Origin of the sequence: Clostridium nigeriense, assembly GCF_050585265.1 — a bacterium.
GTDB lineage: Bacteria > Bacillota > Clostridia > Clostridiales > Clostridiaceae > Clostridium > Clostridium nigeriense_B.
Genome location: NZ_JBNOOE010000024.1, coordinates 1 through 42,286 on the forward strand (window position 1 = coordinate 1; position 42,286 = coordinate 42,286).

The 42,286-nt window shown below is 26.9% G+C and carries 32 protein-coding genes, 2 pseudogenes and 1 riboswitch; all 34 genes and pseudogenes read right to left on the reverse strand.

The features are described 5' to 3' along the window. Positions 1-218: 218 nt before the first annotated feature. Positions 219-944, reverse strand: coding sequence for a class B sortase (srtB, locus tag ACQPVP_RS15590; protein WP_430851491.1), 726 nt, complete (start codon positions 942-944; stop codon positions 219-221). Between the two features lie 160 nt (positions 945-1,104). Next, positions 1,105-3,975, reverse strand: a complete 2,871-nt coding sequence (locus tag ACQPVP_RS15595; RefSeq protein WP_430851493.1) for a beta-N-acetylglucosaminidase domain-containing protein — start codon at positions 3,973-3,975, stop codon at positions 1,105-1,107. Between the two features lie 321 nt (positions 3,976-4,296). After that, on the reverse strand, positions 4,297-5,439 hold the full coding sequence (locus tag ACQPVP_RS15600; protein ID WP_430851495.1) for a toxic anion resistance protein: 1,143 nt from the start codon (positions 5,437-5,439) through the stop codon (positions 4,297-4,299). Between the two features lie 27 nt (positions 5,440-5,466). After that, positions 5,467-6,627: a 5-bromo-4-chloroindolyl phosphate hydrolysis family protein gene (locus tag ACQPVP_RS15605; RefSeq protein WP_430839481.1), complete on the reverse strand. Its 1,161-nt coding sequence runs from the start codon at positions 6,625-6,627 to the stop codon at positions 5,467-5,469. A gap of 283 nt (positions 6,628-6,910) precedes the next feature. After that, on the reverse strand, positions 6,911-7,687 hold the full coding sequence (locus tag ACQPVP_RS15610) for a cobalt-precorrin-6A reductase (protein WP_430851497.1): 777 nt from the start codon (positions 7,685-7,687) through the stop codon (positions 6,911-6,913). After that, the gene (gene cobJ, locus ACQPVP_RS15615; RefSeq protein ID WP_430851499.1) at positions 7,684-8,400 is read right to left on the reverse strand and encodes a precorrin-3B C(17)-methyltransferase; all 717 of its coding nucleotides are present in this window, start codon (positions 8,398-8,400) and stop codon (positions 7,684-7,686) included. Before cobJ ends, ACQPVP_RS15610 begins: the two co-directional genes overlap by 4 nt. An 87-nt stretch (positions 8,401-8,487) precedes the next feature. Continuing rightward, a complete protein-coding gene (gene cbiG / locus ACQPVP_RS15620) occupies positions 8,488-9,456 on the reverse strand; it encodes a cobalt-precorrin 5A hydrolase (protein WP_430851501.1) in 969 nt (322 codons plus the stop codon). Position 9,457: 1 nt separating this feature from the next. Further along, positions 9,458-10,204, reverse strand: a complete 747-nt coding sequence (gene cobM / locus ACQPVP_RS15625; protein ID WP_430851503.1) for a precorrin-4 C(11)-methyltransferase — start codon at positions 10,202-10,204, stop codon at positions 9,458-9,460. A 12-nt stretch (positions 10,205-10,216) separates the two neighbouring features. After that, complete coding sequence (locus ACQPVP_RS15630; protein WP_430851504.1) at positions 10,217-10,885, reverse strand: cobalt-factor II C(20)-methyltransferase; 669 nt, start codon at positions 10,883-10,885, stop codon at positions 10,217-10,219. A gap of 2 nt (positions 10,886-10,887) precedes the next feature. After that, positions 10,888-11,466 carry a precorrin-6Y C5,15-methyltransferase (decarboxylating) subunit CbiT gene (cbiT, locus tag ACQPVP_RS15635; protein ID WP_430851506.1) on the reverse strand — a complete coding sequence of 193 codons (579 nt, stop codon included), beginning with the start codon at positions 11,464-11,466 and terminating at the stop codon, positions 10,888-10,890. Continuing rightward, on the reverse strand, positions 11,453-12,076 hold the full coding sequence (gene cbiE / locus ACQPVP_RS15640; RefSeq protein ID WP_430851508.1) for a precorrin-6y C5,15-methyltransferase (decarboxylating) subunit CbiE: 624 nt from the start codon (positions 12,074-12,076) through the stop codon (positions 11,453-11,455). The genes cbiT and cbiE overlap by 14 nt, the downstream gene beginning before the upstream one ends. A 1-nt stretch (position 12,077) precedes the next feature. Then, on the reverse strand, positions 12,078-13,166 hold the full coding sequence (gene cbiD / locus ACQPVP_RS15645; protein ID WP_430851510.1) for a cobalt-precorrin-5B (C(1))-methyltransferase CbiD: 1,089 nt from the start codon (positions 13,164-13,166) through the stop codon (positions 12,078-12,080). Between the two features lie 4 nt (positions 13,167-13,170). Continuing rightward, on the reverse strand, positions 13,171-13,794 hold the full coding sequence (locus tag ACQPVP_RS15650; protein ID WP_430839489.1) for a precorrin-8X methylmutase: 624 nt from the start codon (positions 13,792-13,794) through the stop codon (positions 13,171-13,173). Further along, entirely contained in the window at positions 13,794-15,092 is a 1,299-nt protein-coding gene (locus ACQPVP_RS15655) for a cobyrinate a,c-diamide synthase (RefSeq protein ID WP_430851512.1), read from the reverse strand. The genes ACQPVP_RS15650 and ACQPVP_RS15655 overlap by 1 nt, the downstream gene beginning before the upstream one ends. Then, positions 15,061-15,918, reverse strand: coding sequence for a sirohydrochlorin cobaltochelatase (locus ACQPVP_RS15660; protein ID WP_430851514.1), 858 nt, complete (start codon positions 15,916-15,918; stop codon positions 15,061-15,063). The genes ACQPVP_RS15655 and ACQPVP_RS15660 overlap by 32 nt, the downstream gene beginning before the upstream one ends. 301 nt (positions 15,919-16,219) lie before the next feature. Next, a riboswitch (cobalamin riboswitch) is annotated at positions 16,220-16,428 on the reverse strand. Positions 16,429-16,485: 57 nt separating this feature from the next. Further along, entirely contained in the window at positions 16,486-18,159 is a 1,674-nt protein-coding gene (locus ACQPVP_RS15665; protein ID WP_430851516.1) for an AAA family ATPase, read from the reverse strand. Between the two features lie 221 nt (positions 18,160-18,380). Further along, on the reverse strand, positions 18,381-18,767 hold the full coding sequence (gene mutT / locus ACQPVP_RS15670) for an 8-oxo-dGTP diphosphatase MutT (RefSeq protein WP_430851518.1): 387 nt from the start codon (positions 18,765-18,767) through the stop codon (positions 18,381-18,383). A gap of 71 nt (positions 18,768-18,838) precedes the next feature. Next, entirely contained in the window at positions 18,839-22,006 is a 3,168-nt protein-coding gene (locus ACQPVP_RS15675) for a DUF3427 domain-containing protein (protein ID WP_430851520.1), read from the reverse strand. 290 nt (positions 22,007-22,296) lie between these two features. Then, positions 22,297-22,611 carry a nucleotide pyrophosphohydrolase gene (locus ACQPVP_RS15680; protein ID WP_430851522.1) on the reverse strand — a complete coding sequence of 105 codons (315 nt, stop codon included), beginning with the start codon at positions 22,609-22,611 and terminating at the stop codon, positions 22,297-22,299. Positions 22,612-22,805: 194 nt separating this feature from the next. Continuing rightward, positions 22,806-23,975, reverse strand: coding sequence for a GTPase (locus ACQPVP_RS15685; RefSeq protein ID WP_430851524.1), 1,170 nt, complete (start codon positions 23,973-23,975; stop codon positions 22,806-22,808). Between the two features lie 283 nt (positions 23,976-24,258). Beyond that, positions 24,259-29,949 carry a beta-N-acetylglucosaminidase domain-containing protein gene (locus tag ACQPVP_RS15690; protein ID WP_430851526.1) on the reverse strand — a complete coding sequence of 1,897 codons (5,691 nt, stop codon included), beginning with the start codon at positions 29,947-29,949 and terminating at the stop codon, positions 24,259-24,261. Positions 29,950-30,421: 472 nt separating this feature from the next. Next, positions 30,422-30,562 (reverse strand): annotated as a pseudogene (locus tag ACQPVP_RS15695) (MazG-like family protein); the annotation flags it as partial. Between the two features lie 329 nt (positions 30,563-30,891). Next, complete coding sequence (locus ACQPVP_RS15700) at positions 30,892-31,452, reverse strand: hypothetical protein (protein ID WP_430839507.1); 561 nt, start codon at positions 31,450-31,452, stop codon at positions 30,892-30,894. 77 nt (positions 31,453-31,529) lie between these two features. Next, positions 31,530-31,739 carry a hypothetical protein gene (locus ACQPVP_RS15705; protein ID WP_430851528.1) on the reverse strand — a complete coding sequence of 70 codons (210 nt, stop codon included), beginning with the start codon at positions 31,737-31,739 and terminating at the stop codon, positions 31,530-31,532. A gap of 139 nt (positions 31,740-31,878) precedes the next feature. Beyond that, positions 31,879-32,736 carry a DegV family protein gene (locus ACQPVP_RS15710; RefSeq protein WP_430851530.1) on the reverse strand — a complete coding sequence of 286 codons (858 nt, stop codon included), beginning with the start codon at positions 32,734-32,736 and terminating at the stop codon, positions 31,879-31,881. A 366-nt stretch (positions 32,737-33,102) separates the two neighbouring features. Continuing rightward, on the reverse strand, positions 33,103-34,245 hold the full coding sequence (gene fliB / locus ACQPVP_RS15715) for a flagellin lysine-N-methylase (protein ID WP_430851532.1): 1,143 nt from the start codon (positions 34,243-34,245) through the stop codon (positions 33,103-33,105). Between the two features lie 265 nt (positions 34,246-34,510). Then, on the reverse strand, positions 34,511-35,449 hold the full coding sequence (locus tag ACQPVP_RS15720) for a hypothetical protein (protein WP_430851534.1): 939 nt from the start codon (positions 35,447-35,449) through the stop codon (positions 34,511-34,513). Positions 35,450-35,481: 32 nt separating this feature from the next. Next, positions 35,482-36,660, reverse strand: a complete 1,179-nt coding sequence (locus ACQPVP_RS15725; RefSeq protein WP_430851536.1) for a glycosyltransferase family 2 protein — start codon at positions 36,658-36,660, stop codon at positions 35,482-35,484. A gap of 27 nt (positions 36,661-36,687) precedes the next feature. Further along, on the reverse strand, positions 36,688-37,605 hold the full coding sequence (locus ACQPVP_RS15730; RefSeq protein ID WP_430851538.1) for a hypothetical protein: 918 nt from the start codon (positions 37,603-37,605) through the stop codon (positions 36,688-36,690). A gap of 2 nt (positions 37,606-37,607) precedes the next feature. After that, positions 37,608-38,588 (reverse strand): GDP-mannose 4,6-dehydratase, encoded by a 981-nt coding sequence (locus ACQPVP_RS15735; protein ID WP_430851540.1) that lies wholly within the window; start codon positions 38,586-38,588, stop codon positions 37,608-37,610. Beyond that, a pseudogene (gene rfbF / locus ACQPVP_RS15740) lies at positions 38,582-39,346 on the reverse strand (glucose-1-phosphate cytidylyltransferase). The gene ACQPVP_RS15735 and the pseudogene rfbF overlap by 7 nt, the downstream one beginning before the upstream one ends. 22 nt (positions 39,347-39,368) lie before the next feature. Then, entirely contained in the window at positions 39,369-39,599 is a 231-nt protein-coding gene (locus ACQPVP_RS15745) for a hypothetical protein (protein ID WP_430851542.1), read from the reverse strand. Positions 39,600-40,032: 433 nt separating this feature from the next. Further along, entirely contained in the window at positions 40,033-40,707 is a 675-nt protein-coding gene (locus ACQPVP_RS15750) for a pseudouridine synthase (protein ID WP_430851544.1), read from the reverse strand. Positions 40,708-40,781: 74 nt separating this feature from the next. Further along, a partial coding sequence (locus ACQPVP_RS15755; RefSeq protein WP_430851546.1) for a DUF2207 family protein occupies positions 40,782-42,286 on the reverse strand: 1,505 nt, incomplete at its 5' end.

Genomic DNA, 42,286 nt, shown 5'->3' on the forward strand with positions numbered 1-42,286 from the left:
GGATGTTATATTAAACTCTCCAACCTATAAAATAAAACTAAATTTTCTAAAGTTTACACAAAAATATTGACAGACTCAAATTTCTAAAGAATATATAAGAATAGTAGTTAGCTTTTTAAGAAAACTAACTACTATTCTTATATAATTAATTTATTTATTCAACTTCCATTCAATAATTCATACAAAAACATATAAATTTCTTTATGCTAAAAAATATATTATTCTAAAATTTTTATATCCTTTAATTTAGCATTTACTATAGTTCTCTCTTCACCTGTAGCATTGGTGCAAGTTGATAAAGTTATAATATTTCTTTTACCATCTTCAAAATAATCTAAATTGTGAATAGATTTACTCATTACTAGATTTATATAATTATTAAACTCTTCATCAGTTTCAAATTTATTCTCATATGGAAACATTTCTCCATTGGTTATATATACTGAAAATATTTCATATTCTAATACTTTATTTTCTAGGTAAATGTATATAGTCTTATTTTCATTTAAATATTCTGATTTTAACAAATTTGAAAGTGTTCCAAACATACTTTTGTCCTTCATATTATGTCCATGTATTATTATATTGTCATCACCTAATACATTTCTTGAATCTACGAAAATACTTCCCCCCCTATTTTCCTCTCCTTTAAAGTTTTTATATAAATATTCCTCATTATTTTCTGATTTTACAACCGGATAATTAATATTAGTATTAGGTATAAATAACCAAAATACATAATCCCCATTTATTTCTTTTAACTTAGTATACTCTTCATTTTCTATATGCACTTCTTCATTTTCTTTCATAACTATATTACTAATATCACTATATGACTCTCTATTCTTATTATATTCACTAAAAATTCTATATAAATTATAAAGTGAAACTATAAATATTCCCCATAAAATTAATATTAACACTTTATTAAATATCTTTTTCATATTTATCACCCACCTTTATTTTAACATATATATAAGCTATAATCAGTAATTCATTCCAACAATACTATATGAATTATCACAATAAATATAAAAGGAGATCTCAAGTAACCAAGTTTTAGTCATTTATGAGATCCCCTTATTCTTCTATCTTGTTAAATTATTAAGCTCTTTGTTTTTTTCTTAAAACTACTATTCCTATAGCAGAAAGTGTAAGCATCACAATAAAAATTCCTATAAGATAATCACCAGTTTCTACTAGATGCCCATTAGAATTACTATTATTCTCTGAGTTTCCTTGATTATTTGAACCTCCTGTACTTCCTGATTCCCCTGTATTACCAGAATCTCCTGGATTATCTGAATTTCCTGAATTATTTATTTCCTTTTCTACTAATGATGAAACTGCTAAATCAACTTCCTTTATAACTTCTTTTTCATTTTCTTTTGTAGCATTATAATCATTAGCCATTAAACTATTAACTTTATTAATAGCATCTACAACAGCTTGCCAAGACTCATCTGTATATTTGGTAGAATCTAATTTTGACACTTCATCTAACTTAGCTTGTAAATTATCATTATTGGCTTTTTGAACTAGTTTTGAAATTTGACTTTCAATCTTTCCAAGCAACTCTTCTTTTAATACATCATTATTATTAATTAAACCTTGGAAAGTTATTAAATCATTAACTGCATACTCAACTTCATTTAAGCTACGTGTAGTGTATCCGCCTTTTTCCAACTCTTTAAGTTTTTCAACATATTCTTTAACTAATTTATTATTTTCATTATCCGTACCTGTAGCCTCTACTATTTTATTTTGTTTATCCTTTATGTTAGCCACCATTTCATCAATTTTATTTCCATCTACATCTTCTACTAAAGCATTAGTAAATTCTTTAATATCATTCATATAATTATTATATGCTTTTTTTATAGCTTCTAAGTTTTCATTATTCTCTGATATATTTGCTGTAATACTTTCAAATGAAACAGGATTTTGTATTAGGTAAGTTAATTCTTGTTTATTTCTATCAAAAATAGAGTCTCCATTATTTTCTTTAGATTGTAACATTTCATAAATTTGTGGTGATAATCTATCAATTATACTACTCATAAATGGAACTAATCTCTTTGCCCCTGCTTCAACTATAGTTGGTCCATCTAAATTTTCAACTATATATGTTTTAGAATTTTGTTCTAAAATTTTAGCACTCTTATAGTTTTCCCATAAATCTGCATAGTTTTCATCTTCTAATTGAATTTCAAGATTTAAAAATTCAATTGAGGCACTTGCTACATCTCTTAAAGAGTTAATCCATGGTTCTATCTCTTTTTTAAGATTTTCATTTTGAGATAATTCTTTAAATTTATCTACAGAAACAATTATTTTTTCGTATTTAGGTATTAATACATTAGCAATATCTTTAGTACTCTTACCTTCCTCTATTAATCTATTGTACTCTTCAAATAGTCCAACAAATTCTTCTGATTCTGGTAATACTTGAGATGGATCTGATGGATCTGATAAATGTTTTGCTAATTCTTTGAAATATTCAGTTGCATCTGGTTCTATATATTTAAATCCATCTTCATAAGCTTTGTTATAATCAAATTTATCTACATTCCAAGCAAAATCTGCTACTGAGAATAATGCAATCTTTGATGCTTCTGCTTGTTGCATTGGATTTGTAACAATACCATCTAAATTTTTAACCCCACTATCTATTACAGTGGCTGGTGACATTATTAAACGTTTATTATTAATATCATTTACAGGCCAGTTTAACCAGAAAAATGGTTTTCTACCATCAACCCCTTCTTCTGGTGTTGATGTATAATTAATAAAATTATCTACAGTTTCTTGTGTAACTCTTCCTAAAACACTTTCACCAGTCCACATTATATGAACTTCTTTAGGCATTAATTTACCTATTTGACGTACATAATCAGCACCCCATCCCATATACATTCCAGTATAAACTGTAGGTACAAATATCAATTCAACATGCTCATCTTTATCATTTCCCCATGCCAATAAATCTTCCATTACTCTAGAATGGAAAGCAGGATTAAAACGTCCTTGAATATCATCCGCACAAACGCCAAATTGTCTTACTCCAACACTATAAAGCTGATCAAATTTAGCCTTAATAATTGCCATGTCATTTTGATATGCCTCTTCACTTGTAACTTCTGGCTCACTAATTTTATCATTCATAAATGGATGAATTGACCAAGTAAACTTAACCTTTGTCTCATTTCCAACTTGAACTAACTCTTTTATTTTTTGAAGTTCTTCTTGTGGATATAAGTCTCTCCATCTTTGGTTATGATATGGATCATCCTTTGGTGCAAATATATATGTATTCATTTTAAAATCCCCACCAAATTCCATTAAAGATGCTCTATCTTCATTGGACCATGGAATACCATAATACCCTTCAATGAATCCTCTTAATTCTGTATTTGCATAATCTTCTATAGCTACATTCAAAATATTTTTATCTGTTTGGTTAAAAATATTTTTTAATGTTGTAACTCCATAGAAAGCTGCATCAGTATCTTTTCCTAAAATAGTAATTACATCATTTTGTAAATTTAGACTATATGCATCAATATTATCAAATAGGTTTTCTGTTTTTATATTTATATTTTCCTTTACATATGTATCAACATATCCACCTGAATTATTTGTACCAACTAATACATTTAATTTATCTTCTACAATTTTATCTGAAATTGATACACTAACTTCTTTTGACTTTAATACTTCATCTAATTTATTTTTAGTAACTTCATCTATTGTATTTTCAAAAACAACATTAACTTCATTACCAATTATAAAACTACCATCATAATATGATATTTTTTGTGGATTTGGATAAATTTCATATTCTGTTACATTATTCTGAACAGTTACTTCATTCCCCTCAATCGCTTGTACAGTTCTTACAGTTCCATTAAAATAACTACTAGCTATCGCAAATGCTATTGCGATACTAAATACTTTTTTAATTTTCTTATTCACCAAATATTTCCTCCTTAATTAATACTTTATAAACTTCATTTAATAAAAATATAAAATTTATCTCTAATCTTCACTTCTCCTCCCTTGTTAAACTTTATAGAAAATAAATTTCTATTTTTAATAAACTAAAAATAAAAAGCTCTAAAAATACAGAAAAATTCTGTATTTTTAGAGCTAATGCCAAATTGTAACACGCTTTATTTAACAATATTTAGTTTAATTGTTTTCATTTTAACATATTATGTTATTGTTTTCAATATAAAATAATTATTTATTTTATAATTTCAAAAATATATAAATTATATAATTATTCTCTATATACTAATACTTAAAATCTAAAAGTTTATTTTTTAATTGATCTTCTATATTTCTTAACTCTAATTCAGCTTCTCTACGCTTTTGACGTCCTTCTGTTTGTATGTGAAGTATTTCATCAAGAGTTGAAATTAATGATTCATTAGTAACTCTAAGTGTATCAATATCAACAATTCCTCTTTCAGATTCTTTTGCAGTTTCTATAGTTGAAGTTTTTAATATTTCTGCATTTTTACGTAAAAGTTCATTTGTCATATCTGTTACTTCTCTTTGAACCTTTGCTGCATTACTAGAATGTGCAACTCCAAGTGCTAAAACTATTTGGCTTTTCCAAAGTGGAATAGTATTTACAATTGTAGATTGTATTTTTTCAGACATTAAAGAATCATTGTTTTGAATTAAACGAATTTGCGGAGCCATCTGAAGAGAAATCATTTTAGTCAATTCTAAATCGTGAATTTTCTTTTCAAAGCGATTGCAAAGAGCAATAAAATCATTTACTTCCTGAGCATCCTGAGGAAGTCCACTTTTTCTTGCTTTTTCTTGTAATCTAGGAAGCTCTTCTTTTTCTAATTTTTGAAGTTTCTTTTTTCCAGCTAATATATACATGGAAAGCTCTTTAAAATATACTTTATTTATTTCATACATTTTATCCAACATAGCAATATCTTTTAAAAGCTGTATTTGATGTTTTTCAAGAATATCGCACATTTTTCCAATATTATTCTCTACCTTATCATACTTTACTTTCATTTGAGAAATCTTATCTTTACCTTTCTTAAAGAAACCTAAAATTCCTTTTTTCTCTTCTGATTCCTCAAAATTCTTTAACTCATAAACAACGCTAGATAGCATTTCACCAACTTCACCTAAATCTTTAGTCTTTACATTATTTAATGCTGTTTCTGAAAAATCAGAAATTTTCTTTTGAGCACCTACTCCATATTGTAAAATAGAATTTGAATTAGTTATTTCTATTTTATCTACAAATTGATCTACCATCTTTTTTTCTTCTTCTGTCAGATGGATTTCATCAATTATCTCTTCTTTTTTTTCTTCCTTTGCTTTTATATCAATAACTTCCTCTTTAAATGGTTCAAAGGTTAATTCCGGTTTTATATTAATATCATTTTTAAATTCATCACTCATTTTAAATCTCTCCTTTTTACTCTAAACTTATTTTTTAAAATCTTCCTCGGTTAATCCCTCTTGTTTAAATAAGGTTTTAAGAACAGAAATATCTGTAGAAATATCTAATACAACATCTTCATATAAATCATCTAATAAATTTTCAAAAGCATTATCTATAAGATCAATACTTTTTTCAATTTCACTTTTAGCATTTTTAATATTTTCTCCTTGAACTAATTGATTATTTAGCTCTTTATATGAATTAATAAGTTTTATAGTAATAGGAAGGTAATGATTTATAAATTTATTAACTTCTTGTAGCTTTTTAGGATTTTTCTCTACATAATTAAGAATTTGATTTGCAACACTTTGTAATTTATCTAACTTTATAGCTACTTCTTCTTTATAAAGTTCATTTCTTACAGCTTTTATTTGTTCAATATAACTTCTTCCCATTTTAATTATAGAATTTAGTTTTTCTTTTTCTGAACAATTTTCATCTTCATTTACTTCTTCTTTTTTATTTAATTTTTCTTTATCCATTTGTTGTTTTTTTAAATTTAAATAGTCCCCATAAACTTCATCATTTAACATAAAGTAAGTTTTTTCTTCATCTATATGCCCTTCTAAAAACATTCCTAAATTAATCATTTTATTTAAGTCTTTAATTACAAAAGCTTCCTTTTCTTTTGCAAATCTCGCTAAATCTTTAATTAAGCAATAACTATTGTCTTCAATAAATCTTACATAAGTCTTAAATCGCTTTACTCTTTTTCTTAAATTTACTCCTCTTAAGAGTAAACCTAAACTTACTGCAAAAAATGCAAATAAAACGCCAAAGGCGATATAAATATTTGCTATAACACCACCCAAAAATATCATAAATATCAAAAATATAAATACTAAAAAGCCAAAAATCAGGCTTCCAATGGATCCGAATACTGTATAAATTACTCCTGATATACTTCCAACTGGTCTTTTACTAATATATGTTGATATATCGTTTTTAGCCTTTTTATTTATAGTCCTATATTTGCTTTCTATTTTTTCACTATATTCATTAAATTTCGATTTAAACTCATTTAAAGTGTCCTCAGTTTTATCGCTAATATCTCTTTTTAAATTAGCAAAATCTATGGCCTTAAGTGCATTTGTAACTGTAGACATAATTTGATCTTCTAAATCAGAAAAATCCTTTTTATCCATTATCTTGCCTCCAGATTATTTTTCTTATATTCAAGATTAAATTTAATATCCCATAATAATAACATTTTAGGTTTATTATATCTTATAATTTATCCAATTACAATTTATAACAACTATATAAAATTATTTTTCTAAACAAAATTTCTTCTAATTCATTTCTTAGATTTTTCTTAAATACTGATAACTAATAATAAAACTCTTCTTATGCTTTCTTAGGCATTAAAAATAAGGTGTGTACTTCTCATATTTAAATGATAAGTACACACCTATTTATGTTAATGTATTAATAATATAAAAAATTATAAGTAATACTTATAAATTCTATTAAATCATCTATATTTTCATAAATTCTTTTATATTTAACTACTGGTCTATTTATTACTATTATCTTAGTATTATTTTCTAAGGCAGATTCTATTTTTTCTTTCATTCCACCTTCTATTCCACTATCCTTAGTTATAATTGCTTTTATTTTATATTCCTTTATTATTCCATCATTTATTTCTTTACCAAAAGGACCTTTTATAGCAATTATATCTTCTATTTTAATTCCTGAATCTATAAGCTTTTGAAGTATGTTAGGTAGAGGTAATACCCTATGCAGTATTCTATTTTTTATATTTAAACTATTTATAAGACCTGCATTATTGCTTCCTGTTGTGTTTAATACATTTCCCTCTATGTCCTTTAATGCTGCTGGTAACTCTTCATAACTATCAATTTTAATAATTTTATCATCACATATATTATCAAGATGACTTTTTCTTTCATATCTTACATATTCAATATTTAAATCATCACAAGTTTTAATTAATGTCTTTGATACTTCCTTTGCATATGGGTGTGATGCATCAACAAATAATTTTATATTAAAATCTTCAATTAACTTTTTAAATTTTTCTTCATCTAAAGGCTGTGTATTTAAATGCTTAAATTTATATTTTTTTAAAAGCTCTCCGCCATAATTAGTAGCTGTTGATACTACTATATTATCTGTTATTTTATTTACTTTTTCTAATATTTCATTACCTTCAGATGTTCCAAGAACAAAGCCTATCATATCTTATAACCTCTTGGAGTTATAAATTTATCATTTTTAATATAACTTTGAGTATTCCCAACTATAACTATAGAGAACATGTCTACTATGCTTTCATCAAAATTTTCTAATGTAAATAATCTAACCTCTTGCCCTTCTCTTAAAGCATGTCTTACAACAGCTACTGGAGTATCATCTTTTCTATACTTTCTTATTATATCAATACATTCTTTTAGATAATGTGGTCTTCCCTTACTTCTTGGATTATATAATGAAATAATAAAATCTGCCTCTGCTGCATTTTCAACTCTCTTTTTTATAAGGTCATAAGGTGTCATTAAATCACTTAAGCTTATATTACAATTATCATGCATAAGTGGAGCTCCTAGTATTGAACCCGCTGCGCTTGAAGCTGTTAATCCTGGTATTATTTCTACATCTTCATCCTGCATAAGCTCTAGAACTAATCCTGCCATACCATATATTCCGGAGTCACCTGTACTTACTAATGCAACTATCTTATCCTTTGATAACCTTAATGCTTCTCTACATCTTTGTTCTTCGCCTCTCATACCAGTACTAAAAACTTCTTTTCCTTCTATCATAGGCTTTATCATATCTATATATTTTATATATCCAACTATTACTTCACTTTCCTCAATAGCCTTTTTTGCCATTATTGTCATATGATCTAAACCACCTGGGCCTATTCCTATTACATATAATTTTCCCATATGTACCTCCACTTTAAATATTTATTCTAAATAAAAATTAATTATCTTTTTTATATTTGAAATTCTAATCAAAAATAAATTCTTATCTTAAATTATTCTTCCAACAGTTAATGTAATTCCCTCAAACTTTATCTTATCTATAATTATTTCTCCACCTAATAGCTCTACAACAGGCTCACTTACGGCTCTAACTCCAACGTTTTTTTCTACAAAGTCACTACCTTCATAATTATTGTGGACTTTTTTAATTTCTTCTTTAGTAAAGAATTTTAAGTCTATGTTAAGCCTATCTTTTAAATCTAAAATAGCCTTTTCATCACTTTTTATATCTATAGATGCAACTACCTTAACACTTCTTATATCTATTTCATTTTCTTCTAAAGTTTTTTCTATAAAATTAATCATTTTTTCTGAAGATGTGTTTTTCCTACATCCAATCCCAAGAACTATGTCCTTTCTTATAAGCCTAAGTATAGATTCATCAGAGTTTAATCTATCTGTAATCCAAAGCATATTTTTTTTAATTTCTTCACTATTTATATATCCCTTTGGACATTTAATTTTATTTAAGTCATCTTTAAAATACACACTTTTGCCATTAACTAACATAGATGCTATTTCTTTTGCTTTATATAAACTTTCTATTATTAGATTATTTTCTTTTGCTATTATATCTGGAGCTTTCTTGTTTAAATTATCTGTTGCTGTTGTTATGACAGGAGTGTTTCCTAATAAATTTGAAACCTCTAGAGCAAGTTTATTAGCTCCTCCTAAATGCCCTGAGACTAAGCTTATGGTAAATTTATTGCATACATCAACTACAACTACTGCTGGGTCTACATCCTTTGATTTTAAATAACTTGAAATTGCCCTTACTGCTATTCCAGTTGAACTTATAAATATTATTGAATCACACTCTTTAAAAGCTTCCCTTACTATTTCATCTAAACTAAAGTTCTTTATTTTAGACTTATAATAAACTTTTCCACCAAATTCATTATTAATTTTTCTTCCTATTTCATCACCAAGTTTAGTAACACTAATAACTGCAAGCATATTACTCTATACCTTTTCTATACATATGTGTAAAGCTTTTGTCGTATAAAAGGCTCTTTTCATAATCGCAATTAATAAAGTCCCCTACTAATATTTGTGCACATTTATTAATTCCTTCAGCTTTAACCTTTTCTGAAATATCATCTAAAGTTCCTATTAATATCTTTTCATCTTCCCAAGTTGCCCTAGCTACTACTGCAATAGGTACATTTTTTCCATATCCTTTTCTTAATTTATCTACAACTTTATCTATCATTGAAACAGATAAAAATATAGCCATTGAAGCTCCTATCTTAGCTAAATTTTCTAAATCTTCACCTTCTGGAACCTTAGTTCTTCCTTCAACTCTAGTTAATATTACAGTTTGACTTACTGATGGCAAAGTAAATTCTTTTTTTATTGCTGCAGCTGCTGCTACAAATGAACTTACTCCTGGAACAACTTCATACTTTATTTCTAACTTATCTAATTCATCCATTTGCTCTTTAATAGCACCATATATAGATGGATCTCCTGTATGAAGTCTAACTATAGATTTATCTCTATTATTTTTAATAACTTCTATAACTTCATCTAAAGTCATAGTTGCTGAATTGTATATTTTAACCTCTTTTTTGCAAAAATCCATATGTTCCTTTGCAACTAATGACCCTGCATATATAACAATATCTGCTTCTTCTAATATATTCCTACCTTTAACTGTAATTAAATCAACATCCCCTGGTCCTGCGCCAATAAAATAAACCATACTTATTCCCCTCTATTCTTTACTTGCTAAAATTAAAGACATATAATCTCTTGAGTTTATTATTTCCTCTTTATCTGTTAAAATTAACTCTCCGTCTCTTCCTGCTCTACTTACATATACATAATCAGTAAATCCTTTTTCTTCTAAAGTATCTATTACTTCTTTTTCATGCTTGTACACTTTCATAATAACTACATATTTTTCATCCGTTATTTCATTTACTTTCTTTGCTGGTAATATAACTAATCTATTGTTACCTACTACTAATGTTCTCTCAACAATACTTGCTGCAGCACAAAATGAAGTTATTCCTGCTATAGTTTCAACTTTAAATTTCTTTTCTTTCATATGAGTTAATAAATGAATATATGTGCTATATACAAATGGATCTCCAATAGTTAAGAAAGATACTACCTTACCCTCATTTAACTTTTCTTCTATAAAGTCATAAGCTTCTTTAACCTTAATTTCCTTATCTTTTTTTCCCATTGGAAAATGCTTAATCACAACTTCCGTTTTATCTTCTATGTATTCTCTAACAGTTTCTAATGCTATACTTTCTCCACCTTCCATAGCACTTGGTGCAACTATAACATCACTATTTTTAATAGCTTTAACTGCTTTAACTGTAACTAATTCTTTATCTCCTGGTCCTACACCTATTCCATATAAAATTGACATTTTCAAACTTCTCCTTTATAACAACTAATTATATAAATTGGATTATTAGCTATCATCATATAACTATTTTCTTTACTTTTACTTATATTTACTGATAGTATTTCTGTTTTATATTTTAAACTTTTTATCTTCTCGATTCCTTTATAAGCATTATTTAATGTTATAAAATTCATCACTAGTGTTCCTTTATTTTTTAATAATAAGTCACTCTTTTCAATTAATAACTCTAAATCTCCACCAGATCCCCCTATAAATATAGAATCAAAACTTAGTTTTTTTTCTATATAATTATCTAAAATATCTTTAGCTTCTCCCTTTTCTAATAAAACATTTGTAGCCTTAAATTTTTCAATATTTTTAAGAGAAGTATTATAAGCATCTTCATTTCTTTCTATAGAATAAACTTTTCCATTTTTAGCTATCATTGCAGATTGTACTGTTATAGTCCCTGTACCTGATCCTATATCTAATACATTTGACTTATCACTTAAATTCATTTTCCAAATAGATAATGCTCTTATGTCCTCCTTAGTCATAGGAGCTTTTCCTCTAATAAATTCCTCATCTTTAATTAATATCACTTATATCCCTTCTTTCTACTATGATCACTGATAAATCAGAAAAGGATTTATCTATAAATTCATTGGCTTTTCCTTCTAATATAACCTCATTTTCATAAGATAAATTTTCACCTATAATTACATTACACTCTATTTTTTCTTTAATAAGATCTGCACATAATTTTTGTGGTGAATTTTTACTATCACAAAGCCATATGCTAATTCTATTTTCCTTAACCCTTTTTATAAATTCTTCTTCTCTTCCATGTAGGCTCCCAGTATATGCTCTACTCCAAGATTTATTTATTTTAGTCATTAAATATTGAAAGGAACTTATTCCTGCTACAACTTCTATTTTTTCATCTATATTTTTACTTATATATTCAGCTATACCAAAAAAGCAAGGATCTCCTGAAGCTATAATTGATATTGTTTCTTGACTTTTATAATCATTTACTATATCCAATATTTCATTTAATGATTTTATTTTTATCTTTCTTTTTTCTACGAAATCTAAAGAATTTATTGCTCTATTAAATCCTATTATGATATCACTTTTTTCTAATATATCTAAGGCCTTCTTGATCATATAATCTCTATGTCCTGGCCCTAATCCAACAATATAAATCATATTAAATTTCCTCCAAAGAATTATACAAAACCTTACAGTCTCTAAAACCATAATACATTATAGCATCACATTTTAATTCATCATAAGAATATATTTTCATTCTTTCTACTATCTTTCTTCCTATAACTCTATATAATTCTTCATATCCTTCACCTAAAAAATCAACAGCTCCCTCAGAAGTTTTTTGTTTTAAAACTTCTTTTACAAAATCTATATCATATCCTAATAAAGCTAGTTCTAATCCAATAACTTCAAGCCTTACATCATTTACCCTACTATGCGTATTAAAACATCCATATGCTACTTTACTAATCTTTCCTATATGACCTACTAAAACTATTTCTTTAACCTTTGCTCCAATACAACTTTCTATAGCAAATCCTATAAAGTTAGAAGCTATAACAATTTCTTCTTCTTTAAAACCTAAAGACTTAGCACATCTTTCACCCATATTTCCAAAGGTTATTACTAACCTTTTACTTTTAATAGATTTTTGTGTAATTTCTATTTTTATAGATTCTTTAAGAGCATCTTCAGACATTGGATAAACTATACCAGTAGTTCCTAGAATAGAAATCCCACCTACTATTCCAAGTCGTGGATTAAATGTCTTTTCAGCAACCTTTACTCCTTCTGGTACAGATATTGAAATTTTAACTCCTAAATTTTCTGGAGTTATCGATAAAACTTCTTTTTTTATCATTTTTCTTGGAACAGGATTTATAGCATATTCACCTGGCTCTATTGCAAGCCCTTCCTTAGTAACAATTCCAACTCCAATGCCACCTGTTAAATTAAATTTTTCTTTTCCTATCTCTGCCTTAGCAAATATCTCTATCCCATCTGTTGCATCTATATCATCACCGCCATCTTTAATAACCGATGCTTTAACATAGTTTTCTCCTCGTTCTATTGAATTTATTTTTACATTTAATTTAATTCCTTTAGGAGTATAAATATCTATATAATCTAGATCAACATTATTAAATAGCATATATGCTGCTGCTTTAGCTGCTGCTGTTGCTGTTGAACCTGTTGTATAGCCACACCTTAGCTTTTTTCCTCCACTTTCAACATAAAGATCTAACATATTTCTACCTTTCAACACACATATACATAAGTGCATTAATTATTGCTGCAGCTACTGTGCTACCACCTTTTCTTCCCCTTACTGTAATATATGGAATATTTAAATCCTTCATATTTTCCTTACTTTCACTAGCCCCTACAAAACCTACTGGCACTGCTACTATTAATTTTGGTGTAACTTTCTTTTCTTTTATAAGTTCTTTTAATTTAAATAATGCAGTTGGCGCATTCCCAAATACAAATACATCTACATTATCATTAACAGCTTTTTCTACTGCTGCCATAGACCTAGTTATATTCTTTTCCTTTGCTTCTTTATGAACTTCTTCTAAATTTACATAGCAAATAGCTTCTGCTCCTAATTTTCCTAAAGCTCTTTTATTTATCCCAGAAAGAGCCATATTAGTATCTGTGTATATAATAGGCTTATTTTTTAATACACTCTTACCAGCTTCTATGAAATCATCACTCATTTCTATAAGTTCTTCATATTCAAAATCTGCTGTTGTATGTATAACTCTTTTTATTATCTTAAGCTCATCTATGCTATAACTATGATTTTTCATTTCTTTTTCTATTATTTCAAAGCTTTTATTTTCTATATCCATAGGATTCTTTACATAACTCATTATTTTTCCTCTTTCCAATTTAAAATATATTTTAAGAATTCTAAATTTCCAAAGAAGTGAACATGGGGATATCCTGCTAAAGTATTCTTCTTTTTATATCCACAGTTCCAACTTATTTTCTCATTATTATAATTTTCTTTTTCTATTTCATAAATAACTTTTTCATTACTATTAACTTTAGATTTATGAAATTCATGACAATTAATTTTAATATTATCAACATTTATAGTGGCATATCCAAATCTATTTAGAGTTTTTGTCATTTCACTATTGCCCTCAAAAAATCCTACAAGCTTTTCTCCATCTATTTCCTCCATTAAATACATAAGTCCGCCACATTCTGCATAGCAATTTAAGCCATTATCTAAAGCATTTTTTATACTTTCTATCATAGGTTTATTTTTACTTAACCTATCTTTAAATACTTCTGGGTAGCCCCCTCCTAAATATAAAAAGTCTATATTCTTTGGTAATTCCTTATCTTTTAATGGACTAAAATATATAACTTCCCCGATCTCTTCTAATAGCTCTATATTTTCTTTATAATAAAATCTAAAAGCTTCATCATAGGCAATAGCTATTCTTTTCTTAATTGGTTTTAAATGAAATCTATCTTCTCTCTTTTTTACATCCTTAAAATTTAAAATTAACGAATCAATATCTACATATTTTTCTATAAGTTCTGAGCATAAATCTATTTTTTTCTTTATATCAGGAACCTCTATGCTTTGTATTAATCCTAAATGCCTACTTTCTAATTTAAGATTTTCATTTCTAGGCATATATCCAAAAACCTTTATATCACAATGTTCTTCTATTAATTTTTTTAATAAAATATAATATTTATCACTAACATTATTTAAAACAACTCCAACTATATTAGCATCTCTAAAATTTTTAATCCCATTTATTTCTGCACATATAGTTAGGCTTTGAGCTTTTGGAGTTATTACTAATACTATTGGTGCATTATCTAATACCTTTGAAACTGAATAAGTAGAGTAATCATCCGTTATTCCCTTTCCATCATATAATCCCATAACCCCTTCAACTATGGCTAAGTCACCTTCTCCTCTACTAAAAGATGCTCTAACTCCCTCTTCACCCATTAAGAAAATATCTAAATTTCTTGAAACCTTTCCTGTTATGTCTGTGTGAAATGCTGTATCTATATAATCTGGTCCAGACTTAAATCCTTGAACTTCATAGCCTCTATTTTTTAATGCATTCATTAACCCTAATGTAAAAGTAGTCTTACCTCCGCCACTACAATTTGACGAAATTATTAGTGTTTTCATTCTTTATTCCTTTCTTAGTTCTTCCTACCTTTTTATATCTATCATTTATCACATCTTCTATTCTATCTATATATAAATTTCTAAATTCTCTTATTTCACCAAGGCCTTTCATAAATAAATTAACCTTTATTCCTTCTGACTCTAATATTGTTTTCCAAGAATCCTCTTCTTCTGATGCCATATCATTTAAAACATGATCTCCTGCTACTACCATTAATGGCATTAATAGCACTTCTTTTATATTCTTTCTCTTTAGCCTATTTAAAACATTATCTAAGCTTGGATATCCTTCCACTGTACCTACAAAAGCATTTTCATAACCTTCATCTTCTAAAACAGTTTGTATACACCCATAAACTGATGCTGATGGATGGGCTGTCCCATGTCCAAATAGAATTACATTTTTATTTTCTTTTAATATATTATCTATAGATTTAATAAATAAGCTATAATCATCTGGAACTCCCTCAACACCTTGATAATAAAAAATAGGTCTTCCAATTTTTATACTAGAAAACTTTTCTTTAAACTCTTTTTTTATATTTTTTATATAATCATATTCCTCTCCTGGAATTATATGCAATGGCTGGATTATAACCTCATCATAACCCTCTTCATAAAGTTTTTCTAATACTTCTTCTGGAGTTGATATATGAATATTCTTAGTTACCTTTAACTTTTTGATTATTCTATGAGAAGTGAAAGCTCTAAAAATATCATACTCATTAAAATTTTCTTCTATTTCCTTTTCTATAACTTCTATCGAGTTCTTTAACGCATTTTCATAGCTAGTTCCAAAACTAGCAACTATTATAGCTTTTTTCATTTACATCTCCCTATCCCTATATAATATTTTTCAAATAAAAAAGTGCATCTATGTAATTTTGCTTATTCCGTAGCTATGCTCCAAGTCATCGCAAAATTAATAGATGCACTTCAAAGCTTAATGATGGAATTTATAAAAAGTTATTCATAGGCTAATCTTTTTATAAATTCCTAAAAAATAAAAAGCGCCCTATTTTAAGGACGCTAGAAAATTTTTGCACATCAAAAAGCCTTATTAGAAATAATAAAATAACTAATAAAAGCATTCAATATTTTCAAATATCTCCTTAGCCTCCCTCCGAAGCATGGTTTTATAATAGGCAGGTCTCCTGGCTTAAGCTTCATCCGCCTCTCTCCCTTCCCAATTTTTCTATTAATTCTAATCAGTGGTCTTTATCAGAGATTTGTCAGCTATTACAGTAGCGGGGGCTGTAGTGGATTCTAACCACTTTCCCTTTTAATCCTAGAATTTTATATCAAAATTCTAAAAACCTATTACACTCTATATTTATTTTTTTATAATTATAACCTGAATCTAATGAAATTACAAATACTTCCATTATTTTACTTAACTTACATCACTTATAAATACTTCTTTTCCTTTGAACACTATAACAAGTTTTTTAACATTAGTTACTCCTCTATTCAAAAGTTCCATTTCATATTTTTTATCTTCTATTTGATTTTTTGCTTCTTCTATCAGCTCTTGTATTGATTTTTTATTTGTTTTTCTTGCTCTTTTAAATTCAATAATAATTCCAGGCTTTTTTATATCTTTAGGTATTACCATTACATCATATCTTCCATATCCTGATTCTCTATTTGATAAAACATAATGAGTTCTATTTAAAGACACTAACATTCCAAGTACAAAACTGTGATATACCTTTTCTGGCTCTTCTCCAGATACATCAAAATAACTTAAGGATTTTTCTACATAATCTATAAATATTTCTTCAAATACTTCATAATCAAAATTTACTAAAGCTTTTAACATTTCATTGTATTCTGAAGCTATATAGCTTTCACTTTGCCAGTCACGAATTATTTTTTCATACATATATTCAACTTCTAAATTAGGAATTTTCAAGCTATAATAAATTTCTTTTTCTTCTATTCTTTTGCCTACAACTTTTAAATATCCAGACATCAATAAGAAACTCCATATGTTATCTTCATTAACTTCTATATCTGCCATTAGTATATTTTCATCTATTGTTGTTTCTATTGAATTACCTCTAAGTAATTCTTCAAAGGACTTTTTTAAACCTTCACTACCTTTTGCTAATATAGTTTTTATTATTTTATTTTCTGAAGTATTTATCCAATAAGGCATAAAATCATTAGCTTTATCTTTTAAATAAGATAAAACAGACCATGGATTATATATTACTGTACTTCCAAAAATATAACCATTATACCACTCTTTAAATTTTTCTCTTTCTCCTATTACATTAAAATCATTTAAGATTTTTTCTATTTCTATATCTGTAAATCCAAATTGTTTTGAATAACCTTCTTTAAGAACAGAATATACTTCTAGGTTATTAAGTCCTGAAAATATAGATTCTCTAGCCACTCTTAATATTCCTGTAAGCATAGCTTTTTCTAAATATATATTATCCTTTAATGTATTAGAAAGAAAGTTTCTCATAAAGCTTATAGTTTCATCATAAATTCCAGAAAAATAGCTATGTTGAATTGGTGTATCATATTCATCTATTAAAACAATAACTTTTTCTCCATGATATTCATAAAGATATTTACATAAGTTTTTTAACGCTAATTCCAATTCGGCTATGCTATAATTACTGTCAATTATCTTATTAAAAAAATCTCTATCCTGTTTATCCTTTAAAATACTATAAACTTCCTTATGTTCATTATATATAGCTGTTACAAACCATTTAATTCTTTCAATAATAGAATCAAAATCCTTATGCTTTTCATCTTTAAATGTAAGATATATAGTTGGATATATTCCTTGTCTTTTCATTATTTCCTCTTCTTTTTCTATAAGAAGATTATTAAAAAGATATCTTGTATCTTCATCACATTTTTCCACAAAATATCTTATCATAGATAAATTAAGTGTTTTTCCAAACCTTCTTGGCCTTGGAATTAATATTACTTGAGATGAATCATCTAAGAATTCCTTTATTAATAGAGTTTTATCTACAAAATAATTATCATTATCTATTAACGTCTTAAAATCACTATACCCTAAAGCTATTTTTTTCAAATTTACACCTTCTTTCTATTTATTATCACCTATATAAAACTGTCATATCCTAAAGGCTTATATCAGTCTGGCAAATTCATTTCTATTATATCAGAAAGAGTTTTTTTGTCATACTCATAGCTATACATAACCCACGTCTAACTGGTGATTTTCTAAATAAAAGATAGAAGTAATTATACCTTAACTACTTCTACCTTTTAATAAATTATAGTATCACTCACTTAGTAAATTCCTACTAGTTTTTTAACTACTTCAATATCTGCTGGTACCCACTTTTGTGATGATAACTCATCTAACGAAACCCATTTTGCATCATTATGTGCATTTAAATTTAATTTACCACCACATATTTCACAAATAAAACAATGCATTGTTAAATGAAAATTAGGATAATCATATTCTACTGTTGTTAAATAATCTAAATTATTAATATCTAACTCAAGTTCTTCTTTAATTTCTCGTACTAATGCATCCTCCCTAGTTTCACCTGATTCTATCTTTCCACCTGGAAATTCCCACATATCTTTGAATTCACCATAGCTTCTGCGAGTTATAAATATTTTATCTTCTTTTTTAATTATTGCTGCAACTACCTCTACTACTTTCATACCTTCTATTTCCTTTATATATATTTTTTATTTCATAAATAATTTTTTCATTACTCATCCACATATGTTCATTAAATTATTATAGACTTGTTAGCTTTATTTATCATCCTCGGAGGAATTTCTTCCTTTAGCTCCCATATAAAGCTTATTGGTTTATTTCCACTATGGCTTCTATACTCACAAATGCCTAAATAAGTAAATGGTGATGTTAGTCCATCCTTTAATTTATATTCTCTAACAAATAAGGCTATCTTATTTCCTGTTTTTAAATGATTAATATATCTTTGTCCTGTTGCACTTTCAACAGAAGTTCTTGATTGAGTTTGCCAATGAAATAACTTTTCATTTATTGCATAATCTTCATATAATGTTGAAGGTGAAAAGTCTTTATCACTTTTATTTAGTGTAATAAAAAATATATCTATTTTCTTATCTTCAAAATATTTAACCCCTTCTCTAAAAGCTGGCTTTTTCTCTTCATTATAATAACCAAAGGCAGCCATTATTGTATCTGTTGAATAATCACAATGTAAATCTAAAGGACACTCAAAGCCTAAATCTACTTTTTTATCTACAAACTCTAAATGCTTATAATTATAATTTAATATATCACAAACTTCACTCATCATAATTTTATTATTAAGTAATCTATTAACACCTTCTTTTAATGAAGCTAAACCTATCTTTTGTGGTGAATCATTATAGAAAATATAATACATCATATTAAGCATTAAGCTTTCTTCTTTATTAAATTCAATATTATTAACATCATTATTACTCTTTATTAAATTAATGATAAATTCTATAAATCTTCTTGAATTTATAGATAATAAATTACTTAACTTCTTTGTTATTTCTTCTTCATTACTATCATTAAAATCTTCTCTTTCACCTGCTAATACACACATTCTAGCAAAACTTCTATTTCCCTTTTTGCCATAAAAGTCTACTAAAGATAAGTTATGATAATCTAAAAAGTTTTCTAATGTTAATTCTAAGTTAGTATCTATTTTAAAAGACTTAAGTTTATTAATTAAATTTACTTTTGTATTAGATGAAGATTTTATATTTCTTAAAATATATTCTTTAGCCTCTTTTTCTAAGTGAATATAACAGCCTTTTGGTAAGCTTAAAAATCCATTTTCAATATATTCTTTTACAGCCTTGTTACTTCTTCCAATTAATGCTCTAAATTTTTCTTCAAAATCATAATTTTTATGAGCTTGTCCAACAAAGTCTAAAACAGTTAAACATTCTTTATCTTCATGAAGTCTTAAACCTCTTCCAAGCTGTTGTAAAAATACTGTTAAGCTTTCTGTTGGTCTTAAAAATAATATTGTATTAATTTCTGGAATATCTACTCCTTCATTATATAAATCCACAACAAAGATAAATTTAATCTCTTTATTTACTAATCTTTTCTTAGCTTCTGATCTTTCATCCTTCTTACTTTCATCAGTTAAGGCTATAGATTCAATTCCAAATTTATTGAATTTTTCAGCCATAAACTTTGCATGTTCTTTACTTACACAGAAACCTAAACCTATAACATCATCAATATCAGTTACATATTTATTTAAAGCATTTACTATTTCATTTGATCTTATATCATTTCCTGTATAAACCTTATCTAAATCATTTATATTATAGCCTTTCCTTTGCCATTTTAACTTTGATAAATCTACTGAATCTGAAACAGCAAAGTATTGAAAAGGGCTTAATAATTTTCTATCAATAGCTTCTGGTAATCTAATTTCTCCTGAAATTCTATCTTCAAAATATTTAAATATATCCTTATTATCATTTCTTTCTGGAGTTGCTGTTAACCCTAATAAAACCTTTGGCTTATAATAACTTAATAACTTTTGATAAGATGGCGCTGCTGCATGGTGAAATTCATCTATTATAATAAAGTCATAATACTCCTCTGTAGTTATTTCACATAAATCCTTACTATTTAAGCTTTGAATAGAAACAAATAAATGCTCTAAACTATCTGGAACATTACCGCCAACCATTAAATCGCCAAAGTTATTATCCTTAAGTATTGCTCTAAAGGTATCTCTTGCTTGTCTAAGAATTTCTTCACGATGAACAACAAACAATAATCTATTTGGCTGTTTCTTATTTTCTCTACAAAAATTCTTATAATCAAAAGCTGAAATTACTGTCTTACCTACTCCTGTTGCTGCAATAACAAGATTCTTATTTTTATTAAATATTTCTCTTTCAACTCTTAATTTATCTAATATCTCCTTTTGATAAGCATAAGGTCTTATATCAAAAGAAAAATTTAATTCCTCTTCATCAATTCTTTTTTCCTTATTTAATGATCTCTTTAATATATTTTTATCTTCATCAGTTCCTAAATACGATATAAATTCCCCATCATTCCAATAACTTTCAAAGGTTGCTTCAAACTTCTTTATAATATCAAAGGAATCCTGCTCTGTTATTTTTATATTCCATTCTAAACCAGAAGTTAAAGCAGCATTAGAAAGATTAGAGGAACCAATATATGCAGTAGTAAATCCTGTATCTCTTTTGAACATATAAGCCTTGGCATGCAATCTAGTTCTTTCTGTATCATAAGATATCTTAATTTCTGTATTAGGTAACTTACTTAATTCATCTATGGCTTTTATATCAGTAGCACCCATATAAGAAGTTGTAATTATCCTTAATTTCTTTCCAGCCATTGTAGCTTCCCTAAGACTATCAATTATACATCTAAGACCACTCCACTTTATAAAAGAAACTAATAAATCAATAGAATCAGAAGTTACTATTTCCTTATTTAACTCCCCAAGCATATTAGGCTCTAAGGAAGCCCCTGTAAATAAAGAACTTTGAGATAATGGAGTTACAGGCCTTACTACCTTTTCCTTCTTTAAAGCCTTTTTATTATTAACCGTGCTATACAAAGCATTAAGAATTTCTCCATTTTTATCGATTTCGTACCTTTTAATATCCTCTTCATTAGACACTTCACTTAATATGTTAATAATATCATTACAAGCCTCTATTTGCTTTAATAACTTATCACTATCTTCTCTTTCCTTATCTCTAATATAATTCAGAGCTTTTCTAATTACTTGAGAAATATATTGAGAAAGTATTGCCTTTGATTCCTCATTATCTATTTTACTTTTATCTATAATAAACTTTTCATTCTCTAGAGCTTTAAGTTGATCTTTTATTTCACTATTAATTACTTGCTCATATAAACCTTGCTTCAATAAATTCACCACCATTTTTATTTATACAACAATTAATATTTTATCATATTTGTATCTTAATGGATATTTAAGCAAATTAAAAAGCCACACCAATGTATGACTTCCAATTTTAAATATTGAAATACTATTGTTTATTTCAATATGTTCGTATAGTATCGGAGTTCCTAATATAGAAAGATAATCTAATTTAGTTGGTATTAAGTAATAACATGAAGCATAATAATATCATTAGCCTTTAAATCTTTATTAATATAATTCTTTATTTTCACTTATTCTTTAATCTTATCACTTTAAAACTCTGTATATTTTTTACTTGTTCCCTTAGCTTTTTCTACTGGGTATTTCTTTTCATTCTTGTACATTTTATTATTAATTATCTCTTCTATATTAACATCTAGAGAATCTGCCATATGTAAACAATAAATCATAACATCTGCCAATTCTTCACATACTTCTTCTTTATTATAATTATCATCCCAAAGAAAATGTTCTAATAATTCACCTGACTCAATACTTATTGCCTTTGCTAAATTGGCTGGAGTATGAAATTGTGACCATTCTCTATCATCCCTAAATTTTCTTATTCTATTTTTTACTTCTTCCATTCCATTCTCTCCCTTCTTAACTTTAAAGTAATATTTTATTCGTATAACTTTCAATATTTCACCTTTTCTGTAAACTTATTATTAAGTAGTGTAATCAATTCCTATCTTCTATCTCCTTTTTCTAAAAAACAGTATTGCTTTTTATGTTAATAAATGAATTACGTTCTATCACTCTACTGTAAAATAAAATTAATTTAATTATCAGTGGAACTAAATAAAGTAAATAATAAGCTAGTAATTATTTTACCAATGTCTTTTTTATTATCACTTTTTGCTATATTCTCTACGATTATTGTTACTTTTTCTATAAATTGTGATGATAATTTTGATTCCATAACTTTTTTTACCCAATCAATATCAGACATACTCTTTTCACCAGTATATATTTTTTCAAACACATATATTGAACCCTCACCAATTGCTGCAATAATACTACCTGCAATTATGGCATTTAGCACACTAGCTGCTAAATTTATTCCTGGAATAGCCTTTAAAGCACTTATGGCAGCTTTTGCTGCTGCACTTATAGTTCCAACTTCTACTATTGAATTAATAAGTTTTGCAGATGTATCATTCTTTTTTATTCCATATATCTTTGCAATAGCATTAATTTCTCCTATTTCTATTGGAGATAATACTAGTGCATCAGCAAAAGGTATTGGTACTGCTCCAATAGTAACTCCTGATGCTGTAGATACCCCAACAATACTATGGGCTAAAGCTCTTTTTCTATTAAGTTTAAAGTTAAAGATATCTTTTTCACTAGCTTTAATTCCTTCTGGCATTATTTTATTTGTAATATCAATTAATTCAGTAATACCTTCTGGCGCCACAAATATAGTATCGTTAATTTGATACTTGTCTGCTACAACAGGTATTATTTCTTCTAACTTATTTGAATACTTATTTTGTTTATCAAAAGCCTCTTTTACCATTTTTATATTATTTTCTCTTTCTGGTACTGAGTATGATTTAGTTATTACAGTGATTACAGGGACAGTTTTCCATATACTAATTGCTCTTAAAAAATCCTTAATTGTATTGGGAAATAGCTTACTTGTCGTTCCATCGATACAAAACCAAATTACATTTATTTCATTACATTCATTACCTTGTTTAGCACTTGCCTTTGACCATTTTTTTACTGCATTTATTGCTTTTTGTCTCTTTATAAATGATGGTTCAAAACCAACTGAATCAATAATTCTAAAAGGTATACTTTCACTTTCATAAATTTCTAATCTATCTGTAGTTCCAGTAATACCCCATCCTGTTTTTGCTTTTTCTTCTCCAAGAACAGCATTAATCAAAGTTGATTTTCCTACTCCAGAATTACCTATAACTAGTACATTTCCTCTTTTCATATATTTTCTACTCCTTTGTACTTTTATATTACTTAAACACGTGGGCTATATAATACGTCACTAATATGCCTAGGCATAAAATTATTTTAATAATCCACCATCAAAATTGAATTTTTACATTTTAACCTTTCAACTTTCTTGATATTATTACTCTATATTCTAACATTATTCCAACGAAAATTCTGTCTAATTTTGTCTTTTGATAAAGAAAAATGGACTATATCCTTAAAACTAAAGATATAATCCATTTTAAATTTTAATTAACTACCATTTGAAACTTCTATTATTTTGTATGCTTTGCTTTTTTATTGAATACAAATACTACGCCTGCAGCAACTAATATAAATCCAAATAATAATACATTTGTAGAGTTTACTCCACCAGTTCCTGGAAGAGTTCCTTCATTTTTATCATTATTATTTTCTGAAGAATTTTCTCCACTTCCTGTAGTATTATCTCCAGCTCCTGAATTTTCTTCTCCGGTACCAGGTTTCTCTTCCCCTGTTCCTGGATTTCCTTCTCCACCGCCTGGATTTTCTTCTCCTTCTCCTTCTCCTGGGTTAGTATTAGGTTTTAACTCTAAGTTTTCTTTTGCATCTTCAAAATTATTTTTAGCTTTTACAAAATCTGTAGCAGCAGTATTATTAGCATTTTCTAACATAGCTTTTAGTACTGATAATGCTTCCGCATATTTAGCTGCACTTTCTTCTGTATATTTAGTTAAATCAATTTCTTCGATAGCATTAACATAATCTACAAGTTCTTTATTATCCACTCTTGCAACTAAGTTTTTAATTGCTACATCAATCTTGTTAATTAAATCTTGTACGCTATCTTCACTACCTGAAACAAATTCTTCATTTGCTTCATTAACTAATACCATCAATGCCTCATAGCTAGTTGTAGTATATAGGTCAGCTTTAAATCCTTTAGCTGTCTCAACTTGAGCATGTAATGCACTTACGTTAACTAAGCTATTTCTTAAGTTTAATAGTTCTTTTTCATATCCTTTTAACTCTTCTTCAGACATTCCATCTAAGTTCATAGCTTCTATTTCAGCTACTCTATCCATTAATGCTTTGTATGAATTACTAGTATAATTAACTTTATCTAGTTTCTTTAATTCAGAAATGTATTTTTTAATGCTATCACTAAAATCTACTAATTCTAAGTTCTTCTTTGCATTTTCAATATCAGTTACTGCTTTTCTAACTGTGTCAACTGTACCATTAATCATAACTTCTTTAGCCTTATTAATTGCATTTCTGTAAGTATCAAAAGAAGTTGCTTCATAGATACTTGAATCAGTTATTTCATTAAATTCATCTATTAATACTGATAAAGATTCAACATTTACTAAAGAATTCTTAGCATTTAACATAGCCTCATTTATAGCTTCAAATGTTTTAGGATCTTGAGCTTCTGTTTTATTTAATTCAATTAATGCTTCTAATTCTGCCTTTTTATCCTCTAATAATTTCCATGAATTTATAGTATATGTTTTTTCTGGAGCTTTAATGTTATTCATAAACTCAGTAATATCTTCTACTATAATTTCTGCTTCTTCTCTATTAGTAGGATTATATACTAAAGATTCCTTTGCAGAATTTATTTCATCAACTAATCTTGTAATATCAGCTTCCGATAAATTATTAGCATCTTCCATAGATTTCTTAGCTGCATTTAAAGCTTTTTGATAGTTACTCCAAGTTTTGCCTGTATATTTTGAACTATCAGTAATAGCATTATCAATTTCATCTTGTAAAACAGTACTATCACCCTTCAATGCTTTATTTTCTTTTGCTTTTTCTATTTCTTTTACAGCACTATCTACAGTTGCTTGTGCTACATAATTATTTTCTTTAATTTCCTTAGCTACTTCTATAGCTTCTTTATATGCATTTGCACTATTAGTAGTCCAGTCTTCAGTATTTAAATTCTCATTTATTAAGTCTTCTAATTTTTGCTTATTTGTATTTACATCTAATACTGAATCCATAGATAATTCTACTAAATTTGGAGTAACTCCATTCCACTCAAACTTAACATCTAAAATATTAGTTCCAACTGGTAAAATGAACTCATTTGTAGCTTTATTCAATCTTCCTAGTGTTATCCACTCAGCACTATTATTAGTAGTATTAAAAATTCTAACCTTTACTTCTGCATTTGAAATTTGTTTAGCATTTTGCATAACTCTAATATGATTAACTTCATTTTTTTCAGATATTGAATATACAAGATATCCTGTATCTTTATTTGGAATATACATTGTAGTAATATCACCATCAACTAAATATTCATATAATCCCTTTTCTGTATCTTCTGTATTTGATTCAAATGTTGGATTATTTACTGTTGGAATATATTCACCATTGTTTATTTCAACTTCATTAAGTTTTGTCCATCTATGAGCATAAGGTTGTGTAATTTCAATCTTAATGTAACGGGCTCTTCTATTAATATCAGTTGCTTTTGCTACATTATATGAAATTTCATGTTCTGGGAAACTTTCATTAATAGTTGAATCATCAGCTCCAGTATTAGCTACTTGATCTCCTAGTGTAATGATTGCCTCTCCCCATTCAGTTTTATTTGTTGAAACATAAACCTTTCCATCACGGATATAGTCTTTATCTGAATCATGAGTTACAAGCTTTAACTCATTTAGATCTATTTCTTGACCTAGGTCAAGAATCATATAATCTCCAATTGCTTGTGTTTTTTGATATTTTAAACCTGTTGTACGATCTTTATCAAATAAATTTTCTACTTTACCCTCAGCAATTGTTACCATATTAGTTTCACTTACTGTAGGTTGTCCAAATTCTCTTGATGATACTCTAAATTCATCTATATCAAAAGTAACTGCATTGTCTGTTAAATTAACTAAACGAATATATCTAGCATCATTATTTTCATTTAAGCTTCCACTTTCTACATTAGTCCATTCATGAGCATTTTTAGAAACTTGTAATGTAAGATTATCTAATGAAGAACCATTTACAATAGCTTCAGTTAATTCATGAATACGATCTAATTTTAATCCTATATATTCTCCCTTTTGTAAAGTAATATTTTGAAGTTCAACCATACTAGCATTATCATTATAATAATCTGCTGAATGCTCTTTATAGTTTTCTACATTAGTATATACTTTACCATTATGATAAACTTTTGAATTTACCTCAAATTCTCTAAATCCAATCCAAGTTCCTTGATTCACATTATTTCTTAAACGTACATATTGTGCTTCAATCTCTTGATCTGAAAGGTCTAATTTAATCTCTTTCTCATTTACACATTGTTTAATTTCTGTATAAACTTTACCATCTAAGGAATACTCTAAAGTAGCATTCTTAAACCAGTCTCCTGAACTAGCATTTGGACCTTGAACAATATTAATTTTACCTAATTTAATTGGTTCACTTAATTTTACTCCTACATAGTCTCCTGCAATAGTTGTATTTGTTGGATTTCCGTTTTGTCTAACATTATAGTGAACGCCTGTAGTTTCATCTCCATCTATAAGATTAGATTCTTTATCATTTCCATACACACTCCAACCATCGGTTGTACGTATTACTTCACTTGTAAATGTTGGTCCTTCTGACTCTTGTGGAGATGTAGCAATTGAGAATTCTCTCATAGCTGGCCATTTATTTCCACTTCCAACTTCTGTACTAATATATCTAACCCCTACAACATTATCTATTTCTATTCCACTAATTTTAACTGATTCAGCATATGGTCCATATGTTTTACTGTTAATATCATTCCATGTTGCTCCATCAGTTGTATATTGTACTTTTGCAGTACCAAATGTATCATCTTTCTTATCTGGAGTACCATTTAAGATATCTACTCCATAAATTGTAGTTGGCTTGCTTAATGATAGCTGATAATATTGACCTACAGCCTCATATTGCCCATTCCATATAAATGTATCTGCCTTACCATCAATAATATCTTCAATTTTCCCTGAATATACATTAGATATATTAGTAGAAGCTGTAATTACTAAATTATCTCCACCATTAACTAAATCATTAATTTTTTTAGAAATTCCATCTCTAACAACTTCTGCAAATGGAACTAAACGCTTTGATCCTGGTTGAGCTTTACTACTTCCACTAATAGTTGGTCTATCATATTTTTTACTATTCTCATATGCAACAGTTCCTTCAGCAAAGTTTTGAATTGCTGATTCATTATCTTTTTCCTCTAAATTCATTGCTGCAGTAACATAATTTTTAATAGAATCTGCTAAATCCTTTAATGAATTTGCAAATGGTGTAATTTGTTCAACCATTCTTTCATTGTTACTAGTATTAATAAATTCATCACTAGCTTCAATTATTGTATCCATTTCATTTACTAATTTAGTTCCAACTTCAATAAGGGAATCTCCACTACTTAATTTAGTTTTGAATTCATCTAATAAAGGTTTTATTTCCTCTGATTCTTCTAATACTAAGCCATGTCCATTAGGTGCTGGATCTGAAGTATGCTTTGCTATTGTGTGTAATGCTTCTGAAGCATCACTATCTATATATTTAAATGAATCTTCCCAGCTCTTATCATCATCAAATCCTTTTACATTCCAAGCATAATCCGCAATAGCAAAAAGGGCTACTTTTGATGGTTCTGCATCTTGCATAGGATTTGTTACTACACCAGCTAAATCATCAATATTGATATCAGTGTATAATAAACTTCCTTTTCCCATCATTAATCTTTGCATATTAATATCATTAACAGGCCAGTTTAACCAGAATAAAGGGCTTCTTCTGCTCTCTTTACCTGCTTCTAGTCTATTTGTTTTAAAGTTAGTTAAAGTATCTTGACTAATTGGTGCACACACTGAATTACCTGTCCAGAAAATTTGAACATCATCTGGGAATTGATCATCATAAATATTTAATTCTGAGTAATCTCCTTGCCAACTAGCATTATACCCTGCAGGACAGAATACAAAATCGTAAACATCCCCTTTTTCTTTACCCCATTCTGATAATTCAGTCATCATATTAACGACAATTTGTTTATCAAGATTACCAACGTCATCTCCAAGAATACCAAATTGTCTAACACCAACTGAGTATAATTGATCAAATTTTGCTTTTAATTTAATCATTTCATTTTCATAATCATTTGCCTTAAATCCACCCATAAAAGGATGAGCTGTCCAAACAAATTTTGTTTTTGTATTAATCCCTACTTGTACCATTTTAGCAATTTCCGCTAATTCTTCTTCTGGGTATAATTCTCTCCACTTACTTGTATGATATAAATCATCTTTAGGAGCAAAAATGTAAGAAGTCATCTTAAACTCTCCACCAAACTCCATTAAAGACATACGATCTTCATTAGTCCATGGAATACCATAATATCCTTCGATAAATCCACGAATTGGTGTATCAGCATAATCCTTCATTTCAAAATTAAGAATTGTTGATCCATCCATTTGGCTAAATATATGTTTTAATGATGTGATTCCATAAAATGCAGCATCTGTATTTTTTCCTAAAATAGAAATAGTTCCATCTTTTGATGCCATATAATAAGAATCATTTTTTTCAAATAATTTAGTATCTAGTTCATAGTTATTTTGAATATACTTGTCTACGTATTCATCTGATAAATATGTTCCTACTAATATGTTTGTTTTTCCATTTACAACTTCGTTTGAAACTGTTATATTCTTATCCTTTGAAGATAAAACTTCAGTCATACGATTTTTAGTTACCTCATCAATTGTGCTATCATAAATTACGTTTACATCTTTACGTATTACAAATTCGTCTCCTGTATATAGCATTTCATGAGGGTTTGGATAGATTTCATATCCAACTTTTTCCTCGTTTTCTTGTACCCTTGTTACTCCATTAGCCACAGATGGTTGAAGCAAGCCGCAGGTCATAGCAATAGCTAAAATAGAACTTAGTAATTTCTTACTACCTTTAATTCTCAAATTATTTCCTCCCTCTAAATAATATTAAAAGGCTTTGAATAATATCTTGTAATCTTATTACCAATTTTATTATTTACATATTATTTTTTTATTAACTTTTCTTTAAATAATATATTTTAAAACAAAAAGTACTTTTATATAATTTTGCTTATTCCCGTCCCAATCTCAAAGTCATCGCAAAATTAATGAGTCACTTAAGAGCTGATTTAAGAAAATTATAAAAGGTCATTCACAGTATGACCTCCCTATAATTTCTTAGTATAATAAAAAAAGCTCACTTACAAATCTTGTAAGAAAGCTAATGCCCAATTGGTAGCACGCACCACAAAATAAATTCAAATATTCCCTTTTATTATAAATTATATAATAAGAAAATAATTGTGTAAACGTATTTTTTGCTTTTTCTGAAAAATCGCAATTTTGTTACTTTTTAAGATATTTATAATTTCACTCGTTCTTTAATCTTATTACTTTAAAATTCTGTATATTTTTTGCTTCTCCCTTTAGCTTTTTCTACTGGATATTTCTTTTCATTCTTGTCCATTTTATTATTCATTATCTCTTCTATATTAACTCCTAGATAATCTGCCATATGCAAGCAATAACTCATAATTTATATTAGATTAAAGTTAAAGAACATATATAATGAAATTCTAATATTTCACTTTCAAACATAGCTAATAAAAATTCTATTACTGCCTCAGAATTATTACCTATAATCCTTGAAAAAATCACAATATAATCTTTTACATATTTGATACTAATTTCTTCTTTTATATTAATACAATATCTTAAAAATAAAGCATGTCTTATTAATAAATATTCCAATATAATAATTTCAAATAAAATAATTATATCTTCTAAATCATCATTAAAGCAACTACTTAAAACTTTTGATATAATACAGTTTTCTATTTATCTTAATCTGCTATTGCATTAAACTTACTTTTTTTGATTAATTTTCTTTATCGTCTTAAAAGCTTTTTTAGGGCTTGGTAGTTTTACGGACTTCATTATCTTCTTCAATCTCATTCCATAAAATGCTATTATCGAAGCTAGTAATACTGCTAATGATATAAGTCCTACTTTAATATTAATAGAACTTTCCAAGGCTAAGATCACTCCATATATCGTAAATAAAACTGTTGATATACCTCCAAATATAGTAACTACTTTTATAATATCAAATTGAATGTTTATCTCACTCTCTTTAAGATGTTTTTCTTCATCTACTTCTATATTCATTACTAAACTAGCTACATATATAATGAAAAATAATATGACATCCAAAACTATCATAGTTGATATATCTATAATTAAGTTACTATTTATATTTTGCATTATTTTAAAATTAAATATTAAAATATATCCTGGGGATAAAAATATAATTATTAAAAATATGACTGCACTAATTGGAACTATTCCCTTAAACCCATCATTATCAATTTTACTAATTATACATTTTAAAACTTTTTCTAGAATTATCAAGAAACTTTTCTCCAAATATATCACCTCGTTATTCATTATAATAAACGATATGCTAAAACGTTCTTAATAATTCCTATGTAGTGCTTCTTTAACTATTTTTCATTAAATATATCTTTGAGTATAACATATAATTTGAAAGCATTTTCCTTAAATTCTCTATCACTCCTTATTGCTATCTGTACATTCTCATTAATTAATATATCACTTATCTCTTTAAATAAATTATTATATTGCTTTATTATATCTGTATTTTTATCATTTCTTTCTTTAATAAACCTTTCTGTCCAAGTATTATTTTCCATAATATCCTTCCTCCTAAATATGCTTTATTATTGTTTATTATTTCCAGAATTTTTACTTTTTAAACAAAATAAGTATAGACATATATCCCTAATGTGATTAATGCCTATACTTAATATTTATTTTAAACTACATCACTTTCTAAACTTCTTTAGAAAACCCTACAATTCCAAATGAACCTGGTCCTCCATGAGATGTAATTACACATCCTGTTTGCATCCATCTAATTATTTCAAATCCCATTTGCTTTACTTTGTCTTCAGCCACTCTACGAATCTTCTCTGATAATCCTATTGACCACAATAGGTATACTTCTTTTTTATTCAAATTTTTTATAGAGTCAAAGTCTTCTATTAGCTTTGTAACTATACTTTCCATTTTCCCTCTATACTTTTTCTTAGCTACTAAATACCCATTTTCTATTTCAATTGACGGATGTATCTTTAGTATTTTCCCACCTATAAAGACTGCATTGCTGACACGCCCTCCTGCTCTAAGATACTCTAATTCAGAAGGAATAAAACACATTTGGCAACCCTCACTTAAGTTTCTTACTTCTTTTAGTAATTCCTCAATGTTAACACTTGGATTTTCTTTTAAATATCTAGCTGTTTCAATCACAACTGCTGCCTGACCAATAGATACATTTTTAGTATCAAAACTTGTAACATAGTCTCTATTCTCTGCTGCTATCAGTGCACTTTGATAAGAACAAGTAGTTACCGCCGAATATGCTAAATGTAGTATTTGCTTATCTGGATATAATCTATGAATCTCATCAAATACCTTTGTAAAGTCTTGTGGTGAACTTCCACTAGTCTTTGGTATTTTATTTGTATTATTGTAATACTCACAAATTTGTTCAACTGGAAAACTTCCATCATCATAAGTGCTATCTCCCATAGTAACATGCATTGGAACAAGGAAAATCCCCAACTCTTCTGCAATATCCTTTGGAATATCTGAACCTGTTTCTGCCACTAATATAATATTACTCATTTTTATTTCCTCCTTTTATTATCTGCTTATTTTACATTGTTAAAGCGATTAAATTTAGTTAAAGAAATAAATTTCACTTAAACTTCAAGTTAATTATATATATTAAAAGTTGGCATTTTTTCACTGTATAATCATTTAATATATTAATTTCAAAATACTATCTCTTATTTAAAAATAATTCTCTATATAATTATATTGTACCATTATTTTCATAATACATAGTTTTATTTCTAAACTTTTAATTCATAATAAGCTGTATAAAAACAAAAAACAGGTAATAGCTTTTAACTACTGCCAACTTCAAACAGAAATTAAAATTAATCCAAAAAGAAAATGTATTAAAAATTTCTTTTTCAGTTATTTCTATTAGATTAAAGTTAAAGAACATATATAATCAACTTCTACTATTTCACTTTCAAACATATCTAATAAAAATTCAATTACAGCCTCAGAATTATTACCTATAATCCTTGAAAAAATTACAATATAATCTTTTGCATCTTGGATGCTAATTTGTTTTTTTATGCAATATTTTAAAAATACAGCATGTCTTATTAATAAATATTCCAATATAATCATTTCAAATAAAATAATCATCTCTTCTAAATCATCACTAACACAATTACTTAAAACTTTTGATAAAATACAGTTTTCAATTAAGTTATCATATTCTTTAAATAAATTGTTAAAATCTTTCCAATTCTTAAAAAGTTTTTCTATATTAATTTCTTCAGCAAATTTATAAATATCCTTTAGAGCTTCTTTAAAAATAGGAACATTTCTATAGTTTTCTATTATATCTATAAATAATGAATTTATTTCTTTTAAACTTTCTATAGTATCTTTATTTACATAGTCTTTGTATTTATTTAATTCTTCTTTTATATATTTTTTAGATTTATAATTATCTAAAAACTCTATTAAATTTTCATAATCTAAATCATCACTTTCTAACATATTAAAAAGCATATCATAAGAAAGAATAAGTTTATTTTCTATACTTATATCTTCTTTTTGAAATATATTAACTAAACTCTCCCTTATTTTTAAACAACCTAAATCTTCAATATAAGATAACGAGTCATTAGAATCTATATAAACTTTTTCTTTCATATTACTAATTATGTTAACTACCTCGGGACAAGAACAAGATAAAGTAAGCTCTTTTACATAATCAAAATTATTTTCTATTCTAGGGAAGTTCTTACAAGTTAAAGATAAGTATTCATCTCCATGATCTATAACTATATTACATAACCCTTCATTATTTAATAAAGGACATTTCGCCTTTGTTTCTTTCTTAATTAAATATGTATTTTCCCTATGACTTTTTATAAACCTTACATTATCTAAAAGATAATTAAGATTATCTTTTTCTCTCCATTTATTATAAGTATTAGTATCTACATTAATATCCCAACCCTTACAACAAGTGAACTTACATTTATCTGCTATACACTTAAATTTATCATATCCTTTTATCTTTAGAATATTTTCTACTTTATTCATATAATAACTCCAACTTCAAATTTAGTTTTTATTGATTTAATTCTTCACCTTCCATAAAAAAGTACTTCTGTATAATTTTTAATTACTCCCTTAAAAGGAGACACAATCTCATTATTTATACCAGAACCCATTAAAATACTACTCATAGATGTTTAATAAGGATAGTTGGCATTAGTTCTTTTGTAGCATATATAAGGCTATTAAAAATACCCATAACTGCTTCATAAAGTGATTGTGTTCCATTTTATTTTCTAATTTATATTAATTATATTTTATAGTTATTTAAATTCACAATATTAATCTTATCAATAAATCCTGCATTAAACCATGGAAATTCTTTAGTTAAGTTTTCTATTGATTGTGATAGCCACCTAGCATAAGGATCATATATATAATTTATTATATTCTCATCCTCTATGTGATAATAAGGACATAAGTCAAATTCTCTTCTTCCTAATATGGTTAGGCCAGAAAAATGGTAAAATAATAAAGGTGAATCATCTAAATACACAACATTATTCTTCATTGAAACCTTATAATTTTTTATATTCCACAATGCAGCATTTGCTCCAATAGAGTTTACTATATGAACATTTTTAAAGAGCTTAGGCCAATCTTCTACATACCTTTGGTCTCCAAAGGTTCTATTAACTATATCATATTCAACAGTGCATTTTTTTAAGCATCTACCACACCAAAGTCTAACTGCCGCTTTTGCTTCATTATTATTTTTAAAACCTACAAATCCTGTATTATATAATCCACTTAATTCATAATAGATCCTAAACTCTTCTGAATTTCTATGGTCTATTAGAAATATTGATGCATTAGGATTTTCACTAAAAATATAATCTATGTCAGCAAAAAATAATAAATCTGAATCTACATGTGCATAGTATTTAGCATTGTCATATTTATTGATAACATAATATAAAAAGATAGGCTTTAGTGTCCAGCAATATTCATGAAATATTCTATTAGACTTAGCTAATTCTAAATCATAATTATTTTCTTCTATATCCTTAAGTTTCACTAAGATAATATTTTTAAAACCTATTTTGTTTAATATATTATAAATAGAGTCATCCATGCATAGAATAAATAACTTAAAATCACTGCAATAGTTTTCTAAAGAAACATACATTGGTATTAATTTAAATAAATTTGTTTCTGATAAAATCATTGATAAATGATATTTACTCATAGCTACCCTCCTCTTTTGTATAGTTTTAGAATTTAATAATATACATTATAAATATCTTTTATTAAAGCTAACATAGCTTCTGTAAAATATTTAATTCCAAATATATCTCTTAAAATTTTAACTTCCATAATTAATTTATTTACATCTATATCTATATTTGGCATAACTTTATTTATTTCCGTAACACCTTCTATACCGTAGCGTCTTCTACATGTCTGAAGTAATTCTAAAAATATATCTAAAATAGGTCTGAAATAGCTTAGAGATATCATATTATTAATATCTTTAGTTAATTCATTAAAATCAAAATCATCAATTGATGTTATACCATAAGTGCAAACTAATATTACATCTAAAAAATAATTATTATTGTATTTTTCACATATATAATTTATATTTTCACGAGATTCAGATATATTATTATTTGTAGGATGTTCTTGATGAACACTTATTATATTTTTATCAAATATAAATTTGCTTCCAGATTTATATAGCCTTATTCCTAAGTCGTAGTCTTCGAATCCATATCCAACTATATTTTCATCAAACATTCCAACTTCTATAACTCTAGTTCTTTCTACAGAAGCATTATTAGTTATAAAAAATCTCCAAGGTAAAAGATAATCTTTTAATTCGTAATTATGATTTTTTAGTATTTTTTTTAGACCTCGTATAAATTCTTCATCTAAGTCAAAAGACTTATTTATATAACTTCCATCAATTATTGATTCAACATCTACTAATGGGTATTTATCTATCAGATTTAAATTTTCATCTGGCTTACTCACTGTTTTATCTAAATAATTCTCAATGCTTAATTTTAATTCTTTGTAATAAAAAGTAAAAATCCTTTTCCACAGAATTCCACATACAACTATATTTTTTTCTTCATGATTTTTTAAATGCCTAGTTATAAAATCTCTACTTGCTATCATGTCACTATCATGAAATATTAGAATATCACCAACTGCTCTTCTTATTCCTTCATTTCTTCCTCTGGCAATTCCCTTATTTTTTTCAAGTCTAACAAATTTAAAGACAAATTTAGCTTCGAAACCCTCTAACATTTCTAGAGTATTATCATTAGATCCATTATCTACCACAATAACTTCAAAAATATTGAAATCACAGTCTTGATTATTTAAGGATATAAGATTGTAGTATAATCGCTCTTTAGAATTATATGCTGGTATTATAACACTTACTTTCATTACTTTCTCTTCCTTCCTTACTCTTTTCTAATTATCATCAATAGCTGCTACCGTAAAATATTCCTTAAACTCTGGATCTATCTTTTCAACATCATCAATAATTTTTTCCAATGCTCTTCTGTATATTTGATAAATAAATGGGATATTTACTCTATTTTCTTCATGAACCTGCCTAATATCATATTTACTAATTATTCTAAAGCCACTAAAGTGATAAAATATTAATTTGTTATTATTCACCACTATAGTATCATTTAAAACTGTAAACTTATATTTTAAATAATTCCAATGTCCAATATTTATTCCTGGAGTGGTTATTTCGTAAACATTGTTAAATAGAAATGGCATGTCATCAAGATATTTTTGATCTCCAAATTTATTATCTTTAGGATTTGAAGTACAACTTTCTACACACATTTTATCCCACCAATTAACACAAGCTAATCCGTCGATGTCTTTTTTAAAGCTAATGAACCCCGAATTAAAATTTCCAGTTAGAGATTGTACAGTTTGATTAATCTCTTTCGAAGCCATAGGCAAAAATATTTCTCCACTAGATAATAAGACAGAAGCATCTGGTTGATTTTCAAATATTAAATTAGGATTTTGATAAAAGAATAAATCTGAATCTATATAAGTTACTCTTTCAATTGAGTCATCTAAAGTAAAGATATACTTAATAAAAGCAGGTTTTAATGTCCAACAATATTGATTTAATTTTCTCGAAGCTTTGATTTCTAGCAAATCTTTTCTATTTAATTCATCAATTGTTACTAAAACTATCCTATCTAAATTTATTTTTTTAAGAAATTCATAGCTTTTTTCATCTACACAAAGAATATATATTTTAAAGTCATCCATAGTTTTATATAAGGATAGAAAACATGCAATTGCTTGAATTAATCTAGTCTTTGATACTACCATAGAAAAAACACTATTTTGCATTTTTATATCTCCTTTTTAAGGAAATTTTTATACCATTCTATAGTTTTACTTAACCCCTCATCAATTGTATAATTTGGACTCCATCCTAATACACTTCTTGCTTTCTTTGCTGATAAATATTGATGTATTATCTCATTGTTTCCTTGATTTAATATTAGAGCCTTTATATCACTACCCATAATTTTCAATATTTTATCAACTAATTCTAAAACTGTTAATTGTATTTCATTACTAAAATTAAAAGCTTGTCCCCCTAAGTTGAGAGCAACAAGTTTTTCTGCTAAATTAATATATGCATCTACTGCATCTTCTATATAAAAATAATCACGAATAAAGCTTCCGTCACTTCTTATTACAGGAGCTTCATTATTTAATATAGATTGAATACTTTGTGGAATAATTCTATTGAAATTTAAATCTCCACCACCATAAAGATTTCCACATCTTGTAATACATACTGGTAGCTTGTAAGTCTCGTAATAAGTTTGAGCAATTAAATCTGCACAACTTTTTGAAACATCATAGGGATGCTTTCCTTGAAGCGGCATATTTTCATCATATGGAAGTTTTTCTTGGTCTCCATAAGCTTTATCACTAGATGCTACTATCACTTGCTTAATCAATGGACTTTTTCTTGCTGCCTCAAGTATATTCCAAGTCCCTTCTATATTAGATTTAAAAGTTCCTAATGGGTTTCTATTTGCAACTCCAACAATAGCCTGAGCTGCTAAATGAAATACTGTATCTATCTCATATTCTCCAAGTGCTCTTTCTATTAATAAATAATCTTCTAAGACACCGTGTACAACATTAACCTTCTTATATTCTTCTCCAATATATATATTTGATTGTGGTATATAATCTCTTACTAATATAGTTACATTAGCCCCATAGTTTACTAATTTTTTAACTAAATAACTTCCTAAAAATCCAGTACCACCAGTTACAAAAACATTTTTATTATTCCAAAACTTATTTACCATATTTTCCATACTCCTTTTCCTTCGTTCCAAATTTTATTAACATTATTTATATCATTTAAAGTGTCCATAGCAGTCCAAAAACCATTATGAATATATACTGCCAATTCATTATCTTTAACTAATTTTTTTAATGGATTTTGTTCTAAAACGCATGTTGTATCATCATCCAAATAGTTAAATATTTCTGGTTCAAAAACAAAAAATCCACCATTGATTATTCCATCAGTACTCTTCTTTTCGTCAAAAGATTTAGCTAATCCATCTTCTATAGTTAAAATTCAATATTGACTTTTCTTATATATTCCTGTAACTGTGGCTATTTTGCCTTGTTCTTTATGAAATTTTAATAATTCATCTATATTTATGTCTGCTAGTCCATCTCCATAAGTTAACATAAACCTTTCATTTCCAATATACTTTTGAGCCCTTTTTAATCTTCCACCTGTCATAGTTTCAATACCTGTATCAATGAAGTTTATCCTCCATGTTTCTGGTTCAGAATCTATATTAATATCCCCACTTTTCATATCTAAAAGAAAATTTCTAGTCTTCCATGAATAATCAATAAAATATTCTTTTATTTTTTCTCCCTTATAGCCTAACAAAAACATAAAATCATTAAATCCATAATGACTATATATTTTCATTATGTGCCATACTATAGGCATACCTCCGACCTCACATAAAGGCTTAGGTATATTCATTGTTAACTGACTCATTCTTATTCCTTTGCCTCCAGCAAGTATAACAATTTTCATCTTTTGTCCTCCATTTTTTATTTTAATTAGTTTTGTTATTTTTTAAATCTAATATTGAATTAAAGTCTAAATATCCACAATGATTGTATTCATCGTATAAAATTATAAATACTAAAATATTTATACACCTGTCATATATCTTAGAAGTTACTATCTCATGACTTATTTTTATAATACATTTATCTTTCATAAACTCATTGATTTCACATTCTAAATTTTGTATATTTGTGCCTTTAAACATCTTTACTTTCATTTTAATTCCCTATCCCTCATCAGTTTTCATAATATATATATTATTCACAAAATTTTATTGTGCTACTTATTTTTATATCTCACTAAATATAGATATTTCTCTGATAACACATTTATTTAGTCTATATTGGTATACAATAATAAATTAGATATCCAAATTAAGTTAACAGAATGATTAGATCTCTATATAAAAAAGTACTTCTATATAATTTTGCTTATTCCGTCGAAAGCTCCAAGTCATCGCAAAATTAATAGAAGCACTTCAAAGCTGAAGGAAGAAAATTACAAAAAAGTTATTCACGGGGTAACATCTTTATAATTTCCTAAAGAGTAAAAAATCCACGAAAATCTAATATTTAGATTTTCGTGGATTTCATTGTGAAAGCGAAGTATAACATACATAAGCAGTTCTAATATAAATATTAAAAAGTGTATTAATCTATAGCCAATATTTCCTCTTTAGTTAAATATCTCCACTTACCAACTTCTATTCCATTAGAAAGTATATTTACTATTCTTATTCGTTCTAACTTTATAACATTATATCCAAAAGTTTTGCACATTCTTCTTATTTGCCTGTTTAGCCCTTGAGTTAAAATTATAGTAAATGTATTATTGTTTATTCTTGTTAACTTGCAAGGTCTTGTAACTGTTCCTAGTATATTAACGCCCCTTGACATTTTATAAATAAACTCATCATCAAACTCTTTATCTAAAGTTACTGTATACTCCTTTTCATGATAGCTTTCTGAAGATAATATTTTATTTGCAAAGTCTCCATCATTAGTCATTAATATTAGACCCTCTGAATCTTTATCTAATCGTCCAACGGGGAAAACATAATCCTTATAATTTAAAAAATCAATTATATTATCTTTTGTTTCTCTCGATGAAGTACAAAGTATTCCTCTAGGCTTATTTAATACTATATATACCTTTTCCTTTTTCTGAACCTTTTCTCCATCTAATACTATATCATCACATTCTTCAACCCACTGGCCTTGCTCACACAGTTTTCCATTAACCATTATTCTTTTATCTTCAATTAATCTACTTACTTCTTTTCTTGAGCAATATCCATAGTTGCTTAATAGTTTATTTATTCTCAAAACAAAATGTCCTTCCTATTTACTAAAATTATCTTATGCATATTTTTTATTTTATAATTTTTCATTTAAATTTATTAAAAGGCTCCTGATCCACCTCCGCCTCCTCCTGAAAAATCATTACCGCTAAAGAAATTAGTACTATTACTGTCTATTGTTGAGTTAGGTGGATTTACTGTGTCATATGCTTGATTAGTAATGCTATTAAACATTGCTATATAGAAAAAATAATCATTTATATACATATAGTGAAAATCATTTAAAGAATCTATATTTAAGCTTGCTCTATCTATAATTAAATTAACAATTTCTTTTAAATCACTCTCATTTATTTCTAAAGCTAATGCATAAATTATTGTTAAATCACTTAATGAATCCTTATCAATATTATTTATTTTGTACATATTTTTTAAGTAATTCTTGTAACTTATCCATTTTTTCTTTTCATTATACCAACTATTTTCAAGTACATTCTTATTTCTTATATTTATATAAAACCCTATTTTCTCTCCATCTTCTTTTACTTTAGAAATCCACTTTTCTAAATTATTTATAAATTTATTTGCATTTCTTTTGGAGGAAACTTCATTCTTTATTTGCTTCATAGAAAAGCTACCATTAGCTTCATATTCTTCAAACCAATCTAATATATATTGTAAATGGCTATATTCTGGATTTTTGCTATAATTTATTCTAGTAAAAACTAAATCCTTCTTCTTTTTCTTAGATTTATTATTTTTTTCTTCTATTGTATAATAGCCCTTATTAGCTAAATAGAATAATGTTGAAATTAACATATCATTTCCTACTCTTTTCTCATCTATTAATAAGTTCACTAATCCAGGTGGAATATCTGATGGTGGTTCCATAACAAACTCTTCATTACTAAAGATATATTTTGATCTATACTCTTTAAGCGCCTTTTTGAATTTACTTTTATTTAAAGCAAAAGCCAAAATACCTCCACCTGCTCCTATAAAAATAACTAATGCTAGAATTCCAAATCCTTTATCATTTCCTTTATTTTCGTAATAATCTACATCTCCCCAATTATGATTTTCATCATAATCATCAATTACTGTTTCTTCTGCCGTTAATAAATAATCTTTTTGGAAATTCATATTTATACCTATTAAGGTTGTTAAATCTTTAAAGTTAATAATTATAGATTTTTCTGTATTACTTGCTGTAATTTCACCATCACCATAAATATCATAAGTTAAATTGTTAACATCAAAATTTACATCTTTTAATGAAATTTTAAGTGTACCTTCTTTAACCAAATCTATATTTTCAACATCATAAAAGTTCCAATATAACTTAGAATAATCAGTGTACTTTTTAGCTACACCTTTTATAGTATAATTTAAATTAAACTTTTTGCTTTCATTGCTGCTTTTGCTAAAAATCTTAATCTGAGTTTTATTATAATCTTCATTTATCTGATAGGTATTATTTTCATCATTATACTCTTCTTTAGACTCTACAGTATTTCCTGAATTATCATCGAGTAGGAGGAAAATAATTATTTTATTTTCCGTCCTCTCACACCACCGTGCGTACCGGCCTGGTACACGGCGGT

Excerpts from the sequence above, each read along its gene's own strand:
- cbiD (WP_430851510.1), bottom strand. The coding sequence starts at position 13,166 with ATGTTAGATCTTTATGTTGAAAGTGGAGGAAAAAAGCTAAGGTGTGGC.
- ACQPVP_RS15710 (WP_430851530.1), bottom strand. The coding sequence starts at position 32,736 with ATGAGTAATATTATATTAGTGGCAGAAACAGGTTCAGATATTCCAAAG.
- fliB (WP_430851532.1), bottom strand. The coding sequence starts at position 34,245 with ATGAATAAAGTAGAAAATATTCTAAAGATAAAAGGATATGATAAATTT.
- cobM (WP_430851503.1), bottom strand. The coding sequence starts at position 10,204 with ATGGTTTATTTTATTGGCGCAGGACCAGGGGATGTTGATTTAATTACA.
- ACQPVP_RS15680 (WP_430851522.1), bottom strand. The coding sequence starts at position 22,611 with ATGGAAGAAGTAAAAAATAGAATAAGAAAATTTAGGGATGATAGAGAA.
- cobJ (WP_430851499.1), bottom strand. The coding sequence starts at position 8,400 with ATGGGAAAATTATATGTAATAGGAATAGGCCCAGGTGGTTTAGATCAT.
- ACQPVP_RS15705 (WP_430851528.1), bottom strand. The coding sequence starts at position 31,739 with ATGGAAAATAATACTTGGACAGAAAGGTTTATTAAAGAAAGAAATGAT.
- cbiG (WP_430851501.1), bottom strand. The coding sequence starts at position 9,456 with ATGCTTGCAGTTATTAGTGTTACTAAACTTGGTGATGAAATAGGAAGA.
- ACQPVP_RS15610 (WP_430851497.1), bottom strand. The coding sequence starts at position 7,687 with ATGATAGGCTTTGTTCTTGGAACATCTGAAGGTAATGAAATATTAGAA.
- ACQPVP_RS15660 (WP_430851514.1), bottom strand. The coding sequence starts at position 15,918 with ATGAAAAAAGCTATAATAGTTGCTAGTTTTGGAACTAGCTATGAAAAT.
- ACQPVP_RS15605 (WP_430839481.1), bottom strand. The coding sequence starts at position 6,627 with ATGGATAAAAAGGATTTTTCTGATTTAGAAGATCAAATTATGTCTACA.
- ACQPVP_RS15630 (WP_430851504.1), bottom strand. The coding sequence starts at position 10,885 with ATGTCAATTTTATATGGAATAGGTGTAGGACCAGGAGATAAAGAATTA.
- ACQPVP_RS15725 (WP_430851536.1), bottom strand. The coding sequence starts at position 36,660 with ATGAAAGTAAGTGTTATAATACCAGCATATAATTCTAAAGAGCGATTA.
- ACQPVP_RS15650 (WP_430839489.1), bottom strand. The coding sequence starts at position 13,794 with ATGAGTTATGTAAAGAATCCTATGGATATAGAAAATAAAAGCTTTGAA.
- cbiE (WP_430851508.1), bottom strand. The coding sequence starts at position 12,076 with ATGATTTATATTGTTGGATTAGGGCCAGGACATAGAGATTATATGATC.
- ACQPVP_RS15720 (WP_430851534.1), bottom strand. The coding sequence starts at position 35,449 with ATGAGTAAATATCATTTATCAATGATTTTATCAGAAACAAATTTATTT.
- mutT (WP_430851518.1), bottom strand. The coding sequence starts at position 18,767 with ATGAAAGTAGTAGAGGTAGTTGCAGCAATAATTAAAAAAGAAGATAAA.
- srtB (WP_430851491.1), bottom strand. The coding sequence starts at position 944 with ATGAAAAAGATATTTAATAAAGTGTTAATATTAATTTTATGGGGAATA.
- ACQPVP_RS15600 (WP_430851495.1), bottom strand. The coding sequence starts at position 5,439 with ATGAGTGATGAATTTAAAAATGATATTAATATAAAACCGGAATTAACC.
- ACQPVP_RS15735 (WP_430851540.1), bottom strand. The coding sequence starts at position 38,588 with ATGGTAAATAAGTTTTGGAATAATAAAAATGTTTTTGTAACTGGTGGT.
- ACQPVP_RS15730 (WP_430851538.1), bottom strand. The coding sequence starts at position 37,605 with ATGCAAAATAGTGTTTTTTCTATGGTAGTATCAAAGACTAGATTAATT.
- ACQPVP_RS15745 (WP_430851542.1), bottom strand. The coding sequence starts at position 39,599 with ATGAAAGTAAAGATGTTTAAAGGCACAAATATACAAAATTTAGAATGT.
- ACQPVP_RS15685 (WP_430851524.1), bottom strand. The coding sequence starts at position 23,975 with ATGAAAAGAGGAAATGTACTAGTTATAGGTAATTCTGGAGTAGGAAAA.
- ACQPVP_RS15655 (WP_430851512.1), bottom strand. The coding sequence starts at position 15,092 with ATGAAAACACTAATAATTTCGTCAAATTGTAGTGGCGGAGGTAAGACT.